A 57,671-nucleotide genomic window follows, 5' to 3' on the forward strand; every position below is an offset into this window, starting at 1 on the left:
CAGCTTTCCAAATTGTTAAAGAGCTATGTTTCTTCACAAGGAAGTACATTTTCTAAAGACTTTCAGAGACGAAGATTCTAACCACGTACGTTTTACTGAAGTGGTTTGGAATTCCTATCCAAAAATACTTAGAGAATGGTGGGCGATACCGGGCTCGAACCAGTGACCCCCTGCTTGTAAGGCAGGTGCTCTCCCAACTGAGCTAATCGCCCACATAAGTTTTAATTCTTCGTGGAGAAGAATGGTGGGTCGTGCAGGATTCGAACCTGCGACCAATTGATTAAAAGTCAACTGCTCTACCAACTGAGCTAACGACCCAATGGTATCCCGTAGGGGAGTCGAACCCCTGTTACCGCCGTGAAAGGGCGGTGTCCTAGGCCTCTAGACGAACGGGACACTAAGTTGAACATCTTGGGAGATGTTCTATCTCTTTACTTTATAAACCGTATCAATCTGTGTGGACACTCATCGTGAGTAATCATCGTATAAGGAGGTGATCCAGCGCCAGGTTCCCCTAGCGCTACCTTGTTACGACTTCACCCCAGTCATGAACCACAAAGTGGTAAGCGTCCTCCCGAAGGTTAAACTACCTACTTCTTTTGCAGCCCACTCCCATGGTGTGACGGGCGGTGTGTACAAGGCCCGGGAACGTATTCACCGTGGCATTCTGATCCACGATTACTAGCGATTCCGACTTCACGGAGTCGAGTTGCAGACTCCGATCCGGACTACGACGCACTTTTTGGGATTCGCTCACTCTCGCAAGTTGGCCGCCCTCTGTATGCGCCATTGTAGCACGTGTGTAGCCCTACTCGTAAGGGCCATGATGACTTGACGTCGTCCCCACCTTCCTCCGGTTTATCACCGGCAGTCTCCCTGGAGTTCCCGACATTACTCGCTGGCAAACAAGGATAAGGGTTGCGCTCGTTGCGGGACTTAACCCAACATTTCACAACACGAGCTGACGACAGCCATGCAGCACCTGTCTCAGAGTTCCCGAAGGCACCAATCCATCTCTGGAAAGTTCTCTGGATGTCAAGAGTAGGTAAGGTTCTTCGCGTTGCATCGAATTAAACCACATGCTCCACCGCTTGTGCGGGCCCCCGTCAATTCATTTGAGTTTTAATCTTGCGACCGTACTCCCCAGGCGGTCTACTTAACGCGTTAGCTCCGAAAGCCACGGCTCAAGGCCACAACCTCCAAGTAGACATCGTTTACGGCGTGGACTACCAGGGTATCTAATCCTGTTTGCTCCCCACGCTTTCGCATCTGAGTGTCAGTATCTGTCCAGGGGGCCGCCTTCGCCACCGGTATTCCTTCAGATCTCTACGCATTTCACCGCTACACCTGAAATTCTACCCCCCTCTACAGTACTCTAGTCTGCCAGTTTCAAATGCAATTCCGAGGTTGAGCCCCGGGCTTTCACATCTGACTTAACAAACCACCTGCATGCGCTTTACGCCCAGTAATTCCGATTAACGCTCGCACCCTCCGTATTACCGCGGCTGCTGGCACGGAGTTAGCCGGTGCTTCTTCTGTCGCTAACGTCAAATAATGCAGCTATTAACTACACTACCTTCCTCACGACTGAAAGTGCTTTACAACCCGAAGGCCTTCTTCACACACGCGGCATGGCTGCATCAGGCTTGCGCCCATTGTGCAATATTCCCCACTGCTGCCTCCCGTAGGAGTCTGGACCGTGTCTCAGTTCCAGTGTGGCTGATCATCCTCTCAGACCAGCTAGGGATCGTCGCCTTGGTGAGCCCTTACCTCACCAACTAGCTAATCCCACCTAGGCATATCCTGACGCGAGAGGCCCGAAGGTCCCCCTCTTTGGCCCGTAGGCGTTATGCGGTATTAGCCATCGTTTCCAATGGTTATCCCCCACATCAGGGCAATTTCCTAGGCATTACTCACCCGTCCGCCGCTCGACGCCGTTATCGTTCCCCGAAGGTTCAGACAACTCGTTTCCGCTCGACTTGCATGTGTTAGGCCTGCCGCCAGCGTTCAATCTGAGCCATGATCAAACTCTTCAATTTAAGATTTTGTTCGGCTCAATGAATACTGAACATTACATAAAGTAATGTTTGAATTGACTGTGCTGAATCTTTCGATTCAATGGTCACTTCGTTTCATTGAAACCTAATTTGAAGCCGAAGCTTCTAATTGGATTATCATCAACGAGTGCCCACACAGATTGATAGGTCTATATTGTTAAAGAGCTTGGCTTTCAGTGCCTTAGCACTTAAGCGAGGTGCGTATAATACGCTTTCCACTTTGAAAGTCAACATAAAACTCTAAAATAATTTAGAACTTTATGGTGACTTGCTTATTAAATAAGCAAGTGCGAAATAAAGCCTGGCGATGTCCTACTCTCACATGGGGAAGCCCCACACTACCATCGGCGCTAATTCGTTTCACTTCTGAGTTCGGAATGGAAGTCAGGTGGGTCCAAATCGCTATGGTCGCCAAGCAAATTCTTTAATTCGGAAAGCTGTTTCAGTTCTTACACATTCAATTCGTTCTTGCTTTGAGTCCATCAAAACCCCTTGGGTGTTGTATGGTTAAGCCTCACGGGCAATTAGTACAGGTTAGCTCAACGCCTCACAACGCTTACACACCCTGCCTATCAACGTTCTAGTCTCGAACAACCCTTTAGGATACTTAAAGTATCAGGGAAGACTCATCTCAGGGCTCGCTTCCCGCTTAGATGCTTTCAGCGGTTATCGATTCCGAACTTAGCTACCGGGCAATGCGTCTGGCGACACAACCCGAACACCAGAGGTTCGTCCACTCCGGTCCTCTCGTACTAGGAGCAGCCCCCTTCAATCTTCCAACGCCCACGGCAGATAGGGACCGAACTGTCTCACGACGTTCTAAACCCAGCTCGCGTACCACTTTAAATGGCGAACAGCCATACCCTTGGGACCGACTTCAGCCCCAGGATGTGATGAGCCGACATCGAGGTGCCAAACACCGCCGTCGATATGAACTCTTGGGCGGTATCAGCCTGTTATCCCCGGAGTACCTTTTATCCGTTGAGCGATGGCCCTTCCATTCAGAACCACCGGATCACTATGACCTGCTTTCGCACCTGCTCGAATTGTCATTCTCGCAGTCAAGCGGGCTTATGCCATTGCACTAACCTCACGATGTCCAACCGTGATTAGCCCACCTTCGTGCTCCTCCGTTACGCTTTGGGAGGAGACCGCCCCAGTCAAACTACCCACCAGGCACTGTCCGCAACCCCGATGAGGGGTCAACGTTAGAACATCAACACTACAAGGGTGGTATTTCAAGGACGGCTCCACTAATACTGGCGTACTAGTTTCAAAGCCTCCCACCTATCCTACACATGTAGGGTCAATGTTCAGTGCCAAGCTGTAGTAAAGGTTCACGGGGTCTTTCCGTCTAGCCGCGGGTACACTGCATCTTCACAGCGATTTCAATTTCACTGAGTCTCGGGTGGAGACAGCGTGGCCATCATTACGCCATTCGTGCAGGTCGGAACTTACCCGACAAGGAATTTCGCTACCTTAGGACCGTTATAGTTACGGCCGCCGTTTACCGGGGCTTCGATCAAGAGCTTCGACCGAAGTCTAACCCCATCAATTAACCTTCCGGCACCGGGCAGGCGTCACACCGTATACGTCATCTTACGATTTTGCACAGTGCTGTGTTTTTAATAAACAGTTGCAGCCACCTGGTATCTGCGACTCTCAATAGCTCCATCCGCAAGGGACTTCACCGTCGAGAGCGTACCTTCTCCCGAAGTTACGGTACCATTTTGCCTAGTTCCTTCACCCGAGTTCTCTCAAGCGCCTTGGTATTCTCTACCCGACCACCTGTGTCGGTTTGGGGTACGATTCCTTACAATCTGAAGCTTAGAGGCTTTTCCTGGAAGCATGGCATCAATGACTTCACTACCGTAGTAGCTCGACGTCGTGTCTCAGCCTTAAGAAGAGCCGGATTTACCTAACTCTTCAGCCTACGCACTTGAACCTGGACAACCGTCGCCAGGCCCACCTAGCCTTCTCCGTCCCCCCATCGCAATTGTAAGAAGTACGGGAATATTAACCCGTTTCCCATCGACTACGCCTTTCGGCCTCGCCTTAGGGGTCGACTTACCCTGCCCCGATTAACGTTGGACAGGAACCCTTGGTCTTCCGGCGAGGAGGTTTTTCACCCCCTTTATCGTTACTCATGTCAGCATTCGCACTTCTGATACGTCCAGCATGCGTTACCACACACCTTCAACCGCTTACAGAACGCTCCCCTACCCAATGCACTAAAGTGCATTGCCGCAGCTTCGGTTTACTACTTAGCCCCGTTACATCTTCCGCGCAGGCCGACTCGACCAGTGAGCTATTACGCTTTCTTTAAATGATGGCTGCTTCTAAGCCAACATCCTGGCTGTCTGAGCCTTCCCACATCGTTTCCCACTTAGTAGTAATTTGGGACCTTAGCTGGCGGTCTGGGTTGTTTCCCTCTCCACGACGGACGTTAGCACCCGCCGTGTGTCTCCCGGATAGTACTTACTGGTATTCGGAGTTTGCAAAGGGTTGGTAAGTCGGGATGACCCCCTAGCCTTAACAGTGCTCTACCCCCAGTAGTATTCGTCCGAGGCGCTACCTAAATAGCTTTCGGGGAGAACCAGCTATCTCCAGGTTTGATTGGCCTTTCACCCCTAGCCACAAGTCATCCGCTAATTTTTCAACATTAGTCGGTTCGGTCCTCCAGTTGATGTTACTCAACCTTCAACCTGCCCATGGCTAGATCACCTGGTTTCGGGTCTATATCCAGAGACTGAACGCCCAGTTAAGACTCGGTTTCCCTACGGCTCCCCTAGATGGTTAACCTTGCCACTGAATATAAGTCGCTGACCCATTATACAAAAGGTACGCAGTCACACCACGAAGGTGCTCCTACTGCTTGTACGTACACGGTTTCAGGTTCTATTTCACTCCCCTCACAGGGGTTCTTTTCGCCTTTCCCTCACGGTACTGGTTCACTATCGGTCAGTCAGTAGTATTTAGCCTTGGAGGATGGTCCCCCCATATTCAGACAGGATATCACGTGTCCCGCCCTACTCGATTTCACTTAATATGCGTTGCCGGTTACGGGGCTATCACCCTGTATCGCACAACTTTCCAGAAGTTTCACCTGACGCATAAAAAGCTTAAGGGCTAGTCCAATTTCGCTCGCCGCTACTTTCGGAATCTCGGTTGATTTCTTTTCCTCGGGGTACTTAGATGTTTCAGTTCCCCCGGTTCGCCTCGCTACGCTATGTATTCACGCAGCGATACTTACTTATGTAAGTGGGTTTCCCCATTCGGAAATCCCAGACTCAAATGGTTTTTACTACCTAATCTGGGCTTATCGCAAGTTAATACGTCCTTCATCGCCTCTGACTGCCAAGGCATCCACCGTGTACGCTTAGTCACTTAACCATACAACCCGAAGGAGTTTCGAGTTGATAATCAAATCACCAAAGTTGTCTGCAATTTTTATACATGATGCAGACTCGATTTTGCCGGACTCAAATTCCAAGAACACTTGAATGTGTTGTATTGGTGTTTGTCATAAAGACAAACATTGAGAACTTTACAAACAAACTTAAAAGTTTGTTTTGTCAGCTTTCCAAATTGTTAAAGAGCTAATCACTTCTTATGAAGTAACCATTTTTAAAAACTCTCAAGAGAGAATGTTTAAAGATGGTATCCCGTAGGGGAGTCGAACCCCTGTTACCGCCGTGAAAGGGCGGTGTCCTAGGCCTCTAGACGAACGGGACACTAAGTTGAACATCTTGGGAGATGTTCTATCTCTTTACTTTATAAACCGTATCAATCTGTGTGGACACTCATCGTGAGTAATCATCGTATAAGGAGGTGATCCAGCGCCAGGTTCCCCTAGCGCTACCTTGTTACGACTTCACCCCAGTCATGAACCACAAAGTGGTAAGCGTCCTCCCGAAGGTTAAACTACCTACTTCTTTTGCAGCCCACTCCCATGGTGTGACGGGCGGTGTGTACAAGGCCCGGGAACGTATTCACCGTGGCATTCTGATCCACGATTACTAGCGATTCCGACTTCACGGAGTCGAGTTGCAGACTCCGATCCGGACTACGACGCACTTTTTGGGATTCGCTCACTCTCGCAAGTTGGCCGCCCTCTGTATGCGCCATTGTAGCACGTGTGTAGCCCTACTCGTAAGGGCCATGATGACTTGACGTCGTCCCCACCTTCCTCCGGTTTATCACCGGCAGTCTCCCTGGAGTTCCCGACATTACTCGCTGGCAAACAAGGATAAGGGTTGCGCTCGTTGCGGGACTTAACCCAACATTTCACAACACGAGCTGACGACAGCCATGCAGCACCTGTCTCAGAGTTCCCGAAGGCACCAATCCATCTCTGGAAAGTTCTCTGGATGTCAAGAGTAGGTAAGGTTCTTCGCGTTGCATCGAATTAAACCACATGCTCCACCGCTTGTGCGGGCCCCCGTCAATTCATTTGAGTTTTAATCTTGCGACCGTACTCCCCAGGCGGTCTACTTAACGCGTTAGCTCCGAAAGCCACGGCTCAAGGCCACAACCTCCAAGTAGACATCGTTTACGGCGTGGACTACCAGGGTATCTAATCCTGTTTGCTCCCCACGCTTTCGCATCTGAGTGTCAGTATCTGTCCAGGGGGCCGCCTTCGCCACCGGTATTCCTTCAGATCTCTACGCATTTCACCGCTACACCTGAAATTCTACCCCCCTCTACAGTACTCTAGTCTGCCAGTTTCAAATGCAATTCCGAGGTTGAGCCCCGGGCTTTCACATCTGACTTAACAAACCACCTGCATGCGCTTTACGCCCAGTAATTCCGATTAACGCTCGCACCCTCCGTATTACCGCGGCTGCTGGCACGGAGTTAGCCGGTGCTTCTTCTGTCGCTAACGTCAAATAATGCAGCTATTAACTACACTACCTTCCTCACGACTGAAAGTGCTTTACAACCCGAAGGCCTTCTTCACACACGCGGCATGGCTGCATCAGGCTTGCGCCCATTGTGCAATATTCCCCACTGCTGCCTCCCGTAGGAGTCTGGACCGTGTCTCAGTTCCAGTGTGGCTGATCATCCTCTCAGACCAGCTAGGGATCGTCGCCTTGGTGAGCCCTTACCTCACCAACTAGCTAATCCCACCTAGGCATATCCTGACGCGAGAGGCCCGAAGGTCCCCCTCTTTGGCCCGTAGGCATTATGCGGTATTAGCCATCGTTTCCAATGGTTATCCCCCACATCAGGGCAATTTCCTAGGCATTACTCACCCGTCCGCCGCTCGACGCCGTTATCGTTCCCCGAAGGTTCAGATAACTCGTTTCCGCTCGACTTGCATGTGTTAGGCCTGCCGCCAGCGTTCAATCTGAGCCATGATCAAACTCTTCAATTTAAGATTTTGTCGGCTCAATGAATACTGAACATTACATAAAGTAATGTTTGAATTGACTGTGCTGAATCTTTCGATTCAATGGTCACTTCGTATCATTGAAACCTAATTTGAAACCGAAGCTTCTAATTGGATTATCATCAACGAGTGCCCACACAGATTGATAGGTTCTTATTTTTAAAGAGCTTTTCTAACATTTTCAGCAACTTAGTTGCTCGTCGTTAGGGGTGCGTATCTTACTTCACACCGTGAGAGAGTCAAGCATTTTTTTCAAATTCTTTTTTCTCTCTTCCCGACTCGCTGTGTGACTTTCGTCTCACTCCGTGTCGGTGGATGCGCAGTATAGGGAATCCAGAAATGAGCGCAACCCTTTTTTTGAAAAAAACTTACCAAGCGGTCACTAATCCATCAAATGCGTTATATCTGCATATTTCTTCGTCACATTTGAGACATATCACAGCAATTGGTTGGAAAAACACCAACCATATACGTAAGATCCATGTGTCTATTTTGTTAATAGGCAGACAATCTCTTTATCATCTATATGTAGTAATCAAAATGACGTCTAAAAAAAATCTGACTTTGTGTGCTGGGTTGGCGGTCATTGGGGGAATCATCTTCTCTCAGTTACCTGTGCCACCTGCCTTGAGCTTTGTTATCGGTGTTATCGCTACTGCTTTTCTTTTTTCACTTTCTAGCAAAACACCTGTTCTTCAATCTTCGGATTCCGATCCTTCAACTAAAACGCTGTATGTCGGCAACCTTCCTTATAAGGCTAATGAGAGTCACGTTCGTGATTTGTTTGCTGGGTACGGACAGGTTTACGCGGTACGCTTAATGAAAGATAAGCGTACAGGTAAAAGAAGAGGGTTTGGTTTCGTAGTGATGGCAGCGGCAGATGCAAAACCTGCTATCGCTAAACTTAATGAGAAGGAATATATGGAGCGTACGCTTAAAGTGCGTATTGCAAACGACCCTAAACACCCGGAAGGCGGTAAACCTGAACAGGATTAAAGCCTAAGTTCGCCAAACAGGTATTCAGTGCATCTTCTTGCCAAGGAGGTGCACTGGCATAAATCTTCTTACTCCCCTCTTCTCTACTCTCTTGCTTCATGTCATTAAGCAATAATGCTTTCACACGACGCGCAATGGCTTCACCCGAATCAACTAACGTTACTTCACCACCCAATGCTTGATGTATTTCTTCTTTGATTAGAGGGAAGTGAGTACAGCCCAGTACTGCGACATCTACTTTATTACGCAGTGGGAGAAGAATGCTTTCCAGCTCTGAAAGAGAAATACTTTCACCACGCAGCTTTTCTTCTGCCATATCCACTAGTCGAGTCGAGCCTAATAACTCGACAGGTTTACCTTGAGCAAAGTCGCGAATCAGTTCATGGGTATATTGACGAGTCACGGTCGCTGGCGTAGCAATTAGCCCAACGCCTTGAGAAGCAAGTAGTGATGCCGGCTTTATCGCAGGAACTACACCAACAACTGGGATAGATAGATTAGCACGCAGTGAAGGCAGCACTATGGTACTTGCGGTATTGCAAGCGATGACCACGATGTCAGCTTGATGCTCTTCGACCAACGCTGCCACCAGCTTATTAACGCGAGTAATCAACACATCTTGATCGAGCTCACCATACGGGTAGGCTTCGTTATCGAACAGATACAAGTAATCCATATGTGGCAGAAGTCGGTGGATTTCTTGGAAGACCGATAACCCTCCGACACCGGAATCAAACACTAGGACTTTTTTCTTACTTGATGCTCGCACGAGTCTTACCTGCAAATTAGAGACTCGGCGATCATACTGGTTAGATTTGTTTTGGCAATGCTTTGGCTTGGTATCTTTGATGACTGAATCGCTCCCCTATTTCTACTTCAAGCATAGTCAATTCTATATGTCCTTGAAATGAAGGGGTTGATGTCACCAATGTATGGAATTCTCCATTTTCTCCGCAGGGATCAATATGACCGGGGAATGACTCTATTAGTGCTTTGTCATACCAACGTCCACACCACTCCGACTGCAACACTTCTCCATCGGTCGTTACCAGCATGGTTTGAATGCCACGCTCGACAATTTCAATTGCTAACACCCTGCTCTCTTCTCCTAGCAAAGGGAAGACACACTCCCAACCAGCAGGCTCAATATAGCTACGTCGATAATCGGCGATACCATTACAAAACATATCGCCAAACGCGACCGCTTCTACATTCAGTCCACTGTTTTGTAATGCATTAACGATAATCGATTGATAAATGTCGTTACTCGGGAAGACTTCAGGCAGCTCAATAGTAATGAGTGGAAGACCAAGTAAGTCTGCCTGCATTTGCACAACCTCTAATGGCGTCGCTTGGAAAGGCACTTCTTTATCAACGTAGGTGGTGTACAAGCCAACCACCTGATAAAGCGGATTCTCGTTTAGTCGCTCCAACGTTAGCGTAGAGTCTTTGCCACTCGACCAGCTGACCACGACACGTTTTGCTTTTGTCATTAACTTTCCTCGTTACCTATTTCCACTCGGACCTGACTCACAATAAGAAAGACCGCCGATGTGGCGGTCTTATTAGATTTGATTAGAAGCGGTAGTCTGCCGAAACAAAGTACTGGCGCCCTGGTGTCGCGTAGCCCACGTACATCTCGTAATCTTTATCAAAAGCGTTGCTTAGCTTCGCGTTGATATCCCAGTTTTGGTTTACTGCGTAAGAAGCCGTAAAGTTCCATAGGCTGTAGCTAGGCAGTCTTGTGTTGCCATTAAAGCGTTCACCTTGGTAAAGGTACTGCGAGCCCAACGTCCATTGGTCAAACGTCGCATAAGCGTTCCACTTAGCACCACGCTTAGAGCGGTATGCTAGCTGGGTATCTTCTGCACCAGACTTATCGACAGGGTCTTTATAATCTAGGTAGAACTCATGAGATACGATATCTGTATCGAGTTTCACTTCTAGTTCGACACCCTTGATCTCGGCTTCACCCACGTTTTGCATGCCAAAGCCTTCCCAAATCAACATGTTTTCAATTTGGTTGTAGTAACCCGTCACCGTCCAATCAACAATCGATACAGCACCAGATAGCGACAGCTCGGTATTTTCTGATTCTTCTGGTTTTAGGTTTGGCATTTCGTAGCCTGGGTAATACAAATCAACAAAGCTCGGCGCACGGAAAGCAGTACCATGGCTCAGGGTTAACTCATAACCTTCGTAAAAACTCCAACCCGCCGCAGTTTGCCACGTGGTGTTGTTACCAAACTGATTGTTGTCGTCATTACGTACACTTGCTTCTAACGTCCATACGTCATAAGCGTATTGAGCAATGGCGCTTATACCAAAGTTGGTTCTTGGGTTCTTGTCTGGATCGTAACTCTGGGAAGGTCCCCAATCACTTGGCGCAATGTAGCCCTTAGCGAGCTTTTCTGTGCGGTAGTCCAAACCACCACCAACGCTCAACTCTTCGTTTACGCTGTACGAGTTCAACCAAATCGCATTGAACTGCTCAATAGCAACGTGATCGCCGGTTGATTTGCTTTGACCTGATTTATGGTCATAGTTGTCTTGTTGGCCGTAAGCCAGTTTCAATTCAGATGAGTAAACGTCTTTGTTGTATTCCAACGACAGATCGGCGCCTACATACTCTACTTCACCGGTTTTCTTCTCGTGCTTATCAACCGTGCCCCATGCAGGATTACCATAGCTACTGTTGTCGTAGTCGTACTCATTGTTATAAGCACTCACCCCAACATAACCAGATAAGTTGTCAGAAAAGTTTTGTTGGTAACCTAACTTCAGGTTGAGCGTTTCAAAGCCGTGCTCATCGCCATCATTTACACCCGGCAACGGTTTCACATTAAAACCATCTGTTTTCTCGTAACCGAGCACGCCCTTAAAGTGTTTTCCGTCACCTACCGGCTTAGAGACAACAAACGTCCCTTTCTTGTGGTTATCCGACCCATAGCCTGCCGATACACGGCTCGCGTCATTATCAATGTCTGCACGAGTAATAATGTTGATTACACCAGAAATCGCTTCTGAGCCATAAATAGAAGCACGCGCACCACGAATGTAGTCGATACGCTCTATAGAGTTGATTGGAAACTGATTAAAATCGACGCCGCCCATAATCGCACGAGGCATACGAACCCCATCGACTAAAACAAGAACTTGGGATGAACTACCACCTCGCACATAAATAGAGGCGGATTGACCACGTCCACCGTACTGGGCAACTTCAACACTCGGTAGTGTACGGAACACATCAAACAGACTGTTTGCTTGCAGGCGCTCAATATCTTCTTTAGTGACCGTAACGGTTTGTGCGAGAACCGCACCATCAATTTGCTGGAATCGGTTTGCGGTAACCACAACCGTTTCGTCTGCAGAGGCTTCTTGGGCCTGTAAATAAAAGGTAGGTGAAAGCAGCGATGCACACGTGATCGCAAGAAGTGTTTTTCTCATTGTATTGTCCTAAATCGCGTAATTCCTACCGAGCCCTACTCATATTGAGCAGTCCAGTGCTGTGGCTCAGTTGCTGGCAGGTATTCGGACTTAAGAGCGAGATTACATCACCTACTTGCTCGACTTCCCACATAAACTAATGCAGTGTCTTGTTGAGCGTTCGTTCTCTTTTACCGCTGCGCGTCAGTTCTGGATTTCCACCAGATTCCCATTTCAGCCATCTAGATTGCTAGATAGCACCAGCTTGGGGCAAATACTATTAAGCTATTGATTATTTGTCCAGCCAATATTACCCCTGACAATTGTAACGATTTGGTTCATTGGTGTATCAACTGACACAGAACACACTATCTTTAAATCAATTAGGGTACAAAACTGGACATCCTATTGAGATTGAATAAAATCTGCGCTCTTAAATTGAATGCACCATAAAAGGTAAGATCATGGCTACTCTTGATGTAAACCCACAACGCTACCAAGAACAACTGGCTGAAAAAGTCGAACGTCTGAACGATATGTTCGCGCCATACAACGTGCCAGAACTGGAAGTGTTTGAATCACCAGAGCAGCACTACCGCATGCGTGCTGAGTTCCGTGTTTGGCATGAAGGTGAAGACCTTTACTACATCATGTTCAACCAAGAAACTCGTGAGAAATACCGCGTTGACCAATTCCCAGCAGCAAGCCGTCTGATCAACGACCTGATGCCACTATTGGTTGAAGCGATGAAAGACAACGAATCGCTACGTCGTAAACTTTTCCAAGTGGACTTCCTATCAACGCTCAGCGGAGAGATTCTGGTTTCACTGCTTTACCATCGCCAGCTTGATGAAGAGTGGATTGAAAACGCGAAAGCCCTTAAGCAGCGTTTGAATGATGAAGGCTTCAACCTAAACATCATTGGTCGTGCTCGTAAGATGAAGATTGTCTTAGACCGCGACTACGTGATCGAGAAGCTAGACGTAAATGGCCAGAGCTACATCTACCAACAAGTTGAAAACAGCTTTACTCAGCCAAACGGCAAAGTCGCAGAGAAGATGTTGGAATGGGCGGTTGACTGTACTCAAGAAAGTACGGGTGACCTACTAGAGCTTTACTGTGGTAACGGTAACTTCTCTCTGGCGTTGGCTCAAAACTTTGATCGCGTACTTGCAACAGAACTAGCGAAGCCATCTGTGGTTTCTGCGCAATACAACATTGCAGCGAACGAGATTGACAACGTACAAATCCTACGTCTATCAGCAGAAGAATTTACTCAAGCAATCGAAGGTAAGCGTGAATTCCGTCGTCTACAAGATGCAGGCGTGGATCTGAAGAGCTACAACTGCAATACGATTTTTGTCGATCCACCACGCTCTGGTATGGATGTCGACACTTGTAAAATGGTGCAAGGTTACGAGCGCATCATGTACATCTCTTGTAACCCAGATACTCTGAAAGAGAACTTGGACATTCTATGTGAAACCCACAATGTGACGCGTTTTGCTCTGTTTGACCAGTTCCCTTACACACACCACATGGAAGCAGGTGTACTGTTGGAACGTAAAGCGTAATCCACCAGCCTCAGGCATAAAAAAAGCGAGCTCAATGGCTCGCTTTTTTGTTGGATTCGTTTTGCTTATTCAGCGGTGGTCTTCTTTTCCATGAAACCCAGTTTCTTACCGATCCACGCTAGGAGAATCATTGAAACCAGAATTGCGAAGAAGTTAGAGCCTGCTTCTGGGTATTGCGCTTTGATAAACGCAGAGTGACCAAATGCACCCACGAAGAAACACGCCAGACCAACAAGTGGGATATCTTCTGATACTGGGTTGTTAAGATATTCTTGGTAAAGCGCCTGTACAGCTAGCACGAGTGCAATCAGAGGGAAGATGGAAAAAGACACTTCGCTCATGGTCAACCATGACAACAAAGCATCACCACACATACCTGCAACCAGTGCCAAAATCAGCGTTTTCTTTTCAGATTTATTTCCATTCGACATTATTCTATTCCGCCTTTTAATCGGTTACGTTCACGTTCTTTGCGATACCAATAGGCCCCTTTGGCTATCATTCGCAATTGCATGATCAATCGCTCGGCGAGTTCATCGCGCTCACGTCGATCTAAATCTAAAGCTTCTGCACCGGAGCTAAACACCAAAGTGACCGACGCCTCAGCTTGAGTAAACGCCTCTTCTTTGGTCATGCCCGTGCTCATTAAGTACTCAGTTAATTCTGCCGCAAAATGCTGAATTTCTCGAGCGACGGCAGTACGAAATTCAGAAGAAGTGCCAGAGCGCTCACGCAACAATAAGCGGAAAACGTTAGGACTACTTTCAATGAATTCCATGAAGGTTTCAACTGAAGTTCGAATCACACTGCCTTCTTTAACAATACGCTGACGCGCTTGGCGCATCAGTTGGCGTAACAATAAACCGCCTTCATCCACCATGGTTAAGCCCAGCTCATCCATGTCTTTGAAGTGACGGTAAAAAGAAGTTGGTGCAATCCCTGCCTCTCGGGCAACCTCACGCAAGCTGAGATTGGAAAAGCTGCGATCCGCACTGAGTTGATTAAATGCCGCATCGATCAACGATCGACGTGTTTTTTCTTTTTGCTGCGCGCGGATTCCCATCGATTTCATTCTTTAACTTGCTCTTTTTCTATTGGGTACGAGAGCTTCAATATAACGCATATCGCCCCCACGTATAAAGCGACGTTATCTACCGGTAAGCGGCGAGCACGTTACTATTGCCATGCATCCAATTGCAATATTCTCGCTTCAAATAGTAGACATGCAGCATGCCAATTAGTTCTTTTGGGCGATTCTGCGTGATCACTTCCACTCTCTAGCAGGCATGACATGTTCCCAATAGAGTAAATGAGTTAAAATCCCGCTACAGCAATGTTAAGCAAATATAACAAGGAAGACATCATGGCGCATGCTAATCACTATGACGTGATCGTAATTGGTAGTGGCCCGGGCGGTGAAGGGGCGGCAATGGGATTGACCAAAGCCGGACTGAATGTCGCTATCGTAGAGAAGGAAAGCAGTGTTGGTGGCGGTTGTACGCACTGGGGAACCATACCATCCAAAGCATTGCGTCACGCGGTTAGCCGTATCATCGAATTCAATAGCAACCCTCTATTCTGTCGTAATAACACCAGCCTTCATGCAACATTTTCTGACATTTTAGGTCATGCGAAATCGGTCATTGATAAGCAAACTCGACTTCGTCAGGGCTTTTATGACCGCAATTCATGCACACTGTTGTTTGGTACTGCGCGCTTTATCGATAACTACTCCATCGCGGTGATGCAAAGTGATGGGACGGAAGAAGTGTACTCAGCGGATAAGTTTGTTATCGCCACGGGCTCTCGTCCATATCAACCAAATGATGTCGACTTCTTGCATGAACGCATCTACGACAGTGACTCTATCTTGAGCCTGAAACACGACCCTCGCCACATCATCATTTACGGTGCGGGTGTAATTGGTTGTGAATACGCATCAATCTTCCGTGGTCTAGGTGTGAAGACCGACTTGATTAACACTCGCGACCGTCTGCTCTCCTTCCTAGATAACGAAGTCTCAGATGCATTGTCTTACCACTTCTGGAACAGTGGCGTGGTAATTCGTAACGATGAAACGTTCGAGAAAATCGAAGGCACAGAAGATGGTGTTATCGTGCATCTTCAATCTGGCAAGAAGATGAAAGCCGACTGCCTACTGTATGCCAACGGTCGAACGGGTAACACAGACAAACTCAACTTACCTGCGGTTGGACTTGAAGGTGATTCGCGCGGACAGCTCAAAGTGGATGGTAACTACCGTACAGAGGTGGAACACATCTACGCCGTCGGTGATGTGATTGGCTACCCTAGCCTAGCGAGTGCAGCGTATGACCAAGGTCGTTTCGTGGCACAAGCCATCACTAAAGGACAAGCTGACGGTAATCTGATTGATGACATCCCAACGGGTATCTACACCATTCCAGAAATCAGCTCAGTAGGTAAAACCGAGCAAGAACTGACTGCGGCGAAAGTGCCTTACGAAGTGGGACGCTCTTCGTTCAAGCATCTCGCTCGAGCACAGATTGCAGGTAAAGACATCGGCAGTTTGAAAATCCTATTCCATCGTGAAACCAAAGAGATTCTTGGTATTCATTGCTTTGGTGAGCGCGCGGCGGAAATCATCCACATCGGTCAGGCCATCATGGAACAAAAAGGTGAAGCCAATACGATTGAATACTTCGTCAATACCACCTTTAACTATCCGACGATGGCAGAAGCGTATCGCGTAGCGGCACTGAACGGTTTGAACCGATTATTCTAATTCAATTGGGTTGCCATGATCCAAAAGCAAAAACAGCAGGTTTCGACCTGCTGTTTTTTTATGTGTAACTAGGCAAGAAAGCTTCCCTTGCGCCATTGATAGAAGAAGATAGCGCCGAGTCCAATCCCTCGCATTGCCATGAAACTGGTCATCGCAAACCACAGCGCATGGTTTTGCCAGCCAGAGAACAAAAAGAAAATCGCAAAGAAACAGCAAGTCGCTACGAACATACTGTTTCGCATGTCTCTACCTTTAGTGGCACCAACAAATATGCCATCAAACAGGAAACACCACATCGATGCTAATGGCATGACCACCAACCAAGGCAGATACACCGACGCTTGCTGCTGCACCGCTTCAATCGAAGTGATCATGGCGATCAAGTGCGATCCCGCCAAACCAAATACTGCAGTCAAACCTAAACAGATGATCAGGCTCCAAAAGAAAGTACCAATCAACGAAGCACTGAGCTGCGCTCGGTCTTTGGCACCAATCGCTTTGCCTACCATGGCTTCCATGGCATAAGCGAAACCGTCCATACCATAGGAAATCATCATCAAGAAACTCATCAATACTGCATTGGCCGCAACCACATCATCACCAAAGCTCGCGCCTTGGAAAGTCATAAAGCTAAACGTAGCTTGTAAACAGAGCGAGCGTAAGAAGATGTCACGATTGAGTTTTACGAACCGCCCTAACCCATGTTGAGTATCAGTTAGCAAACTCTTAGGTGATGGCAATTGACGTGCACGCCATGTTTTCCATACACACATCAAGCCAAACGCCATGCCTGAGTAATCAGCAATCATCGACGCTAGCGCTGCCCCTTCTACTTTCCAGCCCAAACCAATCACAAACAGTAAATCGAGCGCAATATTGGTTACGTTGGTGATGATCACCATCCACATTGGGGCTTTGGAGTTTTGCGTTCCGAGCAGCCAACCCAACAGCACAAAGTTCATCAGCGCTGCGGGCGCACTCCACACTCGAATAGAGAAATATTGCATGCCGTAGTGCTTCACTTCAGCACTGGCATCACTCCAACCAAAGATCAGATCCGCGATCGGGTTATGGGCAATAAGAAAGACTAACGCAAACAGCAGTGCCATCAGTGAGCCTTGCATAAACACCAACGCGAGTTGTTTTCGGTCCTCACCACCATAGGACTGCGCCGCTAATCCAGTAGTCGACATACGTAAAAAGCCAAGCAACCAAAACGTCACACTGATCATGGTACTGCCCAATGCAACGCCGCCCAGATACCAAGCGTGTTCAAGGTGACCGATCACCGCAGCGTCAACCAAGCCCAAGAGTGGAACAGTAATATTCGACAGCACCATAGGGATAGCGAGCGCTAACACTTGGCGATGCACTTGAGGATTCGATAAAGGAGAGAAGATAGAATTTGTCACAGGCACCTCGTTGTTTAGATCTGCGAGTGTACCTGAGTGTTTAATGCCTAGCCAATTACCACTTGATGTGAACGAGAACTGGCGTGAGGCGATGCTTCAACATTGGGATCTTATTTAGCCAACGTTGCCATGCCTTCCAGCGTGAGCAGAACCGGTCGAATGGTGAGAAAGCTTTGACCCACTGTGCCCATGGTAGCCAATGCAGTACTTGTTGTGCTGGTGCTTCAAAACCATGTGCATACGTATCTGAGCCGAGCTTCTGACCCCATTTACTTTCGGTTAGATCACCTGCTAGTACCATGCACACTTCTGCCGAAACAAAATGGCGCCCCAGAGTTTGGATAAAGGTTGCGACACGTGATTCATCACAATCGAGTAAAGCCATCTCACACAGAATCAATACTGGTGCTTTTTCGGGAATGCGTAGTTCATCTAACCAACTCATGTCTTCTACGCTGCCGCAACGATGCTCGTAACGTTCGTTTTTGTGGAACAATCGCTGACGCCAAACTAGATTCTCAGTGACATCCAGTTCAATCCAGTGACAACGACCATTGTCCAAACGGTAGAAGCGTGTATCTAAACCTGCACCAACATTGATGATCCAAGCGTCTGAGTGTTGTTGAAGAAAGTGACTGACCTGCTGATCGCACAGCTGAGTTAAGGTCACGTGCAATAGTTGCTTCTGATCGACATCACCACTAATACAATCTGGTGCCATCTTACAGCTCAAACACGCTTTTGCGGCGATTGGATCGTACACCAAACCATTGTCGACCATGCTTTCGCGGCTGCGCAAAAACAACGGTTTCAACAGATGATTGGGTACGTGATGTTGAGGCTTGGACATGGGCATTTCCTTACGCCGAAAAGAAAATGATTAAATGGATTTAGATGATAATAAATCTCAATATCACTTGCAAGTTTTTACAGCATAACCAAAATTCTTAACCGGTGGCGAGCGCAATAAGTTTGAAGGGAATGAAAACAACAATAGAAAGCTTAGAAAACACAAAGCCCAGCAGATTGCTGGGCTTTATTAGAATGCTTGAGGCAAGAAACCTACATCCAATCAGTGTTGCGGATGATGCCAACCGCCAGACCTTCAATCGTCAGGTGTTGCGACGTTAGGTCAACTTGGATTGGTGAAAATTCTTCGTTCTCTGCATGCAGCAGAACCGTAGAACCTTTGCGCTCTAGACGCTTCACCGTCACATCATCATCAACACGTGCAACCACAACTTGACCGTCGCGCACGTCTTGGGTTTTGTGCACAGCCAGCAAGTCGCCGTCCATAATACCGATGTCTTTCATACTTTCGCCATTTACGCGAAGTAGGAAGTCTGCTTTTGGTTTGAACATAGCAGGATCCACTTGGTAGTGAGACTCCACATGCTCTTGAGCCAGAATCGGCTCACCAGCAGCAACTTGACCAATCAAAGGCAGACCTTGATCGTCGTTTGCCGCATCTTCAAGTAGGATTCGGATCCCGCGAGATGCGCCTGGAATAATTTCAATCGCTTGTTTACGAGCAAGCGCTTTTAGGTGTTCTTCTGCGGCATTCGCAGAGCGGAAGCCAAGCTCACGCGCAATCTCTGCACGAGTTGGTGGCATTCCGGTGTCTTCGATTTTGCTTTTAATCAAATCGAAGACTTGTTGTTGGCGTGGCGTTAACGGCTTCATATGTCACCTGTCTTTTTATACAGTTAACTGTGAGTATATCCAGTAAATGGACAAATGAAAACCCAATTGGTTGTTTTTTAATTTATTTGCGCCAGTTTCAGATCCTACCCACAAACCTTAAGCGAACATGCGTTTTAAACACGAAACAACCAATTCGTCTAATGAAAGCAACAACCTAGGGGTTAGACTAATTTCCGCTCAATAAAATTAAAAGGTTTGACCAGTTTCTGGTATCCTTGCTGCGCTTAAAATTTATCGCCTAGGCTTATTTCTATTGCCGTATCTATTTCCTTTCCTATAGAAGATGGGGAAGCGGACGCAGAAATAAGGTTAGGCTTGTTTGAATACCTATTGAGGCTGTGAACTTTATGTCTTCTGGACAATCATTTTCACGTTCATTACTAAAACTACCTTTATCGGTAATGGTAAAGGGCACCACAATTCCATCGAATCCGATTGACGATCTCAACATCGACCTAGCGAAACCGATTGTGTACGCCTTACCGTTCCGTTCGAACGTGGATTTGCTGACACTACAAAAACAAGCTTTGAGCCTTGGTCTACCAGACCCGCTTAGCCCGCTAGAAATCAATGGCAAAAAACTGACTCGTTACGTGTTTATTGCCTCTCGTCCGACCGTGATGAGCAATGATAACGACGTACCGAGTGAGTCTGTTTCTCTATTTACTGAATTACTTGAACTGCACAAACTCGACAGTGAGCTAGACGTGCAAATGATCCCAGCAACCGTGCTTTGGGGTCGTAAGCCAGGTAAAGAAGAAAACCACAAGCCGTACCTGCAACCAATGAATGGTCCGCAAAAAGCAAAAGCGGTAATGGCAGCAGGTCGTGACTGCTTGGTGCGCTTTAGCCCAGTGGTTTCACTGCGTTACATGGCAGATTCTCACGGTACCGACAGCGCTATTGCACACAAGCTAGCGCGCGTTGCACGTATCCACTTCTCTCGTCAGAAGCTTGCGGCATCAGGTCCAAACCTGCCTCAACGCCAAGTGCTGTTTGCACGCTTAATGAAATCGCCAGCGATTGAAAAAGCGATTGAAGACGAAGCGCAAAGTAAAAACATTTCTATCGAGAAAGCACGCAAAGAAGCCCATGACATCATGGACGAGATTGCAGCGGACTTCTCGTATGGCTTAGTGAAGAACGGCGATCGTATTCTTGGCTGGCTGTGGACCAAGCTGTACCAAGGTCTGCACATCAACAACGCTTCGACCGTTCGTCGCTTAGCGCAAGATGGTCATGAGATCGTGTACGTGCCATGTCACCGCAGTCACATGGACTACCTACTGCTTTCTTATGTTCTATACCATGAAGGTATGGTGCCACCGCACATTGCTGCGGGTATTAACCTAAACTTCTTTCCGGCGGGTCCAATCTTCCGTCGTGGTGGTGCGTTCTTTATTCGTCGTAGCTTTAAAGGCAACAAGCTATACTCCACGATTTTCCGTGAGTACCTATCAGAGCTGTTTGCTAAAGGCTACTCGGTTGAGTACTTCAGCGAAGGTGGTCGTTCACGTACTGGTCGCCTGCTTCAAGCGAAAACCGGTATGTTGGCAATGACGATTCAAGCCATGCTACGCGGTCTAAACCGTCCAGTAACGTTAGTGCCTGTCTACATCGGTTACGAGCACGTAATGGAAGTGGGTACTTACGCCAAAGAGCTTCGCGGTTCTCGCAAAGAGAAAGAGAACGCGGGTCTTGTTCTGCGTACTCTACGTAAGCTGCGCAACTTTGGCCTTGGTTACGTGAACTTCGGTGAGCCGATTCAGCTAAACCAATACCTGAATGAACACGCGCCAGAGTGGACCAAAGACATCGACCATATGGGCGGCAGCAAACCACAATGGATGAACCCTGTGGTGAACGGTCTGGCGAACAAGATGATGACGCACATTAACGATGCAGCTGCGACCAACGCTCTGACTCTATGTGCGACCGCACTATTGGCGTCTCGTCAGCGTGCGTTGTCTCGTGACTCTCTGATCAATCAGATCGAATGCTACCTGAAGCTACTTAAGAACAACCCATACTCAAGCACTTCAACGGTTCCAACAGAAACAGCTGAAGAGTTGGTGGATCACGCTATCTCACTTGATAAGTTTGTGATTGAAACTGACACTATGGGTGACATCATTTCACTGGATCGTAGCCAGTCGATTCTGATGACTTACTACCGCAACAACATCATTCACTTGTTTGCTCTCCCTTCACTGATTGCTCAGATGATTATTCGTCAGCGCAATGTGACCGTAGAGAAGATTCAAGCCAACGTCGCTCAAATCTACCCATTCCTGAAAAAAGAGCTATTCCTAAGCTACAAAGAAGAAGAATTGAACGAGCTGGTCGTGAAGATCTTGAACGAGTTCATTGAGCAGAAGATGATTTGCCAAGATGGCGACAAGCTGGAAATTAACCAGTCAAACAACCAATCATTGGTTCTGTTAGGTCGTACTATCACCGAAACACTGCAACGTTACTCTATCGCAATGAACCTACTTGTGGCAGACCAAGAACTGGGTAAATCTGACCTTGAGCAGAAGAGCCAAGATATTGCGCAGCGTTTGGGACGTCTACACGGCATCAACGCGCCAGAGTTCTTCGACAAAGGGGTATTTGCTGCAATGTTCAATACGCTGAAAGAGCAACAATACTTAGACTGTGATGGTAACTGTGATCTTGAGAAGACACAGCAATTTGCCAAACTGCTTTTTGCCTTGCTCTACCCAGAAGTGAAATTGACCATCGAAGAGAGTATCCACCAGCTGCAAGCATAATTGGCTTAAGCTCGATATTCATCTCGACTAAAAACAAAAGGCATCCAACTGGATGCCTTTTTTCTATCTGAATGTTTGTACGAAGCCGTTACCAGAAAGCGATAAGAAGACCGATCGCAATCACCATGCCCACATAGTTATTGTTGAGGAAGGCTTTAAAACACAAATCGCGCTCTCGGTGGCGAATCAAATGTTGCTGGTACACAAACAAAGAAGCAGCAACCAGAATCGTCCAGTAGTAACTTTGGCCAAGTTCATAGTGTTGGCCCAGCAGCACTAGCATCGCCAAGGTAACCAACTGCAGAACGCCAATGACCAACTTATCGTGACGACCGAACAAGATAGCTGTCGATTTGATACCAATTTTTAAGTCATCATCGCGATCGACCATCGCATATTGAGTGTCGTAGGCAATAGTCCACAAAGCGTTAATCACAAACACAAACCACACAATCCAAGGCAGTTCGCCTGTTTGCGCAGCCCACGCCATCGGAATCGCCCAGCTAAAAGCCAAGCCCAAAAACAGCTGTGGCAGATGGGTGTAACGCTTCATAAATGGATAAATGAACGCTAAAAAGATACCAGCAAAGGAGAGCTTAATCGTCAGTGGGTTCATGGTCAGCACTAGTAAGAAAGAGCTGATACCCAGAACCAAAAACAGGCCGATCGCTTCTTTCGAGGTCACTTTACCCGATGGCAAAGGACGCTGTTTGGTGCGCTTCACATGCCCATCTACTTTGCGGTCAGCAAAATCGTTAATCACACAACCAGCACTACGCATTAGGAACACGCCTAACACAAACACGATGAGTACATTCCAACTTGGCATGCCTTGGGCGGCAATCACAAGTGCCCAAACCGTCGGCCACAATAACAACAGTGAGCCAATTGGGCGGTCCATTCGCATCAGTTGCCAATATGCTTTGGCTTTTTCTGCGGACATTTACACCTTCTCCTTAGCGTAAACAGGTGAATTTGGTAAGAATAACTCAGCAACCAGCATGGGTTTGTGATTCATCCACAGTCTTGAGCGTCGCGCTAAAAAGCGCCCCTGTGGCAAATTAACCCATCCCATTTGCAGAGCATCGCGTTCAACGTTATCGGCGCTGAACACAGTTAAACCCAGCGGAATGTCTCCTTGCTGAGCTAAGTCATATTGTTGATCGACCAAGGTTGAGCGAGGAATGAGCGTGCGGCCAATGACCCAATCCGTATTGTCGCCACATAAAATCACCTCTCTCAGTAGGCAATCTTGCTCAGACAATAGCTGGCTCTCATCCTGTTTTAACGTCTTGGCAGTGACGATCTGATTGTGCAGCAATTCCACCGTTAAGTTTTGGCAATGCTGGCCTAAACGACGTGACAAAGAGCCCTGTTCTTCAAGCCAATGCTGAGCGAATTCGTTTGGGAATTCAAAATCTTCGGGGTTTTGCCACTCTACTTCCAATAAAGAAGCAAGATAGAGTGATGTCGGCTGATTCATACTAGTATTCAATTGGAGGCTTTATGCGTACAATAAAGCAACAACTTACCGTCTTATTGAAACTGTAAGTTCCGTTATTTGTTATAGACGGTCTATTGTAACAAGACTGAAGCGATTCGAATATCGCGATCCAGAGAAAGAAAAGTTAGAAATATGTACAAACGTTATATAGCCCAAATTATTTTCGCGCTAAGTCTACTTGCTTCAGCACCAAGTTGGGCAGAATCAGAAGAAGCTGCACCTAAATTAGCCTACTTTACGCTCGAACCCGATTTGACCACGAACTTTTACACCAAGGGCAACAAATTAGGTTATGTCCAAGTACGTATGGACATCATGGTGATGAGCCAACAAGACCTTGCCGTTATCGAGCACCACCAGCCGCTGATCCGCGATGCAGTGATTGAGCTTCTGGGTAAGCAAACTGAAGATACAATTAAGTCTTTGTCTGGTCGTGAAGATCTGCGCAAAACGTTGGTGAAAGAGCTCAATGAAACCTTGTTGCCAGAGACTGGCAAAACCATCATTGCTGATTTGCTGTTTACCAAATACCTTTACCAGTAGTGTGAACAGCTAAAGCTGACGAGCTCCCCCTAAGACGAGAGAAAGACAGATAAACAAAAGACCGCAGATTGGCGGTCTTTTTTGTTGGTATCCGTGCGTCATCCACTTATGAAGCTTGTTGGTATTTCTGTTTACCAGAATCAAACAGCGCAATCGCCATACCTGAAAGCAAGCCCACCAAGTGCGCCGTGTTGGCAATCGCCATAAATGGCTGAACAAAACCAAGCACTAGCCACACTAACATAAAGCCAATGATCGGTTTCGGTAGGGTCAAACCAAGATGTGGGCAACGGTAACCAAGGATCCACAAGTAACCAAGCAAGGCATAAACCACACCAGATAAACCACCAAAGTTCGCACCTTCCACGTAGAACTGGCCAGCACCAGATAGCGCGGCAGAAATCAGGAAAATTTGCAGTAACTTACCAGAACTTAAACGTCGCTCGATATCACCACCCAATTGCCACCACCACAATAGGTTGAACACGATGTGGGTAACGGAGAAGTGCAGCAATGCATGGCTGATCCAGCGCCAAAGTTGCCACTGTTGCCCTTCGAAAGCTGGGAAATGCAGCAGAGCAAACACGCCATCACCAAAACCGAACATCTGCAAAAAGTAGATAACCGTACAAACAGCCATGATCAGTAAGGTCACTGGCCCAGCTTTGGCCTTCACCATGCCCATGATACTCGGGCTGGAGTAATGAAATTTGCTCTTACGCGAATCGGCAACGTCCCACGAGGCGGCGCTGTATTTCGAAGCAGATGGATTGGCCAAGAACTGTTTAAGCTCAGCTTCGACTTCAATTTCATGCTGCGCGTCCGTCAGCCAAAGAGCAAATTGCCCCTCGCCTTCCGGCATCATTTGAATATCAATGTGGCGTGATGCCATGTAATCAATAAAAGCTTGCGCCATACGTGGATTATTTAACGTTACCAATCTCTTCATTAACTTCTCACTATCGGTAGTTCTGCTCGCTGCCAGGCTTCAAAGCCGCCATCCACACTGTACACCTGTTCAAAGCCTTGGTTAACCAAATATTGTGCCGCACCTTGGCTACTGATGCCGTGATAGCACATCACTAGGATTGGTTGTTCGAATTCCACATCGTTCATGAAAGAAACGATCGAATCGTTGGTCAAATGGAAAGCGGATTCTGCATGCGCGACAGCAAAAGATTGAGGATCACGAATATCTACAAGCTTGGCTTCACTCTGCTCGAGCAATGCTTGAGCACCCTGTACATCGATGTGTTGAAACTGGTCCATTTACTTTCTCTAAGTCGTTTGTCGTTATTGACGCCATTGTAACCTATCCAAAGCCAAACTTAGACACAGAGATAGTCAGGGCATTGAACGCTGTACATATTCGCACCATTTGTGGATAAATCTGTGGATTGCGTTGATAAAGTGTATTTGGATCCTTTGATCCACAATATGTAGTGATGATCTTGATCTAACTGTGTGTATATTCACAACTATCCCCAAGAGTAAAACTGCCTCAAAGCCTTATTTTGTCCGGCTTTCGAACAGTTAATGAATAATTACTTCACAGAGTTATGCACAGGTAGCACAGATAAATTAGATCGCAAACGCTATCGATTTTCGATCGAAAATAAAAAAGCCGAGATCACATGATCTCGGCTTTCTATGAAAATCTTACTTTAGATTAGAAGCGAAAGTTAGAACTCACCAACAGCAAGTTTCAGTTTCTTCATCGCATTCTTTTCTAGTTGACGAATACGCTCAGCAGAAACACCAAACTCATCAGCTAAGTCTTGCAGTGTCGCTTTGTCGTCGTCTAACCAACGAGAGCGAACAATACGCTGGCTGCGCTCATCTAGACTTGCTAGCGCATGGCCAAGACGGTTATTGGTGTGCGTTTCCCAGTTTGCCGCTTCAATGTTATCCGCTACATCAGACGATTTGTCTTCTAGGTAAAACATTGGGGCGGTGTACGAGTTTGAATTGTCGTCATCGTCCATTGGCATATCGAACGTAGAGTCCACTGCCGCTAAACGTGATTCCATCTCACGTACTTCTGAAGGCTCAACACCTAACTCACGAGCAACGGTTTCTACTTCACCGTTGTTGAACCAGCCTAGACGCTTCTTCGACTTACGTAGGTTGAAGAACAACTTACGTTGCGCTTTGGTGGTCGCAATCTTAACGATGCGCCAGTTACGCAGTACGTATTCATGGATCTCAGCTTTGATCCAGTGAACAGCGAAAGACACCAAACGTACACCCACTTCAGGGTTGAAACGCTTAACCGCTTTCATTAGACCGATGTTGCCCTCTTGTACTAGGTCTGCCATTGGCAAGCCGTAGCCTGAGTAGCCACGAGCAACGTGAACAACGAATCGTAGGTGTGACAAGATCAGGCCTTTCGCCGCATCTATCTCACCTTTGTAGTGTAATCGTTCTGCCAGCCCACGCTCTTCTTCTGGTGTCAGCATTGGGTAGCTGTTTACAGAACGGATATAGCTATCAAGGCTATCTTGCGTGACTAGAGCCATCGGATACGCTTCTTTTGTCATTCAATTCCTCATCAATCTCTGATCTGGAGCATTACATTGCAATTTAGCTTGGCCATCTTGAACTCAAAATGAACAAGTTTCAAGAAGGGCGAGTAATTATCCATAAACAAATTGTCTAAACAAGAGGTAAAAATTAGCTTGTGCTAATAAATTCCAACTATAAGACCTTTATCACCTAAACTGGTTCAATTTCTTTCAGGTGACGCTGCGCGGATACTCGTGCGGCGATACAGCCCAGTAAACTACCAGTGATAATTAATAGCAGAGATTCATCCCAACTCAGGCCAATTAAACGGAATTGGCTATCATAAAGCGAGGCTAGCTGCTCCACAGCATTGTTCATCACAACCGTGATTAACGCCGTAACCAGCCATGCGATGCACGCTCCCAACACACCAAACCACATGCCAGTGTAAAGGTAAGGACGCAGAATGAAGCTATCGGTCGCACCAATCAGCTTCATGGTTTGAATCTCTTCTTTGTTCGCCAGCACATTAAAGCGCAATGTATTGCCGACGATTAAAAATACAGCACCCAACATCAGTATTGTCAGGGTGATGACAATAATGCCAGCAAGGGTTTTGATGGCATCAAGGCGTGCTAGCCAGTCTTCATCAAGCCTCACGTCAGTCACATCTTGTTGCTCACGAACTTGCTTGGCAATCGACTGAATATCGCTCTTCGCCTCAGAATCAGGTGTAATTACCAAAACACCAGGTAGTGCGTAACCACTCAACAAGCTCAACGCTTGGTCAAAGCCGGCGTATTGGCTTAAATCAGATAGACCTTGTTGCGGCGAAATATATTCCACCTCTTTGACTAAAGGCCAAGTCTCAATTTGGTCTTTTAACACCATCACGCGAGCATCGGGCATGCCTTCTACTAAGTAAGCACTAACTTGCGACGGTGATGCGACATCTTGCGCTGCACTCGCCACGTTCTTACCCAGCAAGTACAAGCATGCTGGCATAGCTAATGCCACCGAAATCACGGCTAGGGTTAGAATGTTACCGAGAGGACGACGCCATAACGCGCCGAAAGAAGATTTTGCTTGTTTTGCATGGACAGAGAAAAAACCATCGGTATTTGCACGCTTGGCACTGCGACCTTTCCCTTTTTTCTGGGTGCGCTTGTTACCTACCATAGTCTTCTACCTCACTTAGGAAGCCTTGGTTCAATTCAAAATGGCGATATTGTGGGCGAGTGTTCACTAACCCGATATCGTGCGTCGCAAGCAGGATCGTTACGCCAGCACGGTTAAATTCTTCAAACAGTCGTAACACACGGTTAGACTGTTCAGGATCTAGGTTACCAGTCGGCTCATCCGCCACCAGTAAGGTTGGTCGGTTTACGACAGCGCGCGCAATACCAACACGTTGCTGTTCACCACCCGAAAGTTGGCTTGGCAAACAACGGGCTTTATCTAGCAAGCCCGTTTTATCCAACGCCGCAGAAACACGGCGTTTGATTTCGTTTTCAGAAATCGATTCGATGCGCATCGGCAGTGCAACGTTGTCGAATACACTGCGATCCATTAAGAGACGGTGATCTTGAAAAACAATCCCGATGTTGCGGCGCAAAAACGGAATGTCTTTGTTTGAGATACGAGTAATGTCATGACCATTGAAGTGGATTTTGCCATCCGTTGGTCGCTCTATCGCGCATATCAGTTTCAACAAGGTACTTTTACCTGCCCCGGAATGCCCGCCTAAAAACGCCATTTCTCCGCGTCGAAGGTGAAAGTCGACTTTCTGTAAGGCTTGTCGACCACCTCGGTAAGCTTTGCTCACTTGCTGAAATTTGATCACCGTTGATTTCCTCTAACTCTTGTTACTCTTCACGACTAAACAGAGCGTCAATGAACTCTTGAGTTTCAAATGGACGCAAGTCTTCGATGCCTTCGCCTACACCAATGTAGCGAATTGGAATTTCGAACTGATCAGCGATAGCGAAGATCACGCCACCTTTCGCTGTACCATCCAGCTTAGTCAATGTAATCCCGGTTAGAGGGGCAACATCGCTGAAAAGTTTCGCTTGGCTAATCGCATTTTGGCCTGTGCCTGCGTCTAGCGTTAGCATGATCTCGTGTGGCGCAGAGTCATCAATCTTCTTCATCACACGTACAATCTTACGTAGCTCTTCCATTAGGTTGGCTTTGTTTTGTAGGCGACCCGCCGTATCAGCAATCACAACATCGACGCCACGCGCTTTTGCCGCTTCAATCGCATCATAGATAACCGAGGCACTGTCTGCGCCAGTGTGCTGAGCAATCACAGGAACGTTGTTACGCTCGCCCCACACTTGTAGCTGCTCAACCGCTGCCGCACGGAAAGTATCACCCGCCGCAAGCATGACTTTCTTACCTTGGTTTTGGAATTGCTTAGCCAGCTTACCGATTGTGGTGGTTTTACCCACACCGTTCACGCCGACCATCAAGATAACATAAGGGGTTTTGCTGCTGTCGATTTCGAGAGGCTGTTCTACTTTCGCAAGAATTTCTGCCATCTCTTCTTTCAGCAGACCGTAAAGTGCTTCGCCATCTTTAAGATCGCCACGAGAGGCTTTTTCAGTCAGGTTGTTGATGATTTTTGTTGTGGTTTCCATACCCACATCAGCAATCAGCAGTTGTTCTTCTAGCTCTTCGAAAAGGTCATCGTCGATCTTCTTACCGCTGAACAAACCAAAGAAACCCGCACCGATGTTCGCTTTGGTTCGGCTTAGGCTGCGCTTAAGGCGAGCAAAGAAGCTCTCAGTGGGCTTTTCTTGTTCTTGAACTCGAGGCGCAACAGCTACTTGTGGCTCTTCTGCTTCTGCTTCTGCTTCTGCTTCTGCTTCTGCTTCTGCTTGCTCGACAACGTCTTCTGTGGGTTGTTGCTCGGGGGCAGGAGCTTCCGCTGCTTCTTCTTTTACTGACTCTTCAGTTGTCGGTTTTTGGCTTTGCTCTTCATCACCAAAACCTAGCCACGAAAGTAATCCGCGCTTCTTTTTTTTCCGTCATCTGGGGCTATCCTAGATTGTCTTCTTATCTATTAATGACTCTTTTCTGACAAGAATATTAACTTTACAGAAAAGGCGAATGACAAAGTTGTGAAAACTTTCCAATTAGGTGAATCTAATCTTATTAGTGTTACACTCTGTCATCTTGAATATTCTGGGCTGTATCCAAGCTCAAAGCTTGGGCGATTGGGTATAGTATCACTTTATTAGCGGTCAAAAAATCTATGGTAAGACGTCGCCAGCAAAACTCATCACAAAAAAAGCCAACAACAGGCTTTGTACGCATTATTAGTGGTTTATGGAGAGGCAGAAAGCTCCCTGTTCATGATGCAGAAGGCCTACGCCCAACCACGGATCGCGTAAAAGAAACCCTGTTTAACTGGTTAGCTCAAGATGTGCCGCAGGCGAAGTGTCTCGACTTGTTCGCCGGCTCAGGAGGTTTAGGCTTTGAATCCGCTTCGCGCCAAGCCGAACAAGTGACGATGATTGAACTAAACCCACAAGCATTTCAGCAACTGCAAAAGAATGTCGCGTCTTTGAATGCCAACAACATTCAAGTCGTGAACACCGATGCGATCAGCTTTTTACAGCAACCGGGTACGCCTCACCACGTAGTATTCATCGATCCGCCGTTTCGCAAAGGATTATTGGATGAAACCGTGACCTTGCTGGAGCAAAACGGCTGGCTTGCTGAAGATGCGATGATTTATATTGAAACTGAAAAAGAGCTGAACATTGCTGGGCTACCAGAAAACTGGCACCTGCACCGCGAGAAAACCGCAGGTCAAGTGAGTTACCGCTTGTACGAACGCTCACCAGCTTAAAGCCTCAATTTAAAAGGATAGTTAAATGAAAGCATTATTGATACTGGCTAAAGCGGCCATCGCCTTTGTCTGGTTCGTATTGATCCTCAACTTCTTTATGCCATTCCCGGGCAAAGCAGCGATTGCGTTGTACATCATGACCGCTTTCTTGTTCATCATGCACGGTTTGCAAATGGCGATCTTCATCGGCGCGTTTGGTGACAAGATTAAGATGAGCGCATGGGAAAAGTACTCAATTTTGATTTTTGGTATTTTCGCTCTGCTCGATATTCGTCGTAAGCACATGATGTAACTGACAGATAAACGAAAGCCGCTCACGAGAGCGGCTTTTTTGTATCATTCGATAGGCAAAGACTTAACCCATGTAGCTCTTCACACCATCTAGGAACATCTGGGTAGAAATCATTACCAACAGCAACCCCATCAAACGCTCAATCGCTTTCAGGCCGCGCTCTCCCAAAATGCGGTGGAAGAAACTGTAAAACATCAAAATGAAGAAAGTGGCGCCCCAAGCAATCAACACCGCGGCAGACAGCTCCATAATCTTGTCTGGATGCTGAGAAGAGAGCAAAAGCAGCGCAGCAATCACCGAAGGCCCGGCAATCATAGGGATGGCCATCGGCACAATAAATGGCTCTTCACCTGCGGCTAACCCGGTAATACTGCCAGCACTTGGGAAAATCATCTTAATCGCGATGATAAACAGAATGATACCGCCAGAAATACTCAAGGTCTCAGGTTGAACATGAAGGAAGCTCATGATGCTCTGCCCTGCGAATAAGAACAGCATCAGAATCATCAAGGCAAATACTAGCTCACGGATCAGTACTTTTCGGCGACGCTTCGCATCTAAGTGTTTGAGAATGGACAACACAATCGGCAAGTTGCCGAGCGGATCCATAATAAGAAACAGCATGGTCGCTGCAGAAAGAATGTCCATGTTCTGACCTCGACGGAAAAGTTGGCGGCCAGTATAGCAAAGTGATTGAGTGAAGATATGACTGAAGGCGAAATGAGTTTATCGCCTTCATAAATAATCAGTTAGCCGCAATTTAGTGATTGCAAACACGCACCATATTTACGACAAACTGACCTTCCAGTTCGCGTACTTTTTCGCGCTTTAGCAAAAACTCTAGCAATGCATCTAAGTCTAGATCATTCAACTTACAGGTATGAAAGCGTGCCTCAGAACCAAAATGAGCCGCAAGCTCATCACGATTCATTGGGGTTTCACGAAGTAGGTTCAGTAAGCTATGAGCATGAATTTCAGTCATCATCGACTCCAGTCATCAAATTGAATTCATCCAGTTTACTTAAAACCTGACCGCTTACTTTGACCTGAGTTAGTAAATGATAGAGGCAACAATTAATGCATGAGCCAAAAAGTAACTGCCGCTCACCCAAACATAGGCGCGTTTCATCGGCTTACGATAACCATGTATCGCATAGGCCAAGGCGGAGTAAATCATCACGACAGTTCCGCTAAACCCAAGCGCATTGGCAAAATTAGGCACTTGTAACCACACCTCCCCTGCAGCCCACGCCAACTGGACCAGCATAATCCCCATGATAACGACCGGGAAGACCATCGAGTCCAATTGCGGCAATAAGAGGAAGAACGCCACAGTACTCGCGGCTAGCAGCAGAGCTAATAGCCACCACACAATGTCACCATTGAGCTGAACCCAGAACGATTTGCTATAGCAGATTTGTGCTAGTAGATAACCAGCAAAATAGAGAGGTTTACGAGACTTAAAAGAGTGGAGCGTATCAGCAAACATCGATACCACTAGACCACCAACGATCCAATAGGTGTGAGGCGCCGAGGAACCCTCAGTCAGTGCTAAAATCAGCAATAAGAGCAGAGTAAAGATTTTAAATGTCAGAGACTGCGTTGGATTGGACTGTTTTGCCCCCAACACGGAATACATCCCCGATAGCCCTATCGCTAACCAACTCCACATGCCGATACACCTTTCACGTAATCTCGCCGCTAGTCTAGGTAGACCAATCTTGATGTAAAGGCATAATCCATGAAAGTTGGATCTTGATAGCGAATCGCAACATTTTGTAGACGTAACTTAGTCAATTGCTGCTTAGGTTTTTTCTCACAACCATTGAGCTCAGCTATCTCACTCTCGATGTTATCGATAATCTCATCAAAAGCCCCAACCATTATAAATTGAAAAACAATCCGTCAATTTGTTCGACATACAACCACTATGGGCAAATTATCAACACAAAAATCGAATCTACATCCTCAGACCTCTAAAACAGCTAAAACAGGTACCTCATGACAATACAAATGTCTGCTAAGCCAGCAATAAGATAGAGTAAAAATTCAAACAACCAGACATAACTAACTGATATAGCTAAACATACTGACAAAAATGCACAAAAACATAAACTTAGATAACTTAGCTAAAAGCTAAACCCTTTTGAGACCGAGATTTTCTCATCAGATAGGAAAAGGCGAACTAAATAGACGTCCGTCTACGTCATACTCATTAGCACAAAACCAACTTTTCTCAACTTTTGAGAAATTCAGCAAAAATAGTCAGCCAACCATAACACTGAAACAAGAAACACTATTCCAGCATAAAATTACTCATATTTAACACCTTAAAATCAACAACTTAAAATAAAAAAGAAGAGAAAACCATCAAGTAGAACACTTAAAGAACAGCACAAAAAACACAGTTTTATTAGTCAATTTAGGGTTAAAACGCCCAAGTTAAGTTCGAGTTTTGAAAAGTTTTCCGCTTTGAAGTTGATCAAAGCTCAAAAACAGTGCTATATTATTTACATCGAGTTCATCAATGATTTTAGGGGTAGTGTTATGATTTCTTCTTCTCAAAAACAAGGGCTGGTAATGATTGCAGTGGTTGTTGGTTTAATGACACTGCCAATGATGTACTAAGTTACTGTTTAAAATAAAAAAGGGACGCTTTCGCGTCCCTTTTTTATTATTCAAATTGTGTGTTCTACAAATGCTTAACCAGAATGTCCCAATGCATGTAGTAGAAGCCAAGTGCAGCAAGCGTAATCAAGGCCATTAACAAAATCGCCGCTCGCCAAATAAAGCGTGAACTCCTCGGCGTCAGTTCCTTTTCGCAGGCATCACATGCCGCCAAGAAACCTTTTCGATCGTCCAACTTGTAATCCTCTTCGTGAACAACCTTATTCCGCACAGTTGCGATAAATCGCAGTTTAGCAACAACATCATGCGGTAAGCGCTCTTCACAACTGGTGATCAGTTGATGTAACCCTTTCCCTTCTGCGTGGTATTGCGTTCGCAGAAGTTTTTCGATCGTTCGGGTACGCATGACTACTTTCTCAATATCTGACATCGTAACCCTCCTTACTTGATCCTTCCTTCGTCCGTTGTTTCATTCTTCTATAAATTTAGAACTTTTTCGAGCCAAAAGGTGCAAATTTCCTTTTAAATTGTGCTCTTGAACGCATATAAAATGTGAAGTGCGCCGAATAAAATCTAAGACACTTTTACTAGATCACGAATAATTTATCTCAACTCATAGTTTAATCAGGGAGTTCTGTAAAATAGGCGCCAATGAAACATTGGAGGTTATCATGCCAATCTCACTTATTTTGGCTCTGTTCGCTCTGATTGCGCTTGGCGCATGGGCATTTTTCCGCTTCTACAGCAAACATTACTTTGGTGAGGATGCGCCTGAGCAGAGTGCTCAAGTGACCATCTTGGACAAGCAAGCGATAGAAGTACCGGATGCCGAGCCTGGCCAAGACGATCAAGAATATTGGATTTATGTACAACGCGGCTCAATTGGGCCAAAACGCGAGTTTCAAATCGGTGTGCACTATTACCACGCGCTGAACCCAGGTGATAAAGGCACATTAACCTACCGTGGCGATAAGTTCTTGCACTTCGCCCTAAACCGCTAATTTACGGTAGCAACCAGCGAGTCTTGGCGGACTTAGAGAACAGATAGCTCATCGCCAAGGCTCCAGCACCACTCAGTACAATCCATAGAGGAATCACCCATGCTGGATGGCCTTGATACCAACCGAACGCTTTCATCGGCCACAAGAAAATTGGGTGAAGAAGATAAATACCCAAACTGTGCTGGCTAATAAAACTCACCACTTTCTGTGCTTTGGGCGCTAGGCCTTCTCCAAAGTAACGACACAGCATAAAAATCATCGACGCGGCGAGAATCACGTTCAATGTTTTGTATGAGAACCAACGCCCTACTGTGTACTTGTCCACTTCTAAACTGTTGCTCACCACCATAGTAAAGGTCACTGCCAATGCCACCAGCCCTAATGCCGTAAACCCCGTGACGACAGAACGATTAAGTGGGACTTTCTGAAACAACACATAACCGAGTGGTAAATACCCCATATAAAGCCAGTATTGATTGCTCCACGGTCCATCAATTTTGAATAGGAATAAAGTGCTGGTGAGTAACCAAACCGCCAAGTACGCATAGAGGACACTGTCGTCACAATTGCGGACTACCCATTGAAACAACGGAATCACAAAATAGAGCGGAATAAAGTAATAGAAGAATCCAAGATGGTAGTAAGTTGCATGATGCGGACTGTTGCTCACCACTTCTTCAACGGTGGAAAAATCAAAGCCTTGTGCCGTCCAACCTGACAAATACGCATAAAACATCGACCAAACTAAAAAAGGCACCAACACTTTACCTAAACGCCGTTTGACGTAGTACTTGGCATCAAAAGGACGTGTATCACTGAGCATCAAAGCTCCCGTGATCAAAATGAATACCGGCACCGCCCAACGGGTCACACTGTTCACACCGACCGCCGTTGCCCATTGGTCAAATGGAATCACGCCCAACTCATTACGATATGGCGCTAACACGTGAATAGCGATCACTGCCACTGCAGCAACACAACGTAATAAGTCGAAAAACAGAACCCTTTCTCTCATACCCTTTCCTAATTTGCGTAACTTCACGTCTATAGCATAGGGCAATTTTCATCCGGTTAAATAGTTAACAATCTGTTTTTGCTTATTTTTAACTCAACGATGACGCACCAATATCATTGATTTGCAAAATGGTTGATGACAAATCCTATTGTACAAATGGGATCACTAGCCCTAAGCTTTCTCGGATATGAAACAGATCTAACCGTTTCATTCCTTTAGGATGCTGGACAGATTATTAAGAGAGGTCTTTATGAAGAAAACATTATTAGCGTCACTGGTGTGTGTAGTGGCTTTAGCTGGATGTAATCAAAAGGAAGAGGCCGTGGCACCAACACAATCGCAACCGGAAGCGAACCCTATCTGTAGCGCTGAAAACCTTGCTGGCGGCTGGTCACAAGGTGAAGTCACACCTGAAGCTCAGCAAGCACTCGACTTTGTACTTGGTCAGATGAATACCGCGGCTAAGCTAAAAGAGATCTTAAGCGTACGCACTCAAGTAGTGAATGGCCTTAACTACGCGATTGAATTCGAAATGGACAATGGTGAAGTTTGGAACACCATCGTTTACCGCTCACTGAAAGGTGATATGGAAATGACGCAGCCAGCACAACAAGGCCGTATTTGCCCATAAGCAAGACTTGCTGATTTGCGATATTGAATCGTAAAAACAAAAATGGCTCCCAAAGCGGAGCCATTTTTTATTCTGAATCGGAAATCGATTTAAGCCGTCGCCACTTTGGCTTTTGGTAGTTTGATAGAGATGACCGTCGTTAGCGCTAAGAAAGCAAAAGAGACCCACAGACACGCCGCTAAACCCGCTTCTTGGTAAATCCAACCGGATAGAACCGTACCAATCAAACGTCCCATTGCATTCGCCATATAGTAGAAGCCGACATCCAGTGAAACGCCATCGCCTTTCGCATAACTAACGATCAGGTAAGAGTGCAGAGATGAGTTCACCGCAAACACAGCACCGAAAATCATCAAGCCCACGACAATAACAAGCTCTGGCTGCCAGCCGATTTGCACGCCATAAGCAATCGCACCAGTGATGACAGCCAGGATACCCGCCCAAATCAGAGCCGCACTGCCATCTGGCACTCGACCTTGCGCTTTGCCGGTAATACGAGGCGCAAAACCTTGAACGAATCCGTAAGCAATCACCCAAGCCGCAAGGAAGCCGCCTACCATCAGGTGATCCCAACCAAACACGCTGCCAAGATAAATCGGCAGTGCAACAACAAACCACACATCACGCGCGCCAAATAGGAACATACGTGCAGCGGAAAGAATGTTCACCGATTCTGACTTAGAGAAAATTTGACGGAACTTAGGTTTGCTCTTCGCCTTACCCATATCCGCTTCTAGCCAGATCAAGCTGCATACAAACACAACAGCCAGTACACTTGCCATGATGACCATCGAAGTTTGGAAGCCAAACGCCGATAGCAGCAAACCACCAACGAAGAAACCCGCACCTTTCAGCGCATTCTTCGAGCCCGTTAAGATCGCAACCCACTTATAAAGTGCACCTTGCTGCTCGTCTGGCACCAAAGTTTTGATCGCGCTCTTGGCACTCATCTTATTTAAGTCTTTGGCAATACCCGAAATTGCCTGCGCCGCCATTACCCAAGGGATGGTCAACCAAGCATTGGGCACTGCCAACATCAGCAAGGCAAAATCTGCATCCCTAAGCCGACGTTCATGGTTTTGTTCAAACCAAGTCGAGCACCTAGCCAGCCACCAACCAAGTTGGTCACTACGCCAAAAAATTCATAGAAAAGGAACAGCGAAGCAATGGCTAAGCTTGAGTATCCTAAGTCATGGAAGTAAAGCACCACCAGCATACGGAGTGCACCATCCGTCACAGTGAAGTTCCAATAGTTGAACGTCACCAGCATATACTGACGGATACTTTTGCTTAGTTTTGAAATCATAACGACCTCAGATGTACAGCGTTTAGGGCATTTAGATCATGGTGTTCCAAATGCTCTATGACCTGAACACCAGCATTGAGCCATCTCAATACTGGCGCTAAATTGTGAAACAAGAACTGATGAGACACCCAAACATTAATTGTTAACAAACAATAAGTTAAGCATAAGACCAGTAAGCAAAAATCACATAAATTGGTAAGCCATTACGGCATAAAGAGAGCTTTTAGATCATGATGTTCCAAAAGCTCTATAAGCTGATCAAGCGTTTTGAGCTACACGTTCGATGTACTCAACTTGTACTGGCTTTGTGAAAGCACCAGGGCGCAGCGCTTGCACTTCACGTACGATGTCTTCTAGCGCCCAATCTTTCTCTAGCAGTAGGTGCGCAGCAAACAAACCTGTGCGACCAGAGCCACCCATGCAGTGCATTGCAACCTTGCCACCTTGAGCAAGAATCGCGTGCAGTTCAGGACTCGCTTGTGACCATTTTGCAGCGAACTCTTCGCCCGGAGCACAGTCATCTTCAATCTCAATTTGGAACCATTTCATGCCTAACTGTTGGGTTAATTCGCCCAATGCAGACACATCTTTGGACGCTAGTTCAGCATTATCAAGGGCAGTAACAATCGCTTCTACGCCTTGCGCTTTTATCTGTTCTAGCGAAGCTTGCAGTCCAACACCTTTGGTACCAGGACATGGAGTCAGTACCAAAGCGCCCGTTTCTAAATCTAATTGCCATGTAGGATGAGACATCTTAAAACTCCTTATGCCATACCAACGTTACGAACCAATTCCGCAGTACGCGTCGCGTAACCCATTTCGTTATCGTACCAAGCGTAAATCTTCACCATGCGAGAACCCACTACCATGGTTGATTGTGCATCAACGATAGTTGAACGTTGGTCGCCTTTGTAATCAATAGAAACCAATGGACGCTCTTCAAAACCAAGGATGCCGTTTAGCTCGCCTTCAGAAGCTTCTTTCAGTAGTGCGTTAACCTCTTCTGCCGTGGTATCACGTTTCACATCAAAAATGATGTCTGTCAGCGATGCGTTTGCTAGAGGAACACGAACCGCGTGGCCGTTAATCTTGTCTTTTAGGTCCGGGAAGATTTCCACAATTGCAGTCGCACTGCCTGTAGTGGTTGGGATCAGGCTCATGCCACATGCACGTGCACGACGTAGGTCTTTGTGCGGCGCATCCAAAATCGTTTGTGTGTTAGTTAAATCGTGAATCGTTGTGAATGACGATTGTTCAATGCCCAGTTTCTCGTGAATCACTTTCACGACTGGTGCAATACAGTTCGTTGTACAAGACGCTGCGGTTACGATGCGGTGCTGCGCAGGATCGAAGATGTGGTCGTTCACACCCACTACGATGTTAGCTACGCCATCTTCTTTCACTGGTGCACTAACAACAACACGTTTTACGCCTTGTTCTAGGTATTTGTTTAGGAATGAGGTTTTGCGATGAACGCCCGTTGCTTCAATCACAACATCACATTGACCCCAGTTCACAGCATCAATATCACGCTCTTGTGAAGTCGTAATGCGCTTACCGTTGATCATCATATCTGTGCCTTCAACTTGCACTGCATGGTTCCAACGACCTTGAACTGAATCGAACTCAAGTAAGTGACCAAGCGTCGCTGCATCACCCGCTACATCGTTGATGTGCACGAACTCTAGCTCTGGCCAATCAAACGCTGCGCGTAATGCCAAGCGACCAATACGACCGAAACCGTTAATACCTACTTTAATCGTCATAATCTTCTACCTTTTTAAACCTATAAACTGGTAACACTTACTATTAGCAGCAAGCTGCACGAGCTTTATCGTGCAATCGTGAAATGTCTTCTTGGTACTCTTTCTTCAAACAGTTTGAGGCCACCAAGTCATCAATCAATTTTTGCATCCATCCCGGTAATTGATCGGACAGCTCGTAGTACACCCATTGCCCCTGACGTTTATCAACTAAAATACCATTCGATCTTAGCTGGGCCAGATGGCGAGAAATCTTGGGCTGGCTTTGTTGTAATGCATAAGCCAAATCACCAACACAGGTTTCCCCTTCACGAACCACCAACATTAAGCAGCGCACACGAGTCTCGTCGGAAAGAAGTTTGAAGAACTGATGTGGAAGCATAAATACATACCTATATATGGATATGCGTATATAGTTATTTAAAACTGAGATGCCGTCAAGCGATCGCGCTCGACTGTAATAAAAGTTTAATATTTGATCAGATTAGGCGCCAGAAAAGGTCTGACTCCAGCGAACGGCTTCGCCAAGCTCAGACTTCACATCGTCGACAGAAAGCCCGAGCTGCTGAGAGAATTGCTCCACGCCCGCCCAATCGGCACGCTCGTAGCACTCTTCAATTGCCAGTAACGCGCCGTATTCACCTTGGCGATGCAACAAGGCTTGCTGCACGGAAGGACTTAACGGCAACTGTCCAACTAAAGATTCGACAGACAAATCGAGCATGGCATCGAGAATCGACAATAATCCGATCATAAACCCCTGCTCGTTGAGATGCGCAAAAGGTTGATAGCGCGACATAGCTTCACAGAATTGAGCGCGTTGCAGAGATAAGTTGTACAACTCACGTGGCTTGCTACTGGAGATATAAGACGCCACCACCAGCGAGACAAACATTTTGAGCTTTTCTTGCCCAAGGTAAATCAAGGCTTGGCGGAATGACGTGATGGTCACTTCCAACGTAGTCGATTGTGTGTTCACAAAACGCAGTAACTTGTACGACAGCGTGACATCCTGAGTAATGATGTTTTCAATCCGGCCAAAGTCTGGATCAGGCACGCACACTTCTCTAAATAACTTGAGCGCCAGCACTTGTTCGGGGCTCACATATTTAGTCTGCATCACTTCGGGCTTACTGAAAAAGTAGCCTTGGAAGAATTTAAAGCCCGCCTCTTTGGTCGCTTCAAACTCGGCTTCAGTTTCGACTCGCTCAGCTAAGAAATGATACTTGGTGCGCTTTTTGGTGTGCTGCTTAACCAATTCACATGCTTTCTCAAGCCCCATTGCCATGATATCGAGTTTTACAATGTGGACATAGGGCAAGAAGCGACGCCATTCATCAGTCAAAGTGAAGTCATCGAGCGCAATCAAATAGCCTTCACGGTAAAGTTCGCGAATGGCTTCAAGCAGTTCATCGGTCGGTTGGCAGGTTTCGAGTACCTCAACCACGATTTTGTTTTTCGGCAAACTTCTTGGTAGCCGACGCAACAAACTTTGTTGAGGGAAATTGATGAAGCATCGTGACGATGCAATCAGAGGATTGGTTCCGACAGAGAGAAAATTCTCTACAATCAATCGGTATGTCGCCCTGTTTGAATCGATGTGTGCAGGATAGGCATTACTTTCACCATCACGGAACAACAACTCATATCCCAGCGTCTGTCTTTTTCGATTAAAGATAGGCTGGCGGGCGACATACGCATTTTTCATTCGAAATTATTGTGATTTTTATAATTTGTTACTTAGCTGCCGCTAATAATGCACCACATCCCATGAACATTGAACCGAATACTTTATTAATTTTGCCCATGATCTTATCTGAGCGAATAAAGCGACCCATTTGAGCGGCCAAACTGGTGTAACCCAGCATCACAAACGCATCAATGGTCACTGTGGTCACACCCAAAACCAACAGCTGAGTCAGCTGGTCTTTCGCTGGATCGATAAACTGTGGAAACAGTGCCACCAAGAAGACGATCGATTTTGGGTTTGTCAGGTTAATAAGAATGGCTTTGTACAACAGAGAAGTGCCTGACATCGCTTTGTGGCTTTCGGTTGCAACTAAACCAGACGTATCACGCCACTTTTGAATGCCAAGCCACACAAGGTAAGCCGCACCCACCCACTTGATCACGGTAAATGCCGTTGCCGATTGCGCCACCAACGCGCCAATGCCAGCACCAACCAGAGCAATATGAATCGCCAAACCGATTTGTAAACCAACGATAGCACCTAATGACTTGCGCGTGCCGTAACTCAAACCATTACTGATTGAGTTGACGGTACCAGATCCCGGAGCCAGACTAAAAACGATTGCTGTTACCACATAGGCTAACCAAACGTGGGTATCCATTGCATTTCCTCAATAATTCTTCGATGATACATCGCGTAAGCAACGTATCTTCAGGTAATCGACTAATGGCTATTAACCATTCACCTTTGACTTATACTCAAGAGACTTTATTTGAGCAAGCAATAGGTGGTCCGATCGCAGCACTTTGGCAAGAACGCCAAGAAGGCTTTGTAAAAGGGACAGAGAAAAAGAAAATCTACTGGTGCAAACTCACCAATCCTGAGCACACAAAAGCCGTGCTGATCGTCAACGGTCGCATTGAAGCTTCCTGGAAATACCAAGAACTGTTCTATGATCTGTATCGACAAGGTTATGACGTGTATTCGTTTGACCATCGAGGACAAGGTTTATCAGATCGCCTAATTCCAGACTCAGACATGGGTCACGTCTATGACTTTAATGACTACATTGAAGATATGGAATTGGTGCTGCAACAGCTTGATTTAAGCGGATACCAACAGCGTTTTATCATTGCTCACTCAATGGGTGGTGCAATCGCTACGCGCTACCTGCAAACGCATCCAGAACACAACTTTGATGGTTTGATTCTGAGTTCCCCAATGTTTGGTATCAACCTACCTTGGTATCTCAGCCCTATCGCGATTCCGGTCAGCCAAATCTTAGCGGCAGTCTCGACAAAGCCAAGCTACGCGCCGGGTCATAAAGAATACTACCCAAAACCGTTTGAAGATAACCCACTTAGCCAAAGCTACGATCGTTATCATTGGTTCCGTGGTTTATACCGTGACAAACCCGAGCTGCAAGTCGGTGGGCCAAGCACCCGCTGGGTTTGGCAAGGTTTAATAGCTGCCAAGCAATGTATTTTGCTGACACGCCAAATTAAAGTTCCGGTTTTATTGGTTCAGTCAGGCAACGATCGCATCGTGAGTAACGCCGCGCAGCAACGCTTTATCGATAAGCTAAGTAAGACCAACCCTAATGCCAGCCTAGTTTCGATTGCTGGTGCAGAGCACGAAATTTTGTTCGAAAAAGACCAGTATCGTAACCAAGCTCTGGACGCTATCTTTTCATTTATGCGTGCTCAAAGCGCATAAAATAAATTAAAGAGGAAATACGAGGTCTACGATTTACCCTCTTTTTCCTCCTTATTTTGGCGTAAACTTCATCATGTTCCCCGCACTCGGAGCAGTACGATCTAGTCAATCTACTGCGCTCCGTGTGCAATCAACCTGTTCCACTCTATCCGAACCGTTTACGAGGGCTTCATGAGCACATCGCTACCTTGCAAAGAGATCACCAAAATCGTTGCCTCAGATCTGGATGGCACTTTACTCGCACCAAACCACCAGCTAAGCGCTTACTCGAAAGAGACGCTAAAAGCGCTGCATGAACAAGGCTACACATTTGTCTTTGCAACGGGTCGCCACCACGTAGACGTCGCAAGCATTCGTCGCACGGTAGGTATTCCGGCTTACATGATTACTTCGAATGGTGCACGTGTGCACGACCAGAATGATCAAGAGATGTACAGCCAGAACGTACCTGAAGATTTGGTGCAGCCAGTGATCGACACGATCAAAACGGATCCTGAAATACTTATCCACATGTATCAAAACGACGACTGGTTGCTGAACAAAGACGACGAACAACTGCGTGATTTCCACGAAGAGTTCTCTTACAAGTTATACGACCAAAACAATGCACCAACTGACGGCATTGCGAAAATCTTCTTCACTCATCCAGCGCAAGACCATGAACATCTTGTTACCTTCGAAACGAAGCTGCGTGAACAGTTTGGCGATCGACTAAACATCGCATTCTCAACACCTTGGTGTCTGGAAGTGATGAGCGCTGGCGTTTCTAAAGGTGATGCTTTGAAGGCTGTCGCAGAGTCTATTGGTCTAACACTGGAAAACACCATCGCCTTTGGTGACGGCATGAACGACGTAGAAATGCTATCAATGGCGGGTAAAGGTTTGGTGATGGGCACCTCTCACGAGAAAGTGATGAAAGCACTACCAAACAATGAAGTGATCGGCAGCAACGCCGACGATGCGGTTGCTCACTACCTGCAAGATCATCTGCTATAACCTGTATTAGCTATTAACAGCGGGTTATCGACAAAATCACAAAGGGCTGCACTGTGCAGCCCTTTTTCTTTTATCGCTGACTCGGCAGTTTCTCTTTGCCGAGGATTGCTTGCCACTCTTCTTCGCTCACCGGCATGATCGATAAACGATTGCCGCGTTTCACCAATGGCATGTTTTCTAGCTCTGGCATCGCCTTCATGACCGACAACGGAATCAAGCGCTCAGTCTTACGTACAAACTCAATATCCACCATTATCCAACGCGGATTTTCTGGGTCAGATTTCGGGTCGTAATAATCGCTCTCTAGGTCAAACTGGAAATGATCGGGATACGCTTCACGGGTCACTTTGGCAATACCTGCCACACCTACGTTCTTACAAGAAGAGTGGTAAATCAGTACCAAGTCGCCCAATTTGACTTGGTCACGCATCATATTACGCGCCTGATAATTACGAACTCCCTCCCAACATGAAACCTTTTGGGTTCGAAGCGTGTCAATAGAAAAGGTATCTGGTTCTGTTTTAAATAACCAATATGCCATAATGCCATCCGATGCAGATTGAGTAATGAGGAAGATATAACATGAAGGCTTTGAAAAACCCAGTGGCATTAGCCACACTGCTGGTGCTGCAAGCATGTAGCATGCAACCACAGCAGTCCGATGCAGACACACCAACCACTCCGCCTGCGTCCTTAGATAAGCCAGAAACCATCTTACCTCAAACCTTTATGCTGCGTGGTGAAGTCGTGATTGGGCATGAAAGCCAGTACATCACACCTTGTGGTAGCGACAAACAATACTGGCTGCAACTGTCACCACAACAGGTGCAAAGAGCCATCGCATTAACCAATCAGCCTTATCAGAAAATGTATGGAGAAGTGATCGGTCACCTCAATCCACCTGGTGTTGACGGTTTCTCTGCAGATTTCGACGCGAACTTCGTAGTAGAACAAGTAAACTTCCTCACCACAGAAAACCCACAACGCTGCAAACAAACCAGTAAACCAACACGAGTCTTTAGTAACGAGCCATCTTGGTCAGCCAGCTTTGAAGGCAACTCTCTCAAGTTCCAGCAAATGGGCAAATCGACACAAACACTCGAAATTGAGAGCAGCAAACTGCAACCTCGCCAACGTACCTACCAACTTAAGGATGGTGAACTGCGCATGACAGAGAACTTGTGTTCTGACACCATGAGCAACTCTGTCTACGGCTGGAAGGCAACACTGGAGCATGGCGATAAAGCCTATCAAGGTTGTGGTATGACAGCCAACGTAGATTCAACATTAGAATGGGTGAACACTTACGTCGCGACGTCGACCCAATCGCAAGGCTTCGAAGTGCAGATGACACTCAACAGCGACCACAGTGCCATCACCAAATACAGCTATTCAGACGGGCAACCCCCATTGATTGAACGCGGCTACTGGCAGCAACTGAGTCCATCGCAAGTCCAAGTATTGATGACTCACCACCAGCAACAACGCTTAATGACTGAGCGCCTATTCACTCGCGAAGGCAACCAGCTAAAAGCAGTCAAAGAGAAAGTAGGCAATTTGGTTTATCCCATTGCCGATGGCGGTTTAGTGCTATACCCAGCAACCGTGCGTAACTCAGGCACAGAACAACCAGCAGCCGAACGCAACCACGATCCAATTGGCGCTGCTGATATTCCTTCTAGTGCGGACTTCAACTCAAAAGTGGACGCTGCGGTACGTAACTACTTCTTCATTCACCAAACCAACCCTAGTAACAACCAATACCGTTGGCTGACCTACGATCTGAATGGCGATGGTGATGAAGAATTACTGGTGCAACTTGATTGGTGTGGTTCTGGCGGTTGTACTCTGCTGGTATTCGAAAACCACGAGAAAGAATGGCGTTTCAACAGCCGTATGACGCTAGTGCAAAGCCCAATCATGCTCGGTCAACAAACTTCACACGGCTGGCGAGATCTGATTTTCAATGTTAGCGGCGGCGGTGCAACACCTGGTCAACACGTGATGCAATACACTGGCGTAAGTTACCCAATCAACCCAAGCTTGGCACCAAAAGCGAACAAAGAGCAAGTCAGCGGCGTGCGTCTGTTCTCAGATGGTATCAGCCCTGTTCGTGATGGAGTGCGCTTGTAATGGCGCAGCCTTGTCCACATTGTGGCTTCCAGTTCAACTGCATCTGTTCACTGCTGCCTAAGTTAAGCAGTGAACACTCGCTGATGCTGTTAATGCACCCTAATGAACTGACTCGCGATACCAACACTGGCAAACTGCTCGCCCAGTGCCAACTGAGTGTCACTCAAGTCGTTTGGGACCGAAAAACGCCACCAGCAGAGTTGTCAGAAACGCTAGCTAATCCAAGCCTACTGCCAGTACTGCTATTCCCAAGTGAAGAGAGCCTGACACTTGAACAAGTGCAGCAACAAAGTACCGAGCAAGGCAGACAACCGTTGTACATCATTGTTGATGCAACTTGGCAAGAAGCGCGCAAAATGATCAATAAAAGCCGATGGCTAGAGGGCATCGCGATGATGGGCTTAGCCACTCAAGCCGATTCCCAGTATCAACTGCGTCGCAACCAACAAGAAGGTAACTTATGTACCTTTGAAGTGGCAGCTCAATTGCTCGAACAACTTGGTGAAGAACAAAACCAGAAACAGATGCTGAATTTCTTCAAGCAATACCTTCCTCGTTTCCAAGCCGAGAAAAGTGGTCACGAGCTCAAAGCCTAGTGCCTATCAAAACAAAAAACGCAGCTTTAACGCTGCGTTTTTTATCGGCTGCTGTTTCACGTGAAACAAAACTCTAGAGCTCTTAAGCTCAATTAGAGCAAAGCATATTAAAACAAACGTGTCGGCTCACCTAAGTAATAACCTTGCAGATAGTCCACACCCATGTCCTGCGCAATGTCGCACACCTCTTTATTGTGCACGAACTCCGCGACAGTCTTGGCATTAAACACCTGGCACAAACGCACTAACTGCGAGGCAATCTTGCGCTGCTTTTGGTCTTTGTCGATATAGCGAATCAAACTACCATCGAGCTTAATTACTTCCGGCTCTAACTTGAGGATCTCATCAATATTGGAGTAACCCGAACCAAAATCATCCACAATGATGCGTGCGCCTAGGCTTCTAAAGTGACTGCACACCTCAATCATTCGGCCGTAGTCTTTAATCTGCTCCGACTCCAACACTTCCAAACCAATCCGTCTTGGGTCATTAAGTTGACTGATAGCATGCTCAAGCAACATCAAGGTTTTATCGCTGAGTAAATCCTGAGGAGACAAATTAATTGAGAAGTCGCCTTGTTTGTCCTTCATGTAATTCAACGTGGAACGGATCATGTGACGACTCAAACGTGTGTACAAATGCGTATCAGAAATGATGGGCAAGAAACGCCCCGGCGCAATAATGCTGCCATCCTCTTCGATGATACGCACCAAACACTCTTGGCTCGCGGGACGATGGTTGTAAGCGTGCACAATTGGCTGACTGTAGGTAATGATGTTCTGTTTGAGGATGGCGCGGCTCACACAGCTTAGCCAACCCAGCTGCTCTTTTCGCACGTCTTCATTGACCTCAATGTCTTTGGCATTACAGATGTGAGTATTACTTCGCACCCCAGCTCTTCGCGCTTCAATGCCTTTGAGGAGCAATTCATCCGGCGATGCAGTTGGAAAATCACGACGGCTAACTAAGCCACCGCACAATGAAATCGAAAGGTAATCAATGTCTCGTAAGCCACTTGGCTCAAAGTTGGTTTGCTCAACCGCATCAGCAAAGCGAGTAAAGTGTTGCTTAATCATTTCACTGCTGGTGTCGGCTTTAAATAAGAACGCCCACTCACCCACACCAATGCTATAGAGTTGCAGCGCGGCTGGTTTACCAAGACGTTTACGTAGGCGATTGCTAAAGTGCATCGACAAGTCTTTCAACAATTGGTCGCCAACGCGATAGCCGTACTTTTCGTTGATATGGCTGAAGTTAAGCAGTTTAAGTGTGAGTAGATGCTCATCGGCATTAATAGTGACTAAGCGCTCTTGCAGCGCAACGCGATTTTGTAACCCTGTACGGCTATCTCGACGAAAACTCTGTTCTAGCTTCTTCGCTTGGCGGTCGAGCTGATAGCCCATGTGCGTATTCATGTTATTCAGGTCACCAATCGCATTACGTATCAGACTAAACAACGGTGAAATCGAAGTAGTCATTTCCTGTGTGGGCAAATTGAGCTCGTCAACTTCGTCCCCTTCACGCATCGCAAGGTAAGTCAGGCTGTGGTGCAGAATTTCTTGATGATCACTCCCACCATGCAGTTCCCCCATGCAATAACTGCCGGACGTGCTAGAGATATCAGCAAAGGCACGAACTTCATCGCTGCTATCAATATAATCGAGTCGTGATGCGCAGTTATAAATCATCACCGCTTCAGGCTGGTGCATAGCAAGCTCTACCACCCCATGGCGCACTTGCTCCAGAGTTAAAGAAGGATGGTTATAGCAAAACTGAACTTCATCACCCAGACACCATGGGCGGTCGAAGCTCATGCTGCCATCGGGATGAATCTCGGTCACCGCACATACCTCTTTGCGCCCAATGGATTCGCGATAAAGTGGGAAATTCAGCAGCTGATTGAGCGTCAAGTCGTGCCCATCAGCAAGGTAGTGCTTGTAAACATCGATTGCTTTACGCTCTCCCAAGCTATACAAGCGCGTCCCTTTGGCATGAGTCACCTTATGAGGCATGCCGATCGGGTTCCACTCGGAATACGCGTTGGTCCACACCTTTAAGCTTTCACTATGTAAAGCAACCGCTACAACCGCTTCATCATAAACTTGGTCTTGATGCAGGACCCAGCAACCATCATCAATGGCTTGAGCCAAACCGCCAGAAACCATTGGGCCTTCAGTATTAAATACGCGATACACGGGGTAGTCACGTCGTTCGATTTGGACAGAAAAGCTGATAATGGCTTTGGAGCTATCTTGCAGTTCTAGGGCTTGTTTAAGGTCGTAACCATCAATATCTGGCGAGAAGGAATAATGCTGAGCCGCAGAAGTAAGTGTGGTTTGTTCAAACTCCATCACACATACTAAGCAGCCATGGTTGATGATCTCACCTTCTAGAATAACGTGGCGCGTGCTATGGCCGATAATGTGGGTATCAGGCAATCTTTCTAGAATTGCTCGAGCGAGTGCCGTTGCAGTATCGCGTGATTGTGTGGATAGCAGTTGCACCAGATAACGTTTATCCGCACAACACTGAGAAGTGACTAAAAAGTCATTAAGCTGATCCACATTTTGAACCAGTTGAGAGAATGCTCGCATTTACCCTACCACTGCCGTCATCAAGCCAAAACACATGAAAAGTGCTTTTATTATTTTACTGTTATGAGAGTAATTTACGTGGCTTTACGTGGCTTTGCTAGGGTCAGAATGAAGATTGAATGGATTAATGCGAAAGTGATTACAAAAGCGTAAGCAACGACTGCAAGTTATTGATTTCAACATCAGGTAAGGTTCGTGTTTTTGCCTGATTAATGACATTTTTATTCATATCATTAAACCAGCATGCGGCAAAACCCGAGAGTTTTGCACCTTGAACATCCGTCACCAGATGATCGCCAACATGAAGAATGTGCTCACTTGGTAAGCCCAGAAACTGCTGCGCTTTGGTGAACATATCTGGTGCTGGCTTCGCGCTGCCATCCGGCCCTGCTTTCAGCACTTGTTGGAAATAAGGTGTGAGCCCTATTCTATCTAAATCCACATTGCCGTTAGTTATGGCCACCAGCGGGATTTCTTGCCCCAGTTGAGCAAGTACATCGAGGCTTTGCTGTGGTACTTCAAAGCGGTTACGCCAATCTAAAGCAACCTCTACCGCGGCTTGCGCGGCAGAATGTGCTGCATCGTCATCGTAACCAACTTGGGAGAAGGCTTGCTTAAGTTGCACTAAGCGCCATACAGTGACATCACTCTTCAGCTCAGGTTGTTGCTGTAGAACACGTTGCTTGAGCGCAAACCAATCGGCTTTATCCATGTGAGCGATCGCCGGATGATGGTGTTTAAGCCAAGATAGCAACTCACGCTCCATACGAACTATCACTGGGTAGTTGTCATAGAGGGTGTCATCAAGGTCAAACGTCATCGCCTTTACAGGCGCGATACGGCGGAAGAATTTCATGGGATTCCTTGGGTTAGTCCGACTTGTCGTCGTTTCTCTTACGCGCTCTCGGGTGTGCCTGATCATAAGCTTGCGCTAAATGTTGGAAATCCAAGTGGGTGTAGATTTGGGTGGTCGAGATATTTTCATGCCCCAATAGCTCTTGCACTGCACGTAGGTTGTTACTCGATTCCAACATATGCGTTGCAAACGAGTGACGCAGTTTGTGCGGGCTGATGTGGCTCGCGACAGACTGTTTCTGCCCCCACTCCGCCATGCGCTTTTGCACACTGCGGTGTGAGATCCGTGTACCCAGCTTGGAAACAAACAGTGCAGGTTCACCCGGCGCGGCTAGATCACCACGCACACGTAACCATTTGCCAACCCATTCAGTTGCCATACCAGAGAACGGCACTTTACGTTCTTTGTCACCTTTACCAATCACTCGTAATTCGCCACTGCGCAGCTGAACATCACGCACATCGACACTTACCAGCTCTGCCAAACGCAGACCAGCGCCGTACATGAGCTCCATCATGGCACGATCGCGCACCGCTAGCGGGTCGTCTTCGTTCACTTCGAGCAGTTGGTTTACTTCATCCACATCGAGGTTTTTCGGCAGTGGGCGTTGCTTACGTGGTGCCGAAACCCCTTTGGCTGGGTTCGCTGACATTTCTCCACGTAGGATCAGGAAATCGAAAAAGCTGCGTAGAGAAGATAAGCGCGTCGCTAAGCTGCTGGCTTTCATGCCTTCACGCATGCCTTTACCTGCCAATTGACGCACCCAGCCCGCATCGACTTGCGACCAATCTTTCAACCCCATCTCAGCCAAGTGGTGAGCCATGGTTTCCAATTGTTGTTTGTAGTTGCGTTGGGTGTGCAGGCTAAGCCCCTTTTCGCTTCGCAGGAATTCGTAGAAGCGTTCAAGAGGCTTTTGAAGACTATTTGGCAGAGGAGTGTTGGGAGTTGTCGTCATCGTGACTTTGCCATACCAGTGTTTGAGCGAGATGTGCCACTACTAAGGATAGGTGACGCAAAAACAAGGTATCCATATCTGGTTGGAAATGACCGCCATCCTCGCTAGAAAATGCCAGTACGCCAAGCGTCTGTTTTTTCACAAGCGGTAGCACCACATAGGAACCCATTTCTGGAACATCCATATCCCCAAACAACGCTTCGCGATCCACTTTACGCAGACGACCTAAGTAAGCCTCTTTGCCGTTTAAGTGATTGGTAGCAAAACGTTGGTAGCTTTCCTTACTCAATTGAGTCGCAGCATCACACTGACTCAATAGACGCACATACGCCTTCAAACCAAGGTCTTTGGCTTTGAGTTCAATGGCCTTGATGACTTGCTTGAAATCACTGCACTTAAGGATTTGCCCTTGCAGATCCATGAACTCGTAGAAGGTGCGATCGTTGTTCGCTGCCAAAGACATCAGTGTGGTGATCTCTTCTTCCAGCTCTTCAATACGCTGACGCTGACGGTTCATTTGAATATGAACCAACGAGACCGCGCCTAAATCTGCATGAGGTAGAGAGAGGCGATCGACCAATTCTGGGCGTTGAACGAAGAAGTCTGGATGGTCTTTTAAATACTGAGCAACGACTTCCGCAGTCAGCGCATCCGCTTCAACTTCTGAGATTTGGTTTTCTTGCTCTTCAACTAGCACGACAATTGACCATCAAATACGTGTGTTGCTGGGCCAGTCATAAACAATGGTTTACCTGGACCTTGCCAAGAGATGCGCAAGTCACCGCCCGGAAGTGAAACTTTCACATTCTCGTCCAGTAGACCTTGCAAGATGCCAACCGCAACCGCACCACAGGCACCGCTACCACAAGCTTGGGTTTCACCCGCACCACGCTCATACACGCGCAAACGGATGTTGTTTCGATCCACGATCTGCATAAAGCCTGCGTTCACACGCTCAGGGAAGCGTTCGTGTGATTCTAATAGCGGACCAAGTGTTTCCACTTCTGCCGTATCCACATCGTCGACCACGGTCACCACATGCGGGTTACCCATGCTCACCGCGCCACAGAACAGGGTTTTGTCGCCTGTACGCATGATGTAGGTTTTCTCTTTCTGCTTCGCTTTAAAAGGGATCTTGCTCGGCTCGAACTCAGGCTCACCCATGTTCACCGTAACTTCACCATCGTCTTCGACATCAAGAATCATCTTACCCTTCTTGGTGCTAACGCTGATGCTGTACTTGTTAGTCAAACCTTTCAAACGGACGAAACGCGCGAAACAGCGAGCGCCATTACCACACTGCTCAACTTCACTGCCATCGGCATTAAAAATGCGGTAGTGGAAGTCAGTTTCTGGATCATAAGGCGCTTCAACCACAAGCAATTGGTCAAAACCAACGCCCGTGTGACGATCCGCCAAACGACGGATCAAATCTTGCGAGAAAAACACGTTCTGGGTAATGCAGTCGACGACCATAAAGTCGTTGCCCAAACCGTGCATTTTGGAAAAGTGGAAATGCATTTGTTGTGTGTTACTCCGGTAGAATCTGTTCCAGCTGCCACAAACTGGTCAGCTCCTCACGCTGGCGAACAAGGTGGCTTTGGTTGCCATCCACCATTACTTCCGCCGCTCGGGTACGAGTATTGTAGTTCGAAGACATCACAAAACCATAGGCGCCTGCAGAGCGAACCGCGAGTAGATCACCTTCTTGCAGCACTAGTGCTCGATCTTTGCCCAAGAAATCGCCCGTTTCACAGATAGGGCCGACTAAGTCATAAGTCTGTGCTTCACCTTCACGTGGTGCTACAGGAACAATATCTTGCCACGCTTGGTAAAGCGCAGGACGCATTAAATCGTTCATCGCCGCATCAATAATCGCAAAGTTCTTGTGCTCTGTGTGTTTTAGGAATTCCACACGCGTTAGCAAGATACCGGCGTTAGCTGCGATTGCACGACCTGGTTCGAAAATCAGTTCAAGATCTTGATGGTTCTCAAGACGACCTAACAGTGCTTTCGCGTAATCAGAAGGCTGTGGTGGCAATTCATCACGATATACCACGCCCAGACCACCACCAACGTCCAAGTGACGAATGTTGATGCCTTGCGCTTTTAAGTCATCAATCAACGCTAACAGACGGTCTGTAGCGTCGATAAAAGGTTCAATCTCAGTCAGCTGAGAGCCAATGTGGCAGTCGATGCCTTGCACGTTTAGGTTTGGTAAGCTCTGAGCAAATTTATATACCGCCGGTGCACGGTCAAAAGCGATACCAAACTTGTTGTCACGCAGACCAGTCGAAATGTAAGGGTGCGTTTTTGCGTCTACGTCAGGGTTAATTCGTAGAGAGATCGGTGCAACCACACCCAGCTCGCCCGCGACTTTATTCAAGCGCTCAAGCTCAGGCTCTGATTCCACGTTGAAGCATTTAATGCCCAGCTCCAGTGCGCGTTTCATCTCTGCTGGTGTTTTGCCAACACCCGAGAACACCACCTTCTTCGCATCACCGCCAGCCGCGATAACACGCTCAAGCTCACCACCTGATACGATATCAAAGCCTGAGCCCAAACGAGCCAGTGCATTCAATACGCCAAGGTTTGAGTTTGCTTTTACTGCATAACAAACAAGATGAGGATGCTGACCCACTGCGCTGTCAAACGCATTCCAATGACGCTCTAACGTCGCGCGTGAGTAAACATAAAGAGGAGTGCCATGCTGCTCGGCAAGAGCTTGAAGTGAGACGTCTTCGGCCCAAAGCTGGCCATCATCCTGATAGTTGAAGTAATCCAAAATTTGCTTCCCTTAATTAATTCGACTGCTAAACCCTGATTTCACCCTAAGGGTGGCTAATTATTGTGACTGCTCGTTCTGCTGAGCGTCATCTGGGATGTAAAGTGAACCTGATTGACCGCAACCAGCAAGTGTCGCTGCAACCATCACAAACAACACCGTAAGTAATTTTTTCATTTTGCATATCGTGATTATTAAACCAATGCCCCCTATAATCGCACCACACTCAGGAAAAGCAATAGGATAGACGGATGAACGATACTGAATTTCATCAACTGGTGGATGCGCAGATGCAAAACATCGAAGAATCCATCGATGAATCAGGTGCAGACATTGATTACGAAGTCACTGGCAACGTAATGACATTAGAGTTTGAAGACCGCAGCCAAATCATCATTAACCGCCAAGAGCCAATGCATGAAATCTGGTTGGCGTCGAAGTCTGGTGGCTTCCACTTCAAGCTGGTTGATGACAAATGGACTTGCTCTAAAACGGGCATGGAACTGTTTGAAATGGTGAAAGAAGAGTGCGAAAAGCACGCTGGTGAAGCGATCGATTGGGTATAAGCCAAAGAGTGTCATGACGACCAGTCACCCAAACGAAAAAAAGAGCACCTCAGTGCTCTTTTTTGTTGTTCGTTTTATGCATTCACCGCTTTGGTTGGGCGGGTTGGCGTACAGCCATCATTACGGTAAGGGATAATGTAGGTATTCCCTTCTTCCGGATGAATAATTTGGTAGTACTGCGGCAAGTTAAAGTTAATAAACTTCGACGATACACGACTGTCGTCTTTCACCGAGGTGTAGAAGCTGTTCACTGACGCAATCATTTCATCTTTAGAGCCACTAAACTGGTGGTAAACCTCAACTTGGTTTGATTCATCCAATACATAGATGTTGAAACCATCGTCAGTGTCTTCAAAGAAGAACTGCACCAAACCTTCACTGGCAAAGCCATCCACTACTTCTGGTAGTTGATACTCTTGTTCGCGATCCAGCATCAACAACGGTGAGCCTTTCAGCTTGTTGGTTGAAATGCTGCGGTAGAAGTCGACCGAGTTTTCCAGCTTCTGAACCGATACACCACGACGCTCAAAGAACAAACCGTAAGTTTGATTAGCAAGACGCATGGCTTTAAAGCGACGGCGTTTCTCTTGTTCAACAGGCTTCAAACGTAAGTCGATACACTCTGCCAATAGCTGATACACCATATTGCGCATCACGCCACGCATGTTTTTCGCATAACAGAATACATCCACCGACTCTGGCGGAATCGCATCTTGGTGCATTTTGCCAAGAATGGTCTTCAATGCATCCAACATCGCGGTTTCGCCTTTGAAGTGCAGGGTTCGCACTTCGTGCCATGAGTTGCGATAAACTAAATCGACACTGCCGACCAAGTTAATTTGCTCAGGGCCAAAGCTGAAGATATCGGTGTTCTTCACATCCACTTTGAGTGAACGACCAGACAGCTCTGCCGTTGGGTCATTTTCAAAGTTGATGAACATCGCCATCTGACTAATTTCACACGGGCTACCCAACGCTTGCATGGTTGGACGACGCTTGCGTAACGAGAAGGTGTTACGTAGGTCGCTCACCATTTGGTAGAACTTATCGATGTCTAACTGCGCTTCACGCACCACCGCGTGCAAACGTGTTGACTCGGTAATCAAACCGTTGAAGAACGCCCAAGAAACCAACTTACTCAAGTACTCATGGTGCTCAAGACAAGGTTGACCAAGAATGCGGTGCGCAATCAGTGGTTGCTTGTACAAGTACCAACCTGATTTGTTCACCCCACCTTCTTTTACTTCAATGAAGCTCAAGTCGGGCTCGTGCAAATCTGGCGAGATCTGAGGGTTAAGCAAGGTAACTTTCCCCGGCAGCACTTCGAATGCCGCGTACAGCTTACGGGCAAGAATGCTAATATCTTGCGGGCTGATCGCCGAGGTAATGTCATTACGACGCGCAAACTGAATCAAGTTACGGTAGCTTTGCATCAAAGCATCCAGCAGTGCATGGTGCACTACTTTCACTTGCTCTACTTTCCAGTTACGACGATCGTCGAGCTCCGCCAATACCGCTTCATCCCAATCCCATTTCGCAATCATGTCGCTCAAGGCTTCACGACGCCAAGCTACCGAGCCTACATCAGGTTCACGAGACAGCTTTTCATGGGTTTTAAGGTAGAAACAACGACGAACTAAATCCAAACGAGTGTCGTCTTGGATTCGCTCTAGGTAACGCGTTACTTTCTCTAGCATCAAGTAGTACGCATCCATGCCGTACAAGTCCGGCTCGTGGGCAAAGAAGCGACGCTTGGTGTCGATACTAAGAAGTTGTGTGTGCGGGTATTCCCACGAGTAAGCTTCAAGCAAGATCGCTTTCAACACGGACTTGTAAGGGGAATCGATACTCTTGTACAGCTGCCATAAGTTCGAGCCGAAGTACTCTTCAGCAGGAATGCGGTTAAGCTGACCAAAGTTGATCCACTCATCACAGTTGATGTAGCCATCTTTACAAAGCTGTGCAACGTACTCGTCGTAACACTCTTCCATTTCTGGTGGCACGATTTGCCACAACAAACGCTGTCCAGCTAGACGTACCGCAGAACGGTAGAACTCATCCAGCAATAATAAATGCTGAGAAGAACCACAGTTATCGCCGGTCATCTCTTCTGAACGGTTGCTACGAAAACGCTCTTCATCCATTAAGAAGAAGTTCGCTTCTACACCTTGGCTTTGTGCCCAGTCAGTGATCAGCAAGCATTTATTGGTCAGCAGTTCACGTTGGTCGTTATCCATCTCCGGTGAGATACACACCCAAATATCCAAATCACTTGAGGTACTTTGACCAATCGAAGAGGTACTGCCCATGGTGTACAAACCTAAGATCGCAGGTTGCTCTGCTGTCTTAAGCGCTTGACCAATCGTCAGTTGAGTATCATCAAGGAATCGTTGTTGGAGTTCGTTCAGCTCTAGACCAAACACACCATAAGGGACGTCTGCATCGTAGTAGCCGGGAATAACAGGATGGTTGTAGTTCAACAAGGCAGGAATCAAGTGGAAGACTTGCTGGCTTTGCGAATCCATAAGCGCCAGCGCACGGTCGATCCGTTGCTGGTTCAGGTTATCTAATCGCTGAATAAGTTTTTGGGTGTAAGCCTGCAAGGGAAGTTCCTTGGTTGAACAATCACGAAAATCTGCTGATGTTTTAAACCAAAATGGCTTAAAAATGTGATCAATTTAACACTTTCATCAGGGTTGGTAAAGATTTCCACCTGCAAATAGTTGTGGTCTAAAAACCCCACACTAGTCGCAAAAATTGATAGCGCAGTAGTGTCGCTTGTATTCGCCTATAACTAATAATAGTCCTTAGTCTAAATGAGAATCCAGTCACACTATTTCCATAACGTTATGTAATTCCATTCATGGCGCTCAGAGAAGACTAACTAACATTAAGATTTTCACGCGTTGAGTGGTAGGATTAGGCAAAACTAAAACAGCATTGAGAAGACCATGACACAATCTACGCCAATTCGCATTGCAACTCGAAAAAGCCCTCTTGCCCTATGGCAAGCACACTTTGTAAAAGACGCACTTCAAGCCGCTCACCCAGGTTTGGAAGTAGAACTCGTCACTATGGTGACCAAAGGCGACATCATTTTGGATACGCCGCTAGCCAAAGTTGGTGGTAAAGGCTTGTTCGTTAAAGAGCTAGAAGTGGCAATGCTTGAAGGTCGTGCAGACCTTGCGGTGCACTCAATGAAAGATGTACCAGTAGACTTCCCTGAGGGTCTTGGCTTGGTGACGATTTGTGAGCGTGAAGACCCACGCGATGCCTTCGTTTCTAACACTTACAACAACATTGATGAACTGCCACAAGGCGCAGTTGTAGGTACTTGTAGCCTGCGTCGCCAGTGTCAGTTAAAAGAATACCGCCCAGACCTAGTTATCAAAGAGTTGCGTGGCAACGTAGGTACTCGTCTAGGTAAGCTAGATGCAGGTGAATACGACGCGATCATTCTTGCTGCAGCAGGTCTGAAACGCCTTGAGCTAGAAGAGCGCATCCGTAGCTTTATCGAGCCAGAGCAATCGCTACCAGCAGTAGGCCAAGGTGCGGTGGGTATTGAGTGTCGTGTGGATGACGAGCGTCTACTTAAGCTGCTTGAGCCACTAAACCACCAAGATACGGCAGATCGCGTA

Annotated in this window: 49 protein-coding genes, 4 tRNA genes, 4 rRNA genes, 3 pseudogenes and 1 riboswitch (1 of these 61 running past the window's edge); of the genes and pseudogenes, 15 read left to right on the top strand and 45 right to left on the bottom strand. The window is 46.9% G+C overall.

Translation table 11 applies throughout. The features are described from left to right. Window positions 1-136: 136 nt before the first annotated feature. From KHO06_RS16040 to KHO06_RS16075, 8 genes are all read right to left on the bottom strand, one after another. Window positions 137-212 (bottom strand) — tRNA-Val (locus KHO06_RS16040). A gap of 30 nt (window positions 213-242) precedes the next feature. Then, window positions 243-318 (bottom strand) — tRNA-Lys (locus KHO06_RS16045). 2 nt (window positions 319-320) lie between these two features. Beyond that, window positions 321-396 (bottom strand) — tRNA-Glu (locus KHO06_RS16050). Between the two features lie 90 nt (window positions 397-486). Beyond that, window positions 487-2,039: ribosomal RNA gene (locus tag KHO06_RS16055) — 16S ribosomal RNA — on the bottom strand. Between the two features lie 317 nt (window positions 2,040-2,356). Beyond that, window positions 2,357-2,473, bottom strand: a 5S ribosomal RNA gene (gene rrf, locus KHO06_RS16060). 87 nt (window positions 2,474-2,560) lie between these two features. After that, window positions 2,561-5,450: ribosomal RNA gene (locus tag KHO06_RS16065) — 23S ribosomal RNA — on the bottom strand. Between the two features lie 265 nt (window positions 5,451-5,715). Beyond that, a tRNA-Glu gene (locus KHO06_RS16070) sits at window positions 5,716-5,791 on the bottom strand. Window positions 5,792-5,881: 90 nt separating this feature from the next. Then, window positions 5,882-7,434 (bottom strand): 16S ribosomal RNA (locus KHO06_RS16075). The 16S, 23S and 5S rRNA genes sit together here with 4 tRNA genes alongside, the layout of an rRNA operon. A gap of 555 nt (window positions 7,435-7,989) precedes the next feature. On the opposite strand from KHO06_RS16075, the gene KHO06_RS16080 reads away from it, so the two are divergent. Next, on the top strand, window positions 7,990-8,445 hold the full coding sequence (locus KHO06_RS16080; RefSeq protein WP_212582484.1) for an RNA-binding protein: 456 nt from the start codon (window positions 7,990-7,992) through the stop codon (window positions 8,443-8,445). Here KHO06_RS16080 and murI read toward each other — a convergent pair. The 3 genes from murI to KHO06_RS16095 all read right to left on the bottom strand — a co-directional run bounded on the left by murI (window position 8,408) and on the right by KHO06_RS16095 (window position 11,895). Beyond that, complete coding sequence (murI, locus tag KHO06_RS16085; protein ID WP_045381901.1) at window positions 8,408-9,214, bottom strand: glutamate racemase; 807 nt, start codon at window positions 9,212-9,214, stop codon at window positions 8,408-8,410. The genes KHO06_RS16080 and murI overlap by 38 nt on opposite strands. 40 nt (window positions 9,215-9,254) lie before the next feature. After that, a complete protein-coding gene (locus KHO06_RS16090; protein WP_212581865.1) occupies window positions 9,255-9,938 on the bottom strand; it encodes an adenine nucleotide alpha hydrolase in 684 nt (227 codons plus the stop codon). An 82-nt stretch (window positions 9,939-10,020) separates the two neighbouring features. After that, window positions 10,021-11,895: a TonB-dependent receptor gene (locus KHO06_RS16095; protein WP_212581866.1), complete on the bottom strand. Its 1,875-nt coding sequence runs from the start codon at window positions 11,893-11,895 to the stop codon at window positions 10,021-10,023. A 57-nt stretch (window positions 11,896-11,952) separates the two neighbouring features. Continuing rightward, window positions 11,953-12,154, bottom strand: a riboswitch (cobalamin riboswitch). A 184-nt stretch (window positions 12,155-12,338) separates the two neighbouring features. On the opposite strand from KHO06_RS16095, the gene trmA reads away from it, so the two are divergent. Continuing rightward, window positions 12,339-13,448 (top strand): tRNA (uridine(54)-C5)-methyltransferase TrmA, encoded by a 1,110-nt coding sequence (gene trmA / locus KHO06_RS16100; RefSeq protein ID WP_005430906.1) that lies wholly within the window; start codon window positions 12,339-12,341, stop codon window positions 13,446-13,448. A gap of 65 nt (window positions 13,449-13,513) precedes the next feature. On the opposite strand, the gene KHO06_RS16105 is transcribed toward trmA, so the two are convergent. Then, window positions 13,514-13,879: a YijD family membrane protein gene (locus tag KHO06_RS16105; protein ID WP_005430908.1), complete on the bottom strand. Its 366-nt coding sequence runs from the start codon at window positions 13,877-13,879 to the stop codon at window positions 13,514-13,516. Beyond that, complete coding sequence (fabR, locus tag KHO06_RS16110) at window positions 13,879-14,520, bottom strand: HTH-type transcriptional repressor FabR (RefSeq protein ID WP_005430912.1); 642 nt, start codon at window positions 14,518-14,520, stop codon at window positions 13,879-13,881. Before fabR ends, KHO06_RS16105 begins: the two co-directional genes overlap by 1 nt. Before the next feature lie 261 nt (window positions 14,521-14,781). Between fabR and sthA the strand changes: the two genes are divergently transcribed. Then, entirely contained in the window at window positions 14,782-16,212 is a 1,431-nt protein-coding gene (gene sthA / locus KHO06_RS16115) for a Si-specific NAD(P)(+) transhydrogenase (protein ID WP_012126563.1), read from the top strand. Between the two features lie 68 nt (window positions 16,213-16,280). Here sthA and dinF read toward each other — a convergent pair whose 3' ends face one another. From dinF to lexA, 3 genes are all read right to left on the bottom strand, one after another. Next, on the bottom strand, window positions 16,281-17,624 hold the full coding sequence (gene dinF / locus KHO06_RS16120; protein ID WP_212581867.1) for an MATE family efflux transporter DinF: 1,344 nt from the start codon (window positions 17,622-17,624) through the stop codon (window positions 16,281-16,283). 55 nt (window positions 17,625-17,679) lie between these two features. Continuing rightward, entirely contained in the window at window positions 17,680-18,474 is a 795-nt protein-coding gene (locus KHO06_RS16125) for a class I SAM-dependent methyltransferase (RefSeq protein WP_038890520.1), read from the bottom strand. Between the two features lie 212 nt (window positions 18,475-18,686). Next, window positions 18,687-19,307, bottom strand: coding sequence for a transcriptional repressor LexA (gene lexA, locus KHO06_RS16130; protein WP_005438488.1), 621 nt, complete (start codon window positions 19,305-19,307; stop codon window positions 18,687-18,689). Window positions 19,308-19,675: 368 nt separating this feature from the next. On the opposite strand from lexA, the gene plsB reads away from it, so the two are divergent. Further along, window positions 19,676-22,102: a glycerol-3-phosphate 1-O-acyltransferase PlsB gene (plsB, locus tag KHO06_RS16135; protein ID WP_045372298.1), complete on the top strand. Its 2,427-nt coding sequence runs from the start codon at window positions 19,676-19,678 to the stop codon at window positions 22,100-22,102. Between the two features lie 88 nt (window positions 22,103-22,190). On the opposite strand, the gene ubiA is transcribed toward plsB, so the two are convergent. Both ubiA and KHO06_RS16145 read right to left on the bottom strand, forming a co-directional pair. Continuing rightward, on the bottom strand, window positions 22,191-23,045 hold the full coding sequence (gene ubiA / locus KHO06_RS16140) for a 4-hydroxybenzoate octaprenyltransferase (RefSeq protein ID WP_005430916.1): 855 nt from the start codon (window positions 23,043-23,045) through the stop codon (window positions 22,191-22,193). Then, window positions 23,046-23,585, bottom strand: coding sequence for a chorismate lyase (locus tag KHO06_RS16145; protein WP_172840916.1), 540 nt, complete (start codon window positions 23,583-23,585; stop codon window positions 23,046-23,048). A gap of 153 nt (window positions 23,586-23,738) precedes the next feature. On the opposite strand from KHO06_RS16145, the gene KHO06_RS16150 reads away from it, so the two are divergent. Then, complete coding sequence (locus KHO06_RS16150) at window positions 23,739-24,149, top strand: flagellar basal body-associated protein FliL (protein WP_005535662.1); 411 nt, start codon at window positions 23,739-23,741, stop codon at window positions 24,147-24,149. 106 nt (window positions 24,150-24,255) lie between these two features. On the opposite strand, the gene glpG is transcribed toward KHO06_RS16150, so the two are convergent. The 6 genes and pseudogenes from glpG to ftsY all read right to left on the bottom strand — a co-directional run. Continuing rightward, window positions 24,256-25,098 (bottom strand): rhomboid family intramembrane serine protease GlpG, encoded by an 843-nt coding sequence (glpG, locus tag KHO06_RS16155; RefSeq protein WP_005430922.1) that lies wholly within the window; start codon window positions 25,096-25,098, stop codon window positions 24,256-24,258. Next, window positions 25,098-25,418, bottom strand: coding sequence for a thiosulfate sulfurtransferase GlpE (gene glpE, locus KHO06_RS16160; RefSeq protein WP_010650540.1), 321 nt, complete (start codon window positions 25,416-25,418; stop codon window positions 25,098-25,100). Before glpE ends, glpG begins: the two co-directional genes overlap by 1 nt. A gap of 413 nt (window positions 25,419-25,831) precedes the next feature. Continuing rightward, window positions 25,832-26,689, bottom strand: coding sequence for an RNA polymerase sigma factor RpoH (gene rpoH / locus KHO06_RS16165; protein WP_005535656.1), 858 nt, complete (start codon window positions 26,687-26,689; stop codon window positions 25,832-25,834). 175 nt (window positions 26,690-26,864) lie between these two features. Next, entirely contained in the window at window positions 26,865-27,833 is a 969-nt protein-coding gene (ftsX, locus tag KHO06_RS16170) for a permease-like cell division protein FtsX (protein WP_212581868.1), read from the bottom strand. Further along, on the bottom strand, window positions 27,823-28,497 hold the full coding sequence (gene ftsE, locus KHO06_RS16175) for a cell division ATP-binding protein FtsE (RefSeq protein ID WP_212581869.1): 675 nt from the start codon (window positions 28,495-28,497) through the stop codon (window positions 27,823-27,825). The genes ftsX and ftsE overlap by 11 nt, the downstream gene beginning before the upstream one ends. Window positions 28,498-28,519: 22 nt before the next feature. Further along, window positions 28,520-29,680, bottom strand: a pseudogene (ftsY, locus tag KHO06_RS16180) (signal recognition particle-docking protein FtsY); the annotation flags it as partial. A 230-nt stretch (window positions 29,681-29,910) separates the two neighbouring features. Between ftsY and rsmD the strand changes: the two are divergent. Together rsmD and KHO06_RS16190 are read left to right on the top strand one after the other, a co-directional pair. After that, complete coding sequence (rsmD, locus tag KHO06_RS16185; protein WP_045372311.1) at window positions 29,911-30,510, top strand: 16S rRNA (guanine(966)-N(2))-methyltransferase RsmD; 600 nt, start codon at window positions 29,911-29,913, stop codon at window positions 30,508-30,510. Between the two features lie 25 nt (window positions 30,511-30,535). Beyond that, window positions 30,536-30,802, top strand: a complete 267-nt coding sequence (locus KHO06_RS16190) for a DUF1145 domain-containing protein (protein WP_005438504.1) — start codon at window positions 30,536-30,538, stop codon at window positions 30,800-30,802. Between the two features lie 63 nt (window positions 30,803-30,865). On the opposite strand, the gene KHO06_RS16195 is transcribed toward KHO06_RS16190, so the two are convergent. The 5 genes from KHO06_RS16195 to KHO06_RS16215 all read right to left on the bottom strand — a co-directional run bounded on the left by KHO06_RS16195 (window position 30,866) and on the right by KHO06_RS16215 (window position 33,860). Further along, window positions 30,866-31,450 (bottom strand): YhgN family NAAT transporter, encoded by a 585-nt coding sequence (locus KHO06_RS16195; protein ID WP_005430358.1) that lies wholly within the window; start codon window positions 31,448-31,450, stop codon window positions 30,866-30,868. Between the two features lie 112 nt (window positions 31,451-31,562). Beyond that, window positions 31,563-31,784 carry a YecH family metal-binding protein gene (locus tag KHO06_RS16200; RefSeq protein WP_212582485.1) on the bottom strand — a complete coding sequence of 74 codons (222 nt, stop codon included), beginning with the start codon at window positions 31,782-31,784 and terminating at the stop codon, window positions 31,563-31,565. Window positions 31,785-31,853: 69 nt separating this feature from the next. Continuing rightward, window positions 31,854-32,474, bottom strand: a complete 621-nt coding sequence (locus tag KHO06_RS16205) for a lysoplasmalogenase (RefSeq protein ID WP_212581870.1) — start codon at window positions 32,472-32,474, stop codon at window positions 31,854-31,856. A gap of 29 nt (window positions 32,475-32,503) precedes the next feature. Next, window positions 32,504-32,686, bottom strand: coding sequence for a hypothetical protein (locus KHO06_RS16210; RefSeq protein ID WP_005430339.1), 183 nt, complete (start codon window positions 32,684-32,686; stop codon window positions 32,504-32,506). An 808-nt stretch (window positions 32,687-33,494) separates the two neighbouring features. Further along, window positions 33,495-33,860, bottom strand: a complete 366-nt coding sequence (locus tag KHO06_RS16215) for a hypothetical protein (RefSeq protein WP_005430355.1) — start codon at window positions 33,858-33,860, stop codon at window positions 33,495-33,497. Window positions 33,861-34,101: 241 nt separating this feature from the next. Here KHO06_RS16215 and KHO06_RS16220 point away from each other — a divergent pair, with 241 nt between their 5' ends. Continuing rightward, the gene (locus KHO06_RS16220; protein WP_005430363.1) at window positions 34,102-34,431 is read left to right on the top strand and encodes a DUF2500 domain-containing protein; all 330 of its coding nucleotides are present in this window, start codon (window positions 34,102-34,104) and stop codon (window positions 34,429-34,431) included. Window position 34,432: 1 nt separating this feature from the next. Here the strand turns inward: KHO06_RS16220 and KHO06_RS16225 are convergent, their stop codons facing one another. Next, on the bottom strand, window positions 34,433-35,446 hold the full coding sequence (locus KHO06_RS16225) for an acyltransferase family protein (RefSeq protein ID WP_081234758.1): 1,014 nt from the start codon (window positions 35,444-35,446) through the stop codon (window positions 34,433-34,435). Between the two features lie 250 nt (window positions 35,447-35,696). Between KHO06_RS16225 and KHO06_RS16230 the strand changes: the two genes are divergently transcribed. Next, the gene (locus tag KHO06_RS16230) at window positions 35,697-36,077 is read left to right on the top strand and encodes a cystatin domain-containing protein (protein ID WP_038890530.1); all 381 of its coding nucleotides are present in this window, start codon (window positions 35,697-35,699) and stop codon (window positions 36,075-36,077) included. 89 nt (window positions 36,078-36,166) lie between these two features. Here the strand turns inward: KHO06_RS16230 and arsJ are convergent. The 6 genes and pseudogenes from arsJ to rhtB form a co-directional block, all read right to left on the bottom strand. Next, window positions 36,167-37,383: pseudogene (gene arsJ, locus KHO06_RS16235) on the bottom strand (organoarsenical effux MFS transporter ArsJ). 258 nt (window positions 37,384-37,641) lie between these two features. Then, window positions 37,642-38,136, bottom strand: a complete 495-nt coding sequence (locus KHO06_RS16240; RefSeq protein WP_081234753.1) for a cyclin-dependent kinase inhibitor 3 family protein — start codon at window positions 38,134-38,136, stop codon at window positions 37,642-37,644. An 11-nt stretch (window positions 38,137-38,147) separates the two neighbouring features. Then, entirely contained in the window at window positions 38,148-39,149 is a 1,002-nt protein-coding gene (locus tag KHO06_RS16245) for an ArsJ-associated glyceraldehyde-3-phosphate dehydrogenase (RefSeq protein WP_081234751.1), read from the bottom strand. Window positions 39,150-39,192: 43 nt separating this feature from the next. Next, window positions 39,193-39,528: a metalloregulator ArsR/SmtB family transcription factor gene (locus KHO06_RS16250; protein ID WP_045421287.1), complete on the bottom strand. Its 336-nt coding sequence runs from the start codon at window positions 39,526-39,528 to the stop codon at window positions 39,193-39,195. A gap of 102 nt (window positions 39,529-39,630) precedes the next feature. Then, entirely contained in the window at window positions 39,631-40,854 is a 1,224-nt protein-coding gene (locus KHO06_RS16255; protein WP_038890534.1) for an EAL and HDOD domain-containing protein, read from the bottom strand. Window positions 40,855-40,882: 28 nt separating this feature from the next. Further along, on the bottom strand, window positions 40,883-41,497 hold the full coding sequence (gene rhtB / locus KHO06_RS16260) for a homoserine/homoserine lactone efflux protein (RefSeq protein ID WP_005430372.1): 615 nt from the start codon (window positions 41,495-41,497) through the stop codon (window positions 40,883-40,885). Window positions 41,498-41,562: 65 nt separating this feature from the next. On the opposite strand from rhtB, the gene KHO06_RS16265 reads away from it, so the two are divergent. Further along, window positions 41,563-42,552: an alpha/beta fold hydrolase gene (locus KHO06_RS16265; protein WP_212581871.1), complete on the top strand. Its 990-nt coding sequence runs from the start codon at window positions 41,563-41,565 to the stop codon at window positions 42,550-42,552. Between the two features lie 171 nt (window positions 42,553-42,723). Beyond that, the gene (locus tag KHO06_RS16270; RefSeq protein WP_045421283.1) at window positions 42,724-43,548 is read left to right on the top strand and encodes a Cof-type HAD-IIB family hydrolase; all 825 of its coding nucleotides are present in this window, start codon (window positions 42,724-42,726) and stop codon (window positions 43,546-43,548) included. A gap of 70 nt (window positions 43,549-43,618) precedes the next feature. Here the strand turns inward: KHO06_RS16270 and KHO06_RS16275 are convergent, their stop codons facing one another. Then, window positions 43,619-44,089, bottom strand: a complete 471-nt coding sequence (locus KHO06_RS16275) for an EVE domain-containing protein (RefSeq protein ID WP_005452022.1) — start codon at window positions 44,087-44,089, stop codon at window positions 43,619-43,621. 41 nt (window positions 44,090-44,130) lie between these two features. Here KHO06_RS16275 and KHO06_RS16280 point away from each other — a divergent pair, with 41 nt between their 5' ends. Next, window positions 44,131-45,681, top strand: a complete 1,551-nt coding sequence (locus tag KHO06_RS16280) for a hypothetical protein (protein WP_212581872.1) — start codon at window positions 44,131-44,133, stop codon at window positions 45,679-45,681. After that, window positions 45,681-46,277 carry a tRNA-uridine aminocarboxypropyltransferase gene (locus tag KHO06_RS16285; protein WP_212581873.1) on the top strand — a complete coding sequence of 199 codons (597 nt, stop codon included), beginning with the start codon at window positions 45,681-45,683 and terminating at the stop codon, window positions 46,275-46,277. Before KHO06_RS16280 ends, KHO06_RS16285 begins: the two co-directional genes overlap by 1 nt. 107 nt (window positions 46,278-46,384) lie before the next feature. Here KHO06_RS16285 and KHO06_RS16290 read toward each other — a convergent pair whose 3' ends face one another. From KHO06_RS16290 to KHO06_RS16320, 7 genes and pseudogenes are all read right to left on the bottom strand, one after another. Beyond that, complete coding sequence (locus KHO06_RS16290) at window positions 46,385-48,871, bottom strand: EAL domain-containing protein (RefSeq protein WP_212581874.1); 2,487 nt, start codon at window positions 48,869-48,871, stop codon at window positions 46,385-46,387. Between the two features lie 139 nt (window positions 48,872-49,010). Then, a complete protein-coding gene (gene yigB, locus KHO06_RS16295) occupies window positions 49,011-49,727 on the bottom strand; it encodes a 5-amino-6-(5-phospho-D-ribitylamino)uracil phosphatase YigB (protein WP_212581875.1) in 717 nt (238 codons plus the stop codon). 13 nt (window positions 49,728-49,740) lie between these two features. Next, window positions 49,741-50,682, bottom strand: coding sequence for a tyrosine recombinase XerC (gene xerC, locus KHO06_RS16300; protein ID WP_005533635.1), 942 nt, complete (start codon window positions 50,680-50,682; stop codon window positions 49,741-49,743). Next, entirely contained in the window at window positions 50,648-51,379 is a 732-nt protein-coding gene (locus KHO06_RS16305; protein ID WP_212581876.1) for a DUF484 family protein, read from the bottom strand. The genes xerC and KHO06_RS16305 overlap by 35 nt, the downstream gene beginning before the upstream one ends. After that, window positions 51,373-52,203: a diaminopimelate epimerase gene (gene dapF, locus KHO06_RS16310; protein ID WP_038890543.1), complete on the bottom strand. Its 831-nt coding sequence runs from the start codon at window positions 52,201-52,203 to the stop codon at window positions 51,373-51,375. Before dapF ends, KHO06_RS16305 begins: the two co-directional genes overlap by 7 nt. 10 nt (window positions 52,204-52,213) lie before the next feature. After that, entirely contained in the window at window positions 52,214-53,467 is a 1,254-nt protein-coding gene (gene lysA, locus KHO06_RS16315) for a diaminopimelate decarboxylase (RefSeq protein WP_009705173.1), read from the bottom strand. Window positions 53,468-53,527: 60 nt separating this feature from the next. Continuing rightward, window positions 53,528-53,739 (bottom strand): annotated as a pseudogene (locus KHO06_RS16320) (lipoprotein). Here KHO06_RS16320 and cyaY point away from each other — a divergent pair. Beyond that, window positions 53,719-54,033, top strand: coding sequence for an iron donor protein CyaY (gene cyaY, locus KHO06_RS16325; RefSeq protein ID WP_038890545.1), 315 nt, complete (start codon window positions 53,719-53,721; stop codon window positions 54,031-54,033). The pseudogene KHO06_RS16320 and the gene cyaY overlap by 21 nt on opposite strands. 74 nt (window positions 54,034-54,107) lie before the next feature. Here the strand turns inward: cyaY and KHO06_RS16330 are convergent, their stop codons facing one another. Next, window positions 54,108-56,636: a class I adenylate cyclase gene (locus KHO06_RS16330; RefSeq protein WP_012126596.1), complete on the bottom strand. Its 2,529-nt coding sequence runs from the start codon at window positions 56,634-56,636 to the stop codon at window positions 54,108-54,110. Between the two features lie 348 nt (window positions 56,637-56,984). On the opposite strand from KHO06_RS16330, the gene hemC reads away from it, so the two are divergent. Then, window positions 56,985-57,671: the 5' portion of a hydroxymethylbilane synthase gene (gene hemC / locus KHO06_RS16335; protein WP_005430387.1), read on the top strand. Its footprint extends 252 nt past the window's final position; only the first 687 of its 939 coding nucleotides appear in the window; it begins with the start codon at window positions 56,985-56,987; its stop codon lies beyond the right edge, outside the window.

The organism is Vibrio sp. B1FIG11 (assembly GCF_905175335.1).
Lineage (GTDB): Bacteria > Pseudomonadota > Gammaproteobacteria > Enterobacterales > Vibrionaceae > Vibrio > Vibrio campbellii.

Excerpts from the sequence above, each read along its gene's own strand:
- KHO06_RS16080 (WP_212582484.1), top strand. The coding sequence starts at position 7,990 with ATGACGTCTAAAAAAAATCTGACTTTGTGTGCTGGGTTGGCGGTCATT.
- KHO06_RS16090 (WP_212581865.1), bottom strand. The coding sequence starts at position 9,938 with ATGACAAAAGCAAAACGTGTCGTGGTCAGCTGGTCGAGTGGCAAAGAC.
- KHO06_RS16095 (WP_212581866.1), bottom strand. The coding sequence starts at position 11,895 with ATGAGAAAAACACTTCTTGCGATCACGTGTGCATCGCTGCTTTCACCT.
- trmA (WP_005430906.1), top strand. The coding sequence starts at position 12,339 with ATGGCTACTCTTGATGTAAACCCACAACGCTACCAAGAACAACTGGCT.
- KHO06_RS16105 (WP_005430908.1), bottom strand. The coding sequence starts at position 13,879 with ATGTCGAATGGAAATAAATCTGAAAAGAAAACGCTGATTTTGGCACTG.
- fabR (WP_005430912.1), bottom strand. The coding sequence starts at position 14,520 with ATGAAATCGATGGGAATCCGCGCGCAGCAAAAAGAAAAAACACGTCGA.
- sthA (WP_012126563.1), top strand. The coding sequence starts at position 14,782 with ATGTTAAGCAAATATAACAAGGAAGACATCATGGCGCATGCTAATCAC.
- KHO06_RS16125 (WP_038890520.1), bottom strand. The coding sequence starts at position 18,474 with ATGTCCAAGCCTCAACATCACGTACCCAATCATCTGTTGAAACCGTTG.
- lexA (WP_005438488.1), bottom strand. The coding sequence starts at position 19,307 with ATGAAGCCGTTAACGCCACGCCAACAACAAGTCTTCGATTTGATTAAA.
- plsB (WP_045372298.1), top strand. The coding sequence starts at position 19,676 with ATGTCTTCTGGACAATCATTTTCACGTTCATTACTAAAACTACCTTTA.
- ubiA (WP_005430916.1), bottom strand. The coding sequence starts at position 23,045 with ATGTCCGCAGAAAAAGCCAAAGCATATTGGCAACTGATGCGAATGGAC.
- KHO06_RS16145 (WP_172840916.1), bottom strand. The coding sequence starts at position 23,585 with ATGAATCAGCCGACATCACTCTATCTTGCTTCTTTATTGGAAGTAGAG.
- KHO06_RS16150 (WP_005535662.1), top strand. The coding sequence starts at position 23,739 with ATGTACAAACGTTATATAGCCCAAATTATTTTCGCGCTAAGTCTACTT.
- glpG (WP_005430922.1), bottom strand. The coding sequence starts at position 25,098 with ATGAAGAGATTGGTAACGTTAAATAATCCACGTATGGCGCAAGCTTTT.
- glpE (WP_010650540.1), bottom strand. The coding sequence starts at position 25,418 with ATGGACCAGTTTCAACACATCGATGTACAGGGTGCTCAAGCATTGCTC.
- rpoH (WP_005535656.1), bottom strand. The coding sequence starts at position 26,689 with ATGACAAAAGAAGCGTATCCGATGGCTCTAGTCACGCAAGATAGCCTT.
- ftsX (WP_212581868.1), bottom strand. The coding sequence starts at position 27,833 with ATGGTAGGTAACAAGCGCACCCAGAAAAAAGGGAAAGGTCGCAGTGCC.
- rsmD (WP_045372311.1), top strand. The coding sequence starts at position 29,911 with ATGGTAAGACGTCGCCAGCAAAACTCATCACAAAAAAAGCCAACAACA.
- KHO06_RS16190 (WP_005438504.1), top strand. The coding sequence starts at position 30,536 with ATGAAAGCATTATTGATACTGGCTAAAGCGGCCATCGCCTTTGTCTGG.
- KHO06_RS16195 (WP_005430358.1), bottom strand. The coding sequence starts at position 31,450 with ATGGACATTCTTTCTGCAGCGACCATGCTGTTTCTTATTATGGATCCG.
- KHO06_RS16200 (WP_212582485.1), bottom strand. The coding sequence starts at position 31,784 with ATGACTGAAATTCATGCTCATAGCTTACTGAACCTACTTCGTGAAACC.
- KHO06_RS16205 (WP_212581870.1), bottom strand. The coding sequence starts at position 32,474 with ATGTGGAGTTGGTTAGCGATAGGGCTATCGGGGATGTATTCCGTGTTG.
- KHO06_RS16210 (WP_005430339.1), bottom strand. The coding sequence starts at position 32,686 with ATGGTTGGGGCTTTTGATGAGATTATCGATAACATCGAGAGTGAGATA.
- KHO06_RS16215 (WP_005430355.1), bottom strand. The coding sequence starts at position 33,860 with ATGTCAGATATTGAGAAAGTAGTCATGCGTACCCGAACGATCGAAAAA.
- KHO06_RS16220 (WP_005430363.1), top strand. The coding sequence starts at position 34,102 with ATGCCAATCTCACTTATTTTGGCTCTGTTCGCTCTGATTGCGCTTGGC.
- KHO06_RS16225 (WP_081234758.1), bottom strand. The coding sequence starts at position 35,446 with ATGAGAGAAAGGGTTCTGTTTTTCGACTTATTACGTTGTGTTGCTGCA.
- KHO06_RS16230 (WP_038890530.1), top strand. The coding sequence starts at position 35,697 with ATGAAGAAAACATTATTAGCGTCACTGGTGTGTGTAGTGGCTTTAGCT.
- KHO06_RS16240 (WP_081234753.1), bottom strand. The coding sequence starts at position 38,136 with ATGTCTCATCCTACATGGCAATTAGATTTAGAAACGGGCGCTTTGGTA.
- KHO06_RS16245 (WP_081234751.1), bottom strand. The coding sequence starts at position 39,149 with ATGACGATTAAAGTAGGTATTAACGGTTTCGGTCGTATTGGTCGCTTG.
- KHO06_RS16250 (WP_045421287.1), bottom strand. The coding sequence starts at position 39,528 with ATGCTTCCACATCAGTTCTTCAAACTTCTTTCCGACGAGACTCGTGTG.
- KHO06_RS16255 (WP_038890534.1), bottom strand. The coding sequence starts at position 40,854 with ATGAAAAATGCGTATGTCGCCCGCCAGCCTATCTTTAATCGAAAAAGA.
- rhtB (WP_005430372.1), bottom strand. The coding sequence starts at position 41,497 with ATGGATACCCACGTTTGGTTAGCCTATGTGGTAACAGCAATCGTTTTT.
- KHO06_RS16265 (WP_212581871.1), top strand. The coding sequence starts at position 41,563 with ATGGCTATTAACCATTCACCTTTGACTTATACTCAAGAGACTTTATTT.
- KHO06_RS16270 (WP_045421283.1), top strand. The coding sequence starts at position 42,724 with ATGAGCACATCGCTACCTTGCAAAGAGATCACCAAAATCGTTGCCTCA.
- KHO06_RS16275 (WP_005452022.1), bottom strand. The coding sequence starts at position 44,089 with ATGGCATATTGGTTATTTAAAACAGAACCAGATACCTTTTCTATTGAC.
- KHO06_RS16280 (WP_212581872.1), top strand. The coding sequence starts at position 44,131 with ATGAAGGCTTTGAAAAACCCAGTGGCATTAGCCACACTGCTGGTGCTG.
- KHO06_RS16285 (WP_212581873.1), top strand. The coding sequence starts at position 45,681 with ATGGCGCAGCCTTGTCCACATTGTGGCTTCCAGTTCAACTGCATCTGT.
- KHO06_RS16290 (WP_212581874.1), bottom strand. The coding sequence starts at position 48,871 with ATGCGAGCATTCTCTCAACTGGTTCAAAATGTGGATCAGCTTAATGAC.
- yigB (WP_212581875.1), bottom strand. The coding sequence starts at position 49,727 with ATGAAATTCTTCCGCCGTATCGCGCCTGTAAAGGCGATGACGTTTGAC.
- xerC (WP_005533635.1), bottom strand. The coding sequence starts at position 50,682 with ATGACGACAACTCCCAACACTCCTCTGCCAAATAGTCTTCAAAAGCCT.
- dapF (WP_038890543.1), bottom strand. The coding sequence starts at position 52,203 with ATGCATTTCCACTTTTCCAAAATGCACGGTTTGGGCAACGACTTTATG.
- cyaY (WP_038890545.1), top strand. The coding sequence starts at position 53,719 with ATGAACGATACTGAATTTCATCAACTGGTGGATGCGCAGATGCAAAAC.